The sequence below is a fragment of the Thalassotalea agarivorans genome, assembly GCF_030295955.1.
Lineage (GTDB): Bacteria > Pseudomonadota > Gammaproteobacteria > Enterobacterales > Alteromonadaceae > Thalassotalea_D > Thalassotalea_D agarivorans.
Genome location: NZ_AP027363.1, coordinates 1,211,099 through 1,268,769 on the forward strand (window position 1 = coordinate 1,211,099; position 57,671 = coordinate 1,268,769).

52 protein-coding genes and 5 tRNA genes (2 of these 57 running past the window's edge) are annotated in these 57,671 nt (G+C 42.1%); 25 read left to right on the forward strand and 32 right to left on the reverse strand.

Annotation, left to right across the window (positions count from 1 at the left end; translation table 11 throughout):
* From QUD85_RS05700 to QUD85_RS05715, 4 genes are all read right to left on the reverse strand, one after another.
* Window positions 1-75 carry the start of an immunity protein Imm33 domain-containing protein gene (locus QUD85_RS05700; RefSeq protein ID WP_245732154.1) on the reverse strand. It extends 543 nt beyond the left edge of the window, so 75 of the gene's 618 nt are visible here — the first part of the coding sequence; the start codon lies at window positions 73-75; its stop codon lies beyond the left edge, outside the window.
* A 452-nt stretch (window positions 76-527) separates the two neighbouring features.
* A complete protein-coding gene (locus QUD85_RS05705; protein ID WP_093332222.1) occupies window positions 528-809 on the reverse strand; it encodes a hypothetical protein in 282 nt (93 codons plus the stop codon).
* Window positions 810-939: 130 nt separating this feature from the next.
* Window positions 940-1,338 carry a hypothetical protein gene (locus QUD85_RS05710; RefSeq protein ID WP_093332225.1) on the reverse strand — a complete coding sequence of 133 codons (399 nt, stop codon included), beginning with the start codon at window positions 1,336-1,338 and terminating at the stop codon, window positions 940-942.
* A gap of 148 nt (window positions 1,339-1,486) precedes the next feature.
* Window positions 1,487-1,774 (reverse strand): hypothetical protein, encoded by a 288-nt coding sequence (locus QUD85_RS05715; RefSeq protein ID WP_177168941.1) that lies wholly within the window; start codon window positions 1,772-1,774, stop codon window positions 1,487-1,489.
* A gap of 690 nt (window positions 1,775-2,464) precedes the next feature.
* On the opposite strand from QUD85_RS05715, the gene QUD85_RS05720 reads away from it, so the two are divergent.
* Window positions 2,465-3,418, forward strand: coding sequence for an integron integrase (locus QUD85_RS05720; RefSeq protein WP_093332234.1), 954 nt, complete (start codon window positions 2,465-2,467; stop codon window positions 3,416-3,418).
* Window positions 3,419-3,462: 44 nt separating this feature from the next.
* On the opposite strand, the gene QUD85_RS05725 is transcribed toward QUD85_RS05720, so the two are convergent.
* The 10 genes from QUD85_RS05725 to leuS form a co-directional block, all read right to left on the reverse strand.
* Window positions 3,463-4,620 (reverse strand): serine hydrolase, encoded by a 1,158-nt coding sequence (locus QUD85_RS05725; RefSeq protein ID WP_093332237.1) that lies wholly within the window; start codon window positions 4,618-4,620, stop codon window positions 3,463-3,465.
* 66 nt (window positions 4,621-4,686) lie between these two features.
* A complete protein-coding gene (locus QUD85_RS05730) occupies window positions 4,687-5,523 on the reverse strand; it encodes a septal ring lytic transglycosylase RlpA family protein (RefSeq protein WP_093332240.1) in 837 nt (278 codons plus the stop codon).
* A gap of 21 nt (window positions 5,524-5,544) precedes the next feature.
* Window positions 5,545-6,657 carry a rod shape-determining protein RodA gene (gene rodA, locus QUD85_RS05735; protein WP_177168942.1) on the reverse strand — a complete coding sequence of 371 codons (1,113 nt, stop codon included), beginning with the start codon at window positions 6,655-6,657 and terminating at the stop codon, window positions 5,545-5,547.
* A 2-nt stretch (window positions 6,658-6,659) separates the two neighbouring features.
* A complete protein-coding gene (gene mrdA / locus QUD85_RS05740; protein WP_093332246.1) occupies window positions 6,660-8,630 on the reverse strand; it encodes a penicillin-binding protein 2 in 1,971 nt (656 codons plus the stop codon).
* Between the two features lie 2 nt (window positions 8,631-8,632).
* Complete coding sequence (gene rlmH / locus QUD85_RS05745) at window positions 8,633-9,103, reverse strand: 23S rRNA (pseudouridine(1915)-N(3))-methyltransferase RlmH (protein WP_093332249.1); 471 nt, start codon at window positions 9,101-9,103, stop codon at window positions 8,633-8,635.
* 8 nt (window positions 9,104-9,111) lie between these two features.
* A complete protein-coding gene (rsfS, locus tag QUD85_RS05750; protein WP_093332252.1) occupies window positions 9,112-9,429 on the reverse strand; it encodes a ribosome silencing factor in 318 nt (105 codons plus the stop codon).
* 157 nt (window positions 9,430-9,586) lie between these two features.
* The gene (gene nadD / locus QUD85_RS05755; protein WP_093332255.1) at window positions 9,587-10,231 is read right to left on the reverse strand and encodes a nicotinate-nucleotide adenylyltransferase; all 645 of its coding nucleotides are present in this window, start codon (window positions 10,229-10,231) and stop codon (window positions 9,587-9,589) included.
* Complete coding sequence (holA, locus tag QUD85_RS05760; protein ID WP_093332257.1) at window positions 10,218-11,264, reverse strand: DNA polymerase III subunit delta; 1,047 nt, start codon at window positions 11,262-11,264, stop codon at window positions 10,218-10,220. Before holA ends, nadD begins: the two co-directional genes overlap by 14 nt.
* A 3-nt stretch (window positions 11,265-11,267) precedes the next feature.
* Window positions 11,268-11,768 carry an LPS-assembly lipoprotein LptE gene (locus tag QUD85_RS05765; RefSeq protein WP_093332260.1) on the reverse strand — a complete coding sequence of 167 codons (501 nt, stop codon included), beginning with the start codon at window positions 11,766-11,768 and terminating at the stop codon, window positions 11,268-11,270.
* A 1-nt stretch (window position 11,769) separates the two neighbouring features.
* Complete coding sequence (leuS, locus tag QUD85_RS05770; RefSeq protein ID WP_093332262.1) at window positions 11,770-14,349, reverse strand: leucine--tRNA ligase; 2,580 nt, start codon at window positions 14,347-14,349, stop codon at window positions 11,770-11,772.
* 262 nt (window positions 14,350-14,611) lie between these two features.
* On the opposite strand from leuS, the gene QUD85_RS05775 reads away from it, so the two are divergent.
* Window positions 14,612-17,005: an ATP-binding protein gene (locus QUD85_RS05775; protein WP_093332265.1), complete on the forward strand. Its 2,394-nt coding sequence runs from the start codon at window positions 14,612-14,614 to the stop codon at window positions 17,003-17,005.
* A gap of 181 nt (window positions 17,006-17,186) precedes the next feature.
* Window positions 17,187-18,014: a DUF4097 family beta strand repeat-containing protein gene (locus QUD85_RS05780; RefSeq protein ID WP_093332267.1), complete on the forward strand. Its 828-nt coding sequence runs from the start codon at window positions 17,187-17,189 to the stop codon at window positions 18,012-18,014.
* A 50-nt stretch (window positions 18,015-18,064) separates the two neighbouring features.
* On the opposite strand, the gene QUD85_RS05785 is transcribed toward QUD85_RS05780, so the two are convergent.
* Entirely contained in the window at window positions 18,065-19,402 is a 1,338-nt protein-coding gene (locus tag QUD85_RS05785) for an IS4 family transposase (protein ID WP_093332494.1), read from the reverse strand.
* Window positions 19,403-19,722: 320 nt separating this feature from the next.
* Between QUD85_RS05785 and QUD85_RS05790 the strand changes: the two genes are divergently transcribed.
* The gene (locus QUD85_RS05790) at window positions 19,723-21,459 is read left to right on the forward strand and encodes a DEAD/DEAH box helicase (protein WP_093329836.1); all 1,737 of its coding nucleotides are present in this window, start codon (window positions 19,723-19,725) and stop codon (window positions 21,457-21,459) included.
* A 284-nt stretch (window positions 21,460-21,743) separates the two neighbouring features.
* Complete coding sequence (gene hppD, locus QUD85_RS05795) at window positions 21,744-22,787, forward strand: 4-hydroxyphenylpyruvate dioxygenase (protein ID WP_093329838.1); 1,044 nt, start codon at window positions 21,744-21,746, stop codon at window positions 22,785-22,787.
* Between the two features lie 57 nt (window positions 22,788-22,844).
* Here the strand turns inward: hppD and can are convergent, their stop codons facing one another.
* Window positions 22,845-23,444: a carbonate dehydratase gene (gene can, locus QUD85_RS05800; protein ID WP_093329840.1), complete on the reverse strand. Its 600-nt coding sequence runs from the start codon at window positions 23,442-23,444 to the stop codon at window positions 22,845-22,847.
* Between the two features lie 125 nt (window positions 23,445-23,569).
* On the opposite strand from can, the gene ppiC reads away from it, so the two are divergent.
* Window positions 23,570-23,848 carry a peptidylprolyl isomerase PpiC gene (gene ppiC, locus QUD85_RS05805; RefSeq protein WP_093329843.1) on the forward strand — a complete coding sequence of 93 codons (279 nt, stop codon included), beginning with the start codon at window positions 23,570-23,572 and terminating at the stop codon, window positions 23,846-23,848.
* A gap of 49 nt (window positions 23,849-23,897) precedes the next feature.
* Here ppiC and QUD85_RS05810 read toward each other — a convergent pair whose 3' ends face one another.
* Window positions 23,898-24,056, reverse strand: coding sequence for a DUF2897 family protein (locus tag QUD85_RS05810; RefSeq protein WP_093329847.1), 159 nt, complete (start codon window positions 24,054-24,056; stop codon window positions 23,898-23,900).
* 75 nt (window positions 24,057-24,131) lie between these two features.
* Between QUD85_RS05810 and QUD85_RS05815 the strand changes: the two genes are divergently transcribed.
* The 3 genes from QUD85_RS05815 to lolE are packed head-to-tail and all read left to right on the forward strand — an operon-like array spanning window position 24,132 to window position 27,277.
* Window positions 24,132-25,343, forward strand: coding sequence for a lipoprotein-releasing ABC transporter permease subunit (locus tag QUD85_RS05815; protein WP_093329850.1), 1,212 nt, complete (start codon window positions 24,132-24,134; stop codon window positions 25,341-25,343).
* Entirely contained in the window at window positions 25,336-26,022 is a 687-nt protein-coding gene (gene lolD / locus QUD85_RS05820; protein ID WP_093329852.1) for a lipoprotein-releasing ABC transporter ATP-binding protein LolD, read from the forward strand. Before QUD85_RS05815 ends, lolD begins: the two co-directional genes overlap by 8 nt.
* A gap of 4 nt (window positions 26,023-26,026) precedes the next feature.
* On the forward strand, window positions 26,027-27,277 hold the full coding sequence (gene lolE, locus QUD85_RS05825; RefSeq protein WP_093329855.1) for a lipoprotein-releasing ABC transporter permease subunit LolE: 1,251 nt from the start codon (window positions 26,027-26,029) through the stop codon (window positions 27,275-27,277).
* A 55-nt stretch (window positions 27,278-27,332) separates the two neighbouring features.
* Here the strand turns inward: lolE and QUD85_RS05830 are convergent, their stop codons facing one another.
* The gene (locus tag QUD85_RS05830) at window positions 27,333-27,842 is read right to left on the reverse strand and encodes a DUF2062 domain-containing protein (RefSeq protein WP_093329858.1); all 510 of its coding nucleotides are present in this window, start codon (window positions 27,840-27,842) and stop codon (window positions 27,333-27,335) included.
* A gap of 29 nt (window positions 27,843-27,871) precedes the next feature.
* Here QUD85_RS05830 and QUD85_RS05835 point away from each other — a divergent pair, with 29 nt between their 5' ends.
* From QUD85_RS05835 to QUD85_RS05870, 8 genes are read left to right on the forward strand one after another with little or no spacing between them, the layout of a single operon-like run.
* On the forward strand, window positions 27,872-30,199 hold the full coding sequence (locus tag QUD85_RS05835) for a DNA internalization-related competence protein ComEC/Rec2 (protein ID WP_093329860.1): 2,328 nt from the start codon (window positions 27,872-27,874) through the stop codon (window positions 30,197-30,199).
* Between the two features lie 47 nt (window positions 30,200-30,246).
* Window positions 30,247-31,986 carry a lipid A export permease/ATP-binding protein MsbA gene (msbA, locus tag QUD85_RS05840; RefSeq protein ID WP_093329864.1) on the forward strand — a complete coding sequence of 580 codons (1,740 nt, stop codon included), beginning with the start codon at window positions 30,247-30,249 and terminating at the stop codon, window positions 31,984-31,986.
* Between the two features lie 12 nt (window positions 31,987-31,998).
* Window positions 31,999-33,021: a tetraacyldisaccharide 4'-kinase gene (gene lpxK / locus QUD85_RS05845; protein ID WP_093329868.1), complete on the forward strand. Its 1,023-nt coding sequence runs from the start codon at window positions 31,999-32,001 to the stop codon at window positions 33,019-33,021.
* Window positions 33,022-33,023: 2 nt separating this feature from the next.
* Window positions 33,024-33,200, forward strand: a complete 177-nt coding sequence (locus QUD85_RS05850) for a Trm112 family protein (protein WP_093329871.1) — start codon at window positions 33,024-33,026, stop codon at window positions 33,198-33,200.
* Between the two features lies 1 nt (window position 33,201).
* Window positions 33,202-33,972 carry a 3-deoxy-manno-octulosonate cytidylyltransferase gene (gene kdsB, locus QUD85_RS05855; RefSeq protein WP_093329873.1) on the forward strand — a complete coding sequence of 257 codons (771 nt, stop codon included), beginning with the start codon at window positions 33,202-33,204 and terminating at the stop codon, window positions 33,970-33,972.
* Window positions 33,973-33,974: 2 nt separating this feature from the next.
* Window positions 33,975-34,637, forward strand: a complete 663-nt coding sequence (locus QUD85_RS05860; RefSeq protein WP_093329877.1) for an SDR family oxidoreductase — start codon at window positions 33,975-33,977, stop codon at window positions 34,635-34,637.
* On the forward strand, window positions 34,631-34,984 hold the full coding sequence (locus tag QUD85_RS05865; RefSeq protein WP_093329880.1) for an MGMT family protein: 354 nt from the start codon (window positions 34,631-34,633) through the stop codon (window positions 34,982-34,984). Before QUD85_RS05860 ends, QUD85_RS05865 begins: the two co-directional genes overlap by 7 nt.
* A 23-nt stretch (window positions 34,985-35,007) precedes the next feature.
* Window positions 35,008-35,778, forward strand: coding sequence for an alpha/beta fold hydrolase (locus QUD85_RS05870; protein ID WP_093329882.1), 771 nt, complete (start codon window positions 35,008-35,010; stop codon window positions 35,776-35,778).
* Between the two features lie 40 nt (window positions 35,779-35,818).
* Here QUD85_RS05870 and QUD85_RS05875 read toward each other — a convergent pair whose 3' ends face one another.
* Together QUD85_RS05875 and tpx are read right to left on the reverse strand one after the other, a co-directional pair.
* Complete coding sequence (locus QUD85_RS05875; protein ID WP_093329885.1) at window positions 35,819-36,268, reverse strand: Hsp20 family protein; 450 nt, start codon at window positions 36,266-36,268, stop codon at window positions 35,819-35,821.
* Between the two features lie 123 nt (window positions 36,269-36,391).
* The gene (gene tpx / locus QUD85_RS05880) at window positions 36,392-36,991 is read right to left on the reverse strand and encodes a thiol peroxidase (RefSeq protein WP_093329889.1); all 600 of its coding nucleotides are present in this window, start codon (window positions 36,989-36,991) and stop codon (window positions 36,392-36,394) included.
* A 564-nt stretch (window positions 36,992-37,555) separates the two neighbouring features.
* Between tpx and QUD85_RS05885 the strand changes: the two genes are divergently transcribed.
* Window positions 37,556-40,156 (forward strand): TonB-dependent receptor, encoded by a 2,601-nt coding sequence (locus QUD85_RS05885; protein WP_093329892.1) that lies wholly within the window; start codon window positions 37,556-37,558, stop codon window positions 40,154-40,156.
* 225 nt (window positions 40,157-40,381) lie between these two features.
* A complete protein-coding gene (locus QUD85_RS05890) occupies window positions 40,382-41,326 on the forward strand; it encodes a class I SAM-dependent methyltransferase (protein WP_093329894.1) in 945 nt (314 codons plus the stop codon).
* Here the strand turns inward: QUD85_RS05890 and QUD85_RS05895 are convergent.
* The 8 genes from QUD85_RS05895 to QUD85_RS05930 all read right to left on the reverse strand — a co-directional run bounded on the left by QUD85_RS05895 (window position 41,323) and on the right by QUD85_RS05930 (window position 51,865).
* Window positions 41,323-42,969 carry an amidohydrolase gene (locus QUD85_RS05895; protein WP_093329897.1) on the reverse strand — a complete coding sequence of 549 codons (1,647 nt, stop codon included), beginning with the start codon at window positions 42,967-42,969 and terminating at the stop codon, window positions 41,323-41,325. The genes QUD85_RS05890 and QUD85_RS05895 overlap by 4 nt on opposite strands.
* 53 nt (window positions 42,970-43,022) lie before the next feature.
* Window positions 43,023-44,564, reverse strand: coding sequence for an apolipoprotein N-acyltransferase (lnt, locus tag QUD85_RS05900; RefSeq protein WP_093329900.1), 1,542 nt, complete (start codon window positions 44,562-44,564; stop codon window positions 43,023-43,025).
* A 2-nt stretch (window positions 44,565-44,566) separates the two neighbouring features.
* On the reverse strand, window positions 44,567-45,445 hold the full coding sequence (locus QUD85_RS05905) for an HlyC/CorC family transporter (protein ID WP_093329903.1): 879 nt from the start codon (window positions 45,443-45,445) through the stop codon (window positions 44,567-44,569).
* Window positions 45,446-45,468: 23 nt separating this feature from the next.
* Window positions 45,469-45,924, reverse strand: a complete 456-nt coding sequence (ybeY, locus tag QUD85_RS05910) for an rRNA maturation RNase YbeY (protein WP_093329905.1) — start codon at window positions 45,922-45,924, stop codon at window positions 45,469-45,471.
* Window positions 45,905-46,915, reverse strand: a complete 1,011-nt coding sequence (locus QUD85_RS05915) for a PhoH family protein (protein WP_407705093.1) — start codon at window positions 46,913-46,915, stop codon at window positions 45,905-45,907. Before QUD85_RS05915 ends, ybeY begins: the two co-directional genes overlap by 20 nt.
* An 87-nt stretch (window positions 46,916-47,002) precedes the next feature.
* On the reverse strand, window positions 47,003-48,451 hold the full coding sequence (miaB, locus tag QUD85_RS05920; protein ID WP_093329910.1) for a tRNA (N6-isopentenyl adenosine(37)-C2)-methylthiotransferase MiaB: 1,449 nt from the start codon (window positions 48,449-48,451) through the stop codon (window positions 47,003-47,005).
* A 149-nt stretch (window positions 48,452-48,600) separates the two neighbouring features.
* Window positions 48,601-51,447 (reverse strand): ligand-binding sensor domain-containing protein, encoded by a 2,847-nt coding sequence (locus QUD85_RS05925; RefSeq protein ID WP_093329913.1) that lies wholly within the window; start codon window positions 51,445-51,447, stop codon window positions 48,601-48,603.
* Entirely contained in the window at window positions 51,401-51,865 is a 465-nt protein-coding gene (locus QUD85_RS05930; RefSeq protein ID WP_093329915.1) for a hypothetical protein, read from the reverse strand. Before QUD85_RS05930 ends, QUD85_RS05925 begins: the two co-directional genes overlap by 47 nt.
* Before the next feature lie 271 nt (window positions 51,866-52,136).
* On the opposite strand from QUD85_RS05930, the gene QUD85_RS05935 reads away from it, so the two are divergent.
* The 6 genes from QUD85_RS05935 to QUD85_RS05960 all read left to right on the forward strand — a co-directional run bounded on the left by QUD85_RS05935 (window position 52,137) and on the right by QUD85_RS05960 (window position 53,994).
* Entirely contained in the window at window positions 52,137-53,306 is a 1,170-nt protein-coding gene (locus QUD85_RS05935) for an FAD-dependent oxidoreductase (protein WP_093329918.1), read from the forward strand.
* A gap of 171 nt (window positions 53,307-53,477) precedes the next feature.
* Window positions 53,478-53,554, forward strand: a tRNA-Met gene (locus QUD85_RS05940).
* A 16-nt stretch (window positions 53,555-53,570) separates the two neighbouring features.
* Window positions 53,571-53,655 (forward strand) — tRNA-Leu (locus QUD85_RS05945).
* A gap of 28 nt (window positions 53,656-53,683) precedes the next feature.
* Window positions 53,684-53,758, forward strand: a tRNA-Gln gene (locus tag QUD85_RS05950).
* Between the two features lie 44 nt (window positions 53,759-53,802).
* Window positions 53,803-53,877: transfer RNA gene (locus tag QUD85_RS05955), tRNA-Gln, on the forward strand.
* A gap of 32 nt (window positions 53,878-53,909) precedes the next feature.
* A tRNA-Leu gene (locus tag QUD85_RS05960) sits at window positions 53,910-53,994 on the forward strand.
* 532 nt (window positions 53,995-54,526) lie between these two features.
* Here the strand turns inward: QUD85_RS05960 and ychF are convergent.
* The 4 genes from ychF to QUD85_RS05980 form a co-directional block, all read right to left on the reverse strand.
* Window positions 54,527-55,618, reverse strand: coding sequence for a redox-regulated ATPase YchF (gene ychF / locus QUD85_RS05965; RefSeq protein WP_093329922.1), 1,092 nt, complete (start codon window positions 55,616-55,618; stop codon window positions 54,527-54,529).
* 24 nt (window positions 55,619-55,642) lie between these two features.
* The gene (gene pth, locus QUD85_RS05970; protein WP_093329924.1) at window positions 55,643-56,227 is read right to left on the reverse strand and encodes an aminoacyl-tRNA hydrolase; all 585 of its coding nucleotides are present in this window, start codon (window positions 56,225-56,227) and stop codon (window positions 55,643-55,645) included.
* A 19-nt stretch (window positions 56,228-56,246) separates the two neighbouring features.
* Complete coding sequence (locus QUD85_RS05975) at window positions 56,247-56,885, reverse strand: 50S ribosomal protein L25/general stress protein Ctc (RefSeq protein ID WP_093329926.1); 639 nt, start codon at window positions 56,883-56,885, stop codon at window positions 56,247-56,249.
* Window positions 56,886-57,067: 182 nt separating this feature from the next.
* On the reverse strand, window positions 57,068-57,671 hold the 3' portion of the coding sequence (locus QUD85_RS05980) for a ribose-phosphate pyrophosphokinase (RefSeq protein ID WP_093330185.1). The gene runs 341 nt beyond the window's last position; 604 of the gene's 945 nt are visible here — the last part of the coding sequence; its start codon lies off the right edge, out of view; it ends in the stop codon at window positions 57,068-57,070.

Consider the following 57,671-nt stretch of genomic DNA (forward strand, 5'->3'; position numbering starts at 1 on the left):
GGATGGCAAGTAAAAGGTATAAGGAGCTTCTTTCGCAATTAACGTTACATCTTCCAATGACCAAGTTTTACTCACGATACCTCCATAAAAATATAACGCCCCAATAACGGGCAAATAATGCTTGGCTAAAATCGTGAACGAAGTGAACAAAGCCAAGCTGTTATTTGTCCACTTTAATTGGTTTGTTATGTTTCAAATACTATAAATTTTTATCTTTATACAAGGACTTTAATACTCTAAAGTTTATGGCAATAAAAACAGGGGCAACAAATACAAATGTAAAAAAGAAAGTTTTAAGCCCAATCCACAAACTCTCATATTCGATCCATTTAAATACACCAATAAGTAAGCAACATCCAAAAGGGAAAAGCAAAATATTTATTAATTTATGAATAAACAATATACCTCCCAATTAATAAAAACATAACGCCGCCATAAGGGGCAAAAAATCAGTTGGTTATACTTTAGCGAGGCACGAGCGACAAACCAACTGTTTTATGTCCCTCGACTTAATGGCCTTGTTATGTTTACGATGTGTACACGATATAAATTGCACCGCACTCATCTAGTGTCTTTTGCCACTCTTTAGGATCACCAAAAGATTTAGGTGCATCATTTGATCCCTTAATAGTTCCATAACGCGAGAAATTAAAATCTCCCCAACCATTCTCTGACATTAAATCACTGGCACATTTCGTGGCGATTTTAATATCATCGCTTTGTGTAATAGCAAGTACAGGATATGACTCATCTAGATTATATGCATCATCACGTTCTTGATATTTAGCTTCGAGCTGAAGAACTAGCATTGACTTCCTTTGTAAACATAACGCCCTATTAACAGGCAAAATAGAGTTGGCTAAAATAGGTGAACGGAGTGAACAAAAAGCCAACTTTATTTTGTCCTTGTTTAATAGCTTGTTATACGTATTTTTTATACTAAGACTTTTTTATATACTTTTTTAGCACTGCTTTTTTAGGTGCATAATGCTCGCCTTTAGGTGGCTCAATTAACTCCCAAACCCATTTGTTATTTTGTTTGGTAAGTTTAGCTTTCCCTTTTTTTCTGTCTCGGTTAGTAGTGAAAGTAAAACTTGGATTATCTTCGGTAAAATTAAACCATTTAGCATATTTTTGAGGGCTACAATCCATTCTGTTACCACTTGCGCCAACCGCACAATACGTCCCGCTATAGCCATTATCACCTTTAAGTAAACGTATAGAAAATGTATGTGCTTTACTATTTTCTTCCCAAATCCATAGATCACCTTTAACACTGCCTTCAGCAAAAATACTATTTGAAGTAAGTACCAAGAGTAGTAATAAATATTTTTTCATATAAATCCTTTCAGATGAGAATGCTAATTGTGACGTAATACGTATAACGCTCCGTTAAGGGGCGGATAATGCATGGCTATAATCGTGAGGAACGAACGTCAGCCATGCGTTAGACGTCCATACCTTAAACGGCTTGTTATGTTTGAGATTAACTCAAACGACCAATAATCTTTGCTGCCCATTTATCAAGTAGCTTTGCTGGTGCAAAAGATAGGAACAGACCTATTAATGGAAACAATGCCGTGAAAATTGCCGCCACAATTTTGTCTGTTTGATCTTTAGTTGGAACACCATTGATTTCAATCGAAGCATTTGGATCTAGCGCGGCTTGAGTAAAAACAAATACCAAAATACTACCAACAAGTATCAATGTACCACCTGCTAGGCGGCTTAACCCTACTACAATATCTACTTTTTTCTTTAAATCTTCGTCCATACCTGACTCAAACATAACGCCCAACACTGGGGCGGATTTGGAGCTGCGAAGCAGCGGAAAGGCCGTCCCAGCCCCGCAGGGGCGACAGCTGTTGCTTGTTAAACATGTTTCTTTCGCCTAGAGCTAAGAATACCGCTAATACAAATGGACACAGTCATTGAGACAATAATCATATTTCCCGCTCTAGAAATGAACTCCTCGAAAAATAAGCCAAGAATAAATACAAATATATGAGCTGATGTGAATCCAAATGATAGTGCCATAAATGGCCCCTTCACAATATGGCTACTCACTATCTGTAGATAGAGTTCATAGAAATCATCCGGTTTTTTTGATGGCATATATTTAGCTCAATTGTTTAACGCTTAATATCGGGAATTCCTGTTAAAACCCCACAATTTAAGTGTGGCTTTATAAAGTTAGTCCCAATAACTTATTAATTTATAAATATATTCTCTGCATTTCTATTTTCTAGATAAAAGAGTTGAAATATAAAAACGAGAATCTATATAACGAGTTTCCTATTAAAACCTATCATTGAATAAAAATCTACTATAAAACAACATGTTAAGATGGTGTTAATCTGGGCTGATAGTCTAGTTTAAAAAATAATAGGAAGGAAACTTAGTATTTTATCAATTTCTATATTATACCTGTATATATATACAGTTTATTTTTAAGGAAGAAAATATGAATAATGATTTGATTGATAGATTTAGATTAGTATGCAGAGCGAAACACTATAGTTTGAAGACAGAAAAAGCCTATTTGCATTGGGTGAAATATTTCATGTTTTTTAACAAATATAGGAATGTAGAACGTATGGCGGAGCCAGAGGTCGAGCATTTTTTGAGTTTTTTAGCTGTTCAAAGAAAAGTGTCACCAACGACTCAAAACCAAGCGCTTTGCGCTTTGTCGTTTTTATATAAACATGTTGTAGAGCAACCATTGAACAACATGAAATTTCAGTATGCCAAATCGCCACAACGTGTGCCTCAAGTATTAACGCATATAGAAGCCATGACCGTTATAAAGCAAATGAGTGGTGTATACCAGCTTATTGCTGCTCTTATGTATGGTGGCGGTATGCGAATTTCAGAAGTGTTACGGTTAAGAATGAAAGATTTTGATTTTGAAAGAAATACCATTTTTATCTTTCGCTCAAAAGGTCAGAAAGACAGAATGACACTGTTTCCTATTAAATTGCACGAGGCGGTTAAACGACAGATGAAGAAAGTTGAAAAAATACATGCAAAAGATGTAGTTGATGGATATGGCATGACATCATTACCACCAGCTTTGATAAGAAAGTATGGAAATGCGGTCAAGCATATTGCCTGGCAGTATTTGTTTATTTCTAGCACCCGTTGTGAACACCCATACGATGGCTATATTTGTCGTCATCATTTGCATCAAACAACATTTCGTAAAGCATTAAAAAAGGCTGTCGCAAATACGTCAATTATTAAACGAGTAACGTCTCATACCTTCAGACATAGTTTCGCAACACGATTATTAGAAACAGGCCATGACATTAGGGTCGTACAGGAGTTATTAGGGCACGAGGACGTTAAAACAACACAAATTTATACCCATGTATTAGGGAAGCATAAATCTGGCGCTAAGTCGCCATTAGATGATTAACAAAAAAGGCTCCAAAAAGGAGCCTTTTTCAAATGAAAATATAACTAGTCAACAAACTGCAACTTAATATAATCAACCGCTTTATCAAACATGCCACCTTCTTGCACTTCAGCAAGCGTAACAAGCGGGTATTCAGCAATATCTTCACCATTTAACTGTAAGAACAATTTACCTACTACTTGGCCTTTACTCAGTGGCGCAATTAACTTGTCGTTAAGTTCGAAATTTGCTTTTAGGTTTTTGCGTTGACCTCGTGGAATAGTAATTGGCGTATCGACGGCAATACCTAAATCAACTTGTTCTGTGTCACCCATCCACACACGATTGCTCACAAACTTGCTGCCTGCTTTATAAGGCGTGTATGTTTCAAAGAATCTAAAACCATAGTTAAGTAGTTTTTTGGTTTCTACTTTACGAGCACGTTCGCTGTCAGTACCCATAACAACGGTGACAAGGCGCATATCGCCTTTAGTTGCTGATGAAACAAGTGAGTAACCTGCCTGTGAAGTATGGCCTGTTTTCATGCCATCTACGTTTAGGCTTTTGTCCCAAAGTAGGGTGTTACGGTTGTGCTGCTTAATGCCACCAAAGGTGAACGATTTTTGCTTATAGATAGCATATTCTTCTGGTACATCACGAATAAGTGATATAGCTAGGGTCGACATATCACGTGGTGTAGTGAAATGGTCTTTTGAATCTAAACCATGGCTGTTCTCAAAGTAAGTGCTCGACAAACCAAGCTGTTCGGCGTGAGCGTTCATAAGATCAGCAAAGGCGTCTTCACTACCAGCAATGTGCTCGGCCATAGCAACACAAGCATCGTTACCTGATGCCACGATGATGCCCTGGTTAAGGTCATCAACAGACACTTCTTTACCTACTTCAATAAACATTTTTGAAGAGTCAGGGAAGTTCTTGGCCCACGCTTTTTCACTGATTTTTACTTTATCGTCTTTGTGGATATTACCGGCTTGTAATTCTTTACCGATAATATAGCTAGTCATTATCTTAGTTAAACTTGCTGGCGCTAATTGCATATCAGCATTGCCTTCAGCGATGACTTTGCCTGTATTGTAATCAAGCAAAATGTAACCTTTAGCATTAATTTGCGGTGGCGACGGAATAATATTGGCAGCATTGGAAAAACCAGCCACGGAAAAGGCTAGGGCGCTAAAAAGAGAAGTTAATGTGATTCGTTTCATCATGTTTGAAAATTATGTCGTCTTAGTGTTTAAATTAGCGGGCACGCTCGTGAGCGCGCCTGCGAGTTAGTTTAATCTTGCAAAAGCTTTGGGGTAACCCATCTTCTTCAACAAGTTCAATAAATACGTTTGGCGATCAGGGTCATTAATTGGACCTAACTGAACACGAAAAATTCCATCTTGTTCTGGCCAAATTGCCTCATGGCGATAAAGCGATGCAAGTTTCTCCGCCGTTTGCTTTGCTTTAAACTCGTCACCGGTTGCCATTACCTGAATATAAAAGCCTTTTGCTACATTGGTTTGCTGGGTGCTTGTTGGGCTGCGTTTAACCACCACATCTTCAGCAAACTCATCGCGCTTACTAATTGGGCGCACCTGAACAATGTCGTTAAAGTCAGTTATCGCTTCCACATGCACTTGCGCTGTGCCTGTTCTTACCATGTCTAATTTGTATGCCGCGCTATAGGACAAGTCAATGATGCGGTCTTCATGAAAAGGACCTCTGTCATTAACGCGCACAACAACCGATTTGCCATTGGCTTTATTGGTTACGCGAACATAGCTTGGCAGAGGCAGCGATTTATGTGCTGCCGTCATTGCATACATGTCATAGATTTCACCGTTAGAGGTTGCTCTACCGTGAAACTTTTCGCCGTACCACGACGCTATGCCGTCGGCACTAAAGCCTTTAGCGCTATCAAGCACGCTATATTGTACGCCCCATTGTTCGTAGTCTTTGTTGCCCCCACGACTTTTAGGCTCATTTTTAGGCACAGCATCTTGCAGCTGAGCCAAGGTTGGTACTTGGTCAGGAATGCTGTCGTGTTCTTGACTGTATCTGCTGTTGCTACTTGCACATGAGCACAGCAGTATTGTTAGCGCAATTGATGTTAGTTTTTTCACTGTTGTTCTAATAATAATGTGTTAATTAATAAATCGTCGATGCGTACTTATTGCCATAAGCATGCCAAAACCTGCCATTAATGTCACCATTGACGTGCCACCATAGCTAACTAGCGGCAAAGGCACGCCCACTACGGGCAGCAGGCCAGAAACCATACCTATGTTTACAAAAACGTAAACAAAAAAGGTTAAGGTAATACTGCCTGCAAGCAGTTTAGTAAACGCATGTTGGGCATTTACGGCGATCCATAGACCGCGAAAAACAATAAACAGATATATCAATAGCAATAATGCAACGCCAATTAAACCAAATTCTTCACTAAATACTGAGAAGATAAAATCGGTATGACGTTCAGGTAAAAATTCAAGTTGTGACTGCGTCCCTTGTAGCCAACCTTTACCATTAACACCACCTGAGCCAATAGCAATTTTTGATTGAATAATATGGTAACCACTGCCCAAAGGATCTTTTTCTGGATCTAAAAAGGTTAGTACGCGCTGCTTTTGATATTCTTTCATTAAGAACATCCACAGCACTGGCATAAAGGCGCCAACAAGGCCAACACATAATAAAATTAGTCGCCAGCTAACACCGGCTAAGAAAATAACGAAGATGCCAGAACTCGCAATCAGCAGTGATGTTCCTAAGTCTGGTTGCCGTGCGATGAGTAAGGTTGGAATTAGTACCAACACAAAGGCGACAAATACATTGCCAATAGAGACGGGTAAATTCTTCTTACTGATAAACCAAGCAATAGTGATAGGTACCACAAGTTTCATAATTTCAGACGGTTGAAACTTCATAAAACCTAAATCTAGCCAGCGCTGCGCGCCTTTACCAACATGGCCAAAAAGTAACACGCCTACTAGCATTAACACGCCGACTAAAAAGAACCACTGTGCCCAGCGCCGATACGCTAGTGGCGAAACTTGCGCTACAATAAGCATTACAACCAAGCCAACGCCCAAACGCACAGCCTGCCTGATCACTAAATCTATATCTTGTCCGCCGGCGCTATAAACAACGAAGAGGCCAAGTACCATAAGCGCCAATAAACCAAGCAATAGCGGAAAATCGATATGGATTTTCTGCCAAAACGTAAGTCTATGTTGATCCTGAGCTGGGGTGCGCACGACTATCCTCTTGTCCTAGGTTGTTTGCTTGGTTTATAGGTTTTTCTATGCAGCGGGTGCACGGCTTTATTTTGAGATACAATTTCTCTGTCGCCAAAGTACTGGTCCATAATTTGTCTGGCCACTGGCGCCGCGTTCGTTGCACCACCACCTTTTGCCACGTTTTCTATGGCAACGGCAACCACAATTTCTGGCGCCTCGTATGGTGCAAAGGCGATAAACATAGCGTTATCTCGTTTGTTTTCTGCAGTATTTTCCGCGTCGTATTCTTCGTCTTGGCCAAGGCTAGCAACCTGCGCAGAGCCGGTTTTACCTGCCGCGTCATATCGAGTGCCAATAAACGCCGCATGCCCTGTTGCTCCCGGCTTTTGTACTGTGTTGTGCATTGCGTCGAGTACATAGTCCCAGTGCTTTTCATTGTCTAAAACAATCGGTGGGCGTTGCTCTGTTTCAAATGCCGTATCAACCCACTGCATGGTTTCTGTTTCTTCATCCGCTATTTGTTCTTTATAGCTTTTCAGCAGATGCGGTACTTTGATTTCGCCTTTGTTAACCAAGTTAGCTAACGCCTGTGCTAACTGCAGCGGCGTGACCGTCCAAAAACTTTGACCGATACCAATCGAAATGGTTTCACCGGTATACCATGGTTGGTTATAGCGCGCTCGCTTCCATTGCACGCTCGGCATGATGGCGCGGTTTTCTTCATGAATGTCTATACCGGTATACTCGCCAAAACCAAATAGGGTAGAAAACTCACTAATTTTGGTAATACCGAGCTTGTAAGCCAAATCGTAAAAGTAAATATTACACGACTGTTCAATTGCCTTGGTTAAATTGACCCAACCATGACCCCAAGCTTTCCAGTCACGATAGCGCGCTTCGGTGCCTTCTAAATGATAAGTGCCGTCATCCCAGATTTTGGTCGCTGGTGTAATCAGGCGTTCTTCTAATCCTAAAAGGGCAATAAAGGGTTTTACGGTTGAAGCGGGCGGATAACCCTGTACAGTTCGATTGATCAGCGGTAGGTTTCTGTCGTTAAGCAGCTTTTTATAATTGTTACTACTAATGCCATGCACAAACAAGTTAGCGTCGTAGCTTGGGTTAGAGTACATCGCTAGCACGTCGCCACTACGGGGGTCGATAGCAACAATGGCGCCACGCTTTCCTGCCAAGGCACGTTTAGCTACCATTTGTAATTCAATGTCTAATGTAAGGGTAATATCTTTACCGGCGATGGGCGGCGTATAATCTAACGTTCTTAGGATGCGGCCTTGGTTGTTTACCTCAACTTCTTGGTGGCCAGCGGTGCCGTGCAGCATGTCTTCATAAAAACGTTCTAGCCCTAGTTTGCCGATATTACGAGTAGCGGCATAGTTCTCGCTAACGCCTTGCTCTTCCAACTTAATGGTGTCGCGGCGATTAATACGCGCAACATAGCCAACGGTATGCGTTGTTAAATCAGCAAACGGATAATAGCGTTTTAAACGGGCATCAATAAATACCCCTGGAAACTTGTGCTGATTTACCGAAAACAGTGCCACTTGCTCGTCGCTAAGCCTTGGATGCAATTCAATCGGTTTAAATCGACGTTTGCGTTTAGCCGCTTGAATTAGCTTGTCGCCGCGCTCTTCAATAATGCCAAGTAGGGCGCTCACGTCTTTAACGGTTTGCTCTAAGTCTTCTACTTGCTCAGGAATAACTTCCAAGCTGTAAATAGGAATATTTTCTGCTAATAAAACGCCGTTACGGTCGTATATAAGGCCCCTATTTGGCGCCACAGGTAAGAGCTTGATTCGGTTACTGTTCGACTGGGTTTGGTATTTTTCAAACGAGGTAACTTCTAAGTGAAACACATTACTAAAAAGTAAAAGCAATAAACCAATCACGCCAATAAAGGCAATAAATGTGCGACGAGCGAACAAATTTGCTTCAGCGGTATGATTTCGTATGGCGACGCGTTTACTTCTTTTCACCGTTACTCTCTGTGATAAGGGTGGTTGTTGTTAATGCTCCAAGCGCGGTACAAGCTTTCCGCGACAAACACTCTAACCATTGGATGTGGCAGGGTGAGTGGAGACAGCGACCATTTTTGCTCAGACGCTTGAATGCAGGCTGGTGCTAAACCTTCTGGCCCGCCAACAAGCAGGGCAACGTCTCGTCCGTCGTTTTGCCACTTTTCTAATTGAGTTGCTAGTTGCGGTGTGGTCCAAGGTTTACCTTCAACTTCTAAAGTAACAATGCGGGAGCCTTTGGGAATCGCGGCCAACATAGCTTGACCCTCTTTTTCCAAAATGCGCGCTATATCGGCGTTTTTACCGCGCTTGCCTGGTGTAATTTCGACAAGATGAAAGGAAAGATCTCGCGGAAATCGGCGGCTATATTCTTCAAACCCTTGGGTAATCCACTGCGGCATTTTATTGCCCACCGCGTACAGTGTTAACTTCATATGAGGGATTAGCTCCAGAGTTGCTCTAATTGATATCGATCGCGCATTTCGTCGGTCATGATATGTACCACGACGCTACCTAAATCAACAAGAGACCATTCACCAATATCGTTACCTTCTACACCTAAAGGTTCTACCCCTTGTGCTCTACACTCTACTACTACCGCTTGGGCTACAGACTTAACGTGACGATTTGAATTACCTGAACATACCACCATATAGTCGGCAAATTCGGCTTTGCCTTGCATGTTTAATGTTTCTATATCGCGGCCTTTTATATCCTCGATTTTTTCTACGACAAATGATGCTAGTGCGTCTGATGACATACTTTTAGCCAAAGTGGGTTCCTTACTGTATATGCATTGCTTTTATCATATCACTATTTATAGCTAGGAGTAAGGCGTATCACGTGCAAATTGTAACAACTATTAACCTTTTCGTAGTTTTGTCGAAATGGAACGATGTTTATCAAAAAATGGAGCGCTATGCTTGATACAATTGATGCTGTTTAATGTAGCTTAATACGGCTTTGGGCAGGGGTATTTCGTTGCTATTATCTGTGCCTTGTACAATAGCTTGTCTAAGCTCGGTTGATGACATATCGGCGGCAAAAGGTGGCGTAAAAATGATTTGACCTGCTTGCGCGTATTCAGTGGCTTTAGCGTTGGCAATAATTGCCTTTACGGTATCGTTTGCTTTGTTTGGATCGAACCCCGGCCTGGTTGTTACCACAAGATGGCAAAGGGTTAGTATCTGCTCGTAGTTTTTCCATGTGTTAAAACTTAACAAAGAGTCCATACCAATCAAGAAATAAATAACTCGGTCAGGCTGCGCTTGCTTTAGCTCTTTTAGTGTATCCACTGTAAAGGATGGCGCATTACGTGATAGCTCGCGTAAGTCCAAATTTAATCTAGGCTGCTGTTTTATGGCAAGCTCAAGCATAGCAACGCGATGTTCTACCGACGTTTTTGTGCTGTTTTTGTGCGGCGGAATAAATGCGGGCATCAGGGAAACCTTGTCTAGCCCAAGGAAATCTGCGACATGATTAGCCATCGCAATATGCCCATTGTGCACGGGATCAAAGGTGCCACCTAATAGGGCGATAGCACTGTTGTTATTGTGCGACATAATCTAATGAATAGTGCTGTAAAGTTTCACCATGGTACAAGGCGACACATAGGTCGGTAAGCAACACAAACGGGTCAAATTCACTGGCACTTTTTAAGGTAAAATCGACTTGCGCAATGCGTTTAAGCACTTCATTAAGGTTGTCCATGGAAATGCTTTGCAGGGCTTTTTGATAAAGTGCTGTTTTGTTTTTCCACACTTTATGATCGCTTAATACTTGGTTAACATCACTGCCTTGTTGCAATGCCGCTTTCATGGCATAGAGCTGTGAACACTCTTTGTGCAAGGTCCAAATCAATTGTCCCGCTGCTACCCCTTCATGTTTCATGCTGTTAAGCATGTCGGCGCATTTAGCGACATCGCCTTGCAGAAGTGTATCGGTTAGTTGAAACGGGTTGAATTTTGCTTGCTTAGTTACGATAGATTCAGCGATCTCTTGGGTAATGGTTTGCCCTTGATAGCTAATAGCAAGTTTTGCTAATTCTTGATCGAGTGACGGTAGGTTACCTTCGAATAACTGTGCTAGTAACTGAGGCACATTGCCAGCTAAGCGTAGCTGATGAAAATGAGCACGCTGATTAACCCAGTTAATAAGGTGTTTGCCGTCAATGTCGTAAACAGGTAGAAAAATAGCCTCTGCAGACAAGGCCTTAAACCACTTTCGCTTTTGTGCTTGTGCGTCTAAACGAGGCCCATGGATAATCAGAACGATATCAGGGGATATGTCTTCGCTTATCGCTATAAGGTGATTACTGGCTTGTTCATTAAGTTTTGAAGAGTGCAACGACAGCACTATGACTTTGCGCTGCGCGAACAAGCTCATCGCTTGATATTCTTGTCTCAGCTCCTGCCAATCAAACCCATCGTCTGCACTAAAGTTAATAACTTCCTCAAACCCTTGGATGGGAGCAAGTTGTTTAATTTGATTGAGCGCGTCGAGTTTTTGCCAAGGTTCATCACCAAAAATCAACCAAAACGGTGCCAACGGCTTGTTGAGCTGCTGTTGAAGTTGATTATGGTAAATTCTCGCCATTGGCTAATCCACAGAAATACTGGCCATGTCGCGTAAGATCTTGTCTGCCGCTTCAATACGCATTTCTTTTAGCATCAAGTTAAGCTCTCGGCTTTTTGCCAAAGCAACACGTGGATCTTCTTGATAATCGCGATTTAGTTCAAAAACAAATTCGCGTGGCGATTTGTCTTTAAAACGAATTTGATAGCGAACGGTGTAAATCAATTCGTATTCAGCTACTTGGCCATTTGGAAACAATGACAAGGTACGTCTATCAAGCTTGTCTTGCATTAAGTAAAGCTCTGGTACATTAGCGTCAAAGTTAGGCACGATAGTAATTTGATTGTTGGCTAGGTGACGTTTAACTTCGCGGGTTAACTCGCCGTGATTATCAACAGACGTTACATTTAACGTTTGTAATTCAGGGGCAATTAAGTAACTGCCGCGAAGTCGAAAGCCACAGCTCGCTACTGTGCTTAACAATGAAAGCACTAATAGCGAGGTTTTTAGCCAAGAAGGGATCATCTTAGTTCGCCACTATGTTAAGTAGTTTACCCGGTACAAAAATAACCTTACGCACCGTTTTACCTTCAATAAACTTAGACACGTTTTCTTCTGACATTGCAATGCCTTCAACGTCTGCTTGCGCAGCATCTGCAGCAACGGTAATTTTTGCTCGCAGCTTGCCGTTAACTTGCACAATGATTAGTTTTTCGTCTTCCACTAGGGCGCTGTTGTCCACTTGTGGCCAGGCGGCATCTTCAATTTGCTCGCTATCGCTAAGTGTTTGCCAAAGTTTGTGGCACACATGCGGTGTAATTGGGCTTAACATCAACACAATCGCACGCAAAGCTTCATGGGCAACTGCTTTGTCAGCGTCGCTTTCAAGTGGCGCTTTAGTGACGTGATTCATTAATTCCATGATTGCCGCAATCGCCGTGTTAAAGGTGTTACGACGGCCAATGTCGTCGCTCACTTTAGCGATTGTTTTATGTAGCTCTCGGCGTAAGTTTTTGTGCTGGCTTGATAAGCTGACATCAGCTAGTGCCGACGCATCGCCCGACGTAATTACGTCGTTTGCGTATTTCCAAACACGTTTGATAAAACGGTTAGCACCTTCAACACCTGAATCTGACCATTCTAGCGTTTGCTCTGGTGGAGAAGTAAACATAATAAACAAACGTACCGTATCAGCACCAAACTGATCGATAACCTGTTGCGGGTCGATACCATTGTTCTTTGACTTAGACATTTTGCTCATACCAGCAGAAATAACTGGTTGACCGTCTAATTTGCTTGTCGCTTTGGTTACTTGACCTTTTTCATTGCGCTCAACGTCTACATCAGTTGGTGAAATCCAGTCTTGTGCACCGTTTTCTGCTTCGCGGTAATAAGTATCTGCAAGCACCATACCTTGGCATAACAAGCTTTTAAATGGCTCGTCAGACTCAACTAAACCAACGTCACGCAATAATTTGTGGAAGAAGCGAGCATACAACAAGTGTAATATCGCGTGTTCAATACCACCGATGTATTGGTCTACAGGAAGCCAGTAGTTTGCTTTTTCTGGATCAAGCATGGCGTCATCGCTATCACTTGATGCGTAGCGTGCGTAATACCATGACGACTCCATAAAGGTGTCGAAGGTATCCGTTTCTCTAAACGCTGCTTCTCCGTTATAGGTTGTTTTTGCCCATTCTGGGTCGTCTTTGATCGGTGAAGTAACACCATTCATCACCACATCTTCTGGCAGTTCAACTGGTAATTGGTCTGCTGGTACTGGCACAGATTCACCATTTTCCAAATTGATCATTGGAATTGGCGTACCCCAGTAACGTTGACGTGAAACGCCCCAGTCGCGTAAACGGTAGTTCACAGTAACTTTACCATTGCCCGCTGCAACTAAGGTATCTGAAATTGCTTTAAATGCCGCGTCGAAGTCTAAACCGTTAAAGTCACCTGAGTTAATCAAGGTATTCTTTTCAACGATTGCCGCTTTGCTGATATCGTCGCCTTCTTGGCCTTCGATAACTTGTGTGATTGGTAGGCCGTATTTAGTGGCAAATTCCCAATCGCGTTGGTCATGGCCAGGCACAGACATAACAGCACCTGAGCCGTAGTCCATCAATACGAAGTTAGCTGCCCAAACAGGTACTTCTTCACCTGTTAGTGGGTGGATTGCTTTTAAGCCAGTGTCTACACCTTCTTTTTCGATGGTGGCCATGTCGGCTTCTGACGCGTTTTCAAGCTTTGTTTTTTCAATAAACGCTGCAAGTGCAGGGTTGTTTTGCGCAGCTGCTAGTGCTAGTGGATGCTGTGCGGCAAGTGCCACGTAAGTAACACCCATGACTGTATCTGGACGTGTTGTATAGATATCGAAGGCATCATCACTACCGGCAACGCTAAAGGTCATTTCAACACCTTCGCTGCGGCCAATCCAGTTACGCTGCATAGTTTTAACTTGCTCAGGCCAACCTTCCAGTTGGTCTAAGTCATTTAACAGCTCTTCTGCGTAATCGGTAATTTTTATAAACCACTGCGGAATTTCTTTGCGTTCTACAATAGCACCACTGCGCCAGCCACGGCCGTCAATAACTTGCTCGTTTGCCAATACTGTTTGGTCAACCGGATCCCAGTTTACCGTCGCATTTTTCTTGTACACTAAGCCTTTCTCATAAAGCTTAGTGAAAAACCATTGCTCCCAACGGTAATATTCTTTTGTACAGGTGGCTAATTCTCGGTCCCAGTCGTAACCAAAGCCCAATGACTTAAGCTGGTTACGCATGTAATCAATGTTTTGATATGTCCATTTGGCAGGTGCAGAGTTATTTTTAATGGCTGCATTTTCAGCAGGTAAACCAAACGCATCCCAACCCATAGGTTGCAATACATTCTTACCTTGCATGCGTTGATAACGCGAGATTACGTCACCTAAGCTGTAGTTACGCACATGGCCCATGTGGAGGCGACCACTTGGATATGGGAACATTGATAAACAATAAAACTTTTCTTTGGTTGCGTCTTCTACCGCTTTAAACGTTTTGTTTTTGGCCCACGATGCCTGAACTTCGGCTTCAATCGCCTGTGGATTGTATACAGATTCCATTAAAGATTGTCTCTTTTACCCATCTTTACGCCAATGGGAATACTTAATTTTCAAATGACGCATAGAATACCTGATTTCGCTGTATTATCACAAGTTTAAAAAGGTCAAAAAACAGTTAAAAAAAGGATGAATTTAAGCCTTTTGTGAAAAATTGAAAAATGCTGACAGAAAGTTTTTACATTTGCGTAATTAGGAGTACACTGAAATTAAATCCTGCCCCAAAACGATTTAGTTCATAACACGTCGCATTAAGAGGAACTTTATGACTCAAACTGTTGAACGATTACGCCTTTCACCTCATCAACTAACCTCAAAATTATCGGCTCAATTATTTGAACGAGCAAGCATAGAAACCAATCAACCCTTTATCGGCCATGAACGTGCGAAAGACGCATTAGCGTTTGGCTTGGTGATGCAAGCACCCGGTTTTAATGTATATGCAATGGGTGATCATGGTACCGGCAGACAAACGCTGATCAAGCAAATGTTAGCGGCGCAAGCTAAACGTGAGGAAACGCCGGAAGAGTGGTGCTACATCAACAATTTTGACAACAGTCATGAACCCTACAAACTCTATGTTAGCCCAGGTGATGGTAAGCAGTTACTTGCGCGTATGAACACCTTTATCGATGAGCTACTTGATTTATTCCCTGAAGTGTTCGACAACCCAGGCTATCAGCGTCAAAAAGCTGCGGTTGATAGAGAGTTTAACCAAAGGTACGACGAAGCCTTAGCTAATGTAGAACAAATTGCGTTGCAAAACGACGTGGTGTTGTACGAAGAAAAGGGCGAAGTGGGCTTTGCACCACTGGTTGATGGTAAGCCGTTAAACGATGAAGAGTTTAGCAAGCTAGACGAAGCGCAGCGCGAAAAGTTTTATGAATTATTAACCAAACTCGAAGGTTTGCTTGCTGAGCAATTGCTTGAGCTACCGCTGTGGAAACGTGAATCTTCAGATAAATTGCGCAAATTGAAATTTGATACCGCCGAGCAGGCCATTCGTCCACTCTTAAAAGAGCTTGAGCACGAATTTGCAGCGAACTTAGGAGTATTAAAGTATTTAAAAACGGTAAAGGCACACATTGTTGATGTGGTTCTAGAGCTGCTTGTGGAAGAAAGCAACAACGAAAACACCAATACCACTGAAAAGGATTTACGCAAACTTATGGTAGAAAAGTTTCTGCCTAATTTGCTTGTTGATCGCTCTAAAGACGAAGGCGCGCCTGTTGTTTATGAGCAAAACCCAACGTATCAAAACTTGTTTGGCCATGTCGACTTTTCAACCTTTCAAGGGGCAAGTTACACTAGCTATCGCTTGATAAGACCAGGCGCATTGCATAAAGCCAACGGCGGTTACTTGTTGCTTGAAGCAGAAAAGTTGTTAACCCAGCCTATGGTGTGGGCGCGCTTAAAACTGGCGTTAAAAACCCAAAAAGTGACCATAGAAAACCCTTATTCAGAATTCACTCAGCCGGGCGCATACAGCTTAAAACCTGAAGAAATTCCGTTAAAAGTTAAGGTCATTTTATTAGGTGACCCGTCATTGTATTACACGCTACAAGACCTCGATCAGGAATTTACTGAGCTATTTAGAGTGCTTGCAGATTTTGATAGACACCTTAAAAAAGATGAAAACAATTTAGTTGCGTACGGTAAGTTAATTCGCCAACGCGCAGCGAAATACAATTATCCTGAAGTCACCAATGAAGCCATTGCTGAGCTAGTGCGCTACGCCTTAAGAAAAGCCGAGCATCAGCAAAAATTGTCTGCCAATATTACCCAGGTCAATGATCTGCTCGACGAAGCCTATTATATTTGGCACCAATCTGGCAGCGACGGCGAATTAACGGAGCAGTTTGTTACTTTAGCACTGGCTGCAAAAAAACGCCGAACCGGTCGTTTGAGTGAAACTTGGTTAAGCGAAATTAAAGAGTCGCAGGTGCTTATCAGCACGCAAGGTAAACAAGTGGGTAAAGTTAATGGCTTAACCGTACTTGAAATTGGCGATAGCGTATTTGGTACACCGGCACGAATTACGGCCACTGTATATGCAGGTTCAGGTGGTGTCACCGATATTGAGCGAGAAGTTGATTTAGGTAAATCGATTCACTCAAAAGGGGTGTTGCTACTCACCGGTTATCTTGGCCATAAATATGGGCAAGAATTTCCAGTAACGATTTCTGCTAACATCGCTATTGAACAAAGTTATGGCCATATCGATGGCGACAGCGCTTCAATGGCTGAGCTATGCGCTTTGGTGTCTGCGATATCACATATGCCAATTGACCAAGGTATAGCCATTACTGGCTCGATTAACCAACATGGGCAAGTGCAATCCATTGGTGGTGTGAACGAGAAAATCGAAGGCTTCTACCGTCTGTGCAAAGATAAAGGCTTAACCGGTAAACAGGGCGTAATTATTCCGCAAACCAATGTTATTAACTTAATGTTGTCAGACGAAGTTATGGAGGCGGTTAGCAACAATATGTTTAACATATATGCCGTCGACGATATCGACCAAGCCTTAGAAGTGTTAATGGATACGCAAGCAGGGGAGTTAGGTTCAACCGGCCGTTATCCTCGCAAGTCGATACACGGTATGGTGCTAGACAAGCTCAAAACGTTTGAAGCCTTGTTACATGGAAATGACGATTAATTTAAACCTTTTCGTTAGTTAATGTAACTAATAGAGTGTGAAAATAACTAAATAATAGCTTGTTGCCACCAACTAATAGCATGGTGTGTTTATTTAAGTTGCTGTATTTAAATGAAAAATCAATGTTGGCAAGCTAATTGTATAGTGTTTGGTGAACATAAAATAGAAAAGGGATTCATACATGAACTTAGTTAAATCTACTCTCGCTGTTACGTCATACCTGCTACTTACAGGCTGTGTCGTGGTGTCTTATCCGTCGTACGCTGGCAGCGACCTTGTTGCAGAAAAGGAACTAACGCTTCCTAGCGCGAGTTTAAAAACGTTAGACGTTGAAGCAGGTGCTGGCGAACTAATTATTGAAGGTAAAGATGGCATTAGCGAAATTACCGTGAATGCTAAAGTGTATGCTGACGACTCAGACTTCGAAGACTATACCCTAACGCTCGATACCTCAGGCAAAACTGCAAAACTAGTGTCTGAAATCGATAATAGTTTTAGTTGGGGCGATGGTCCTAATGCCTATATCGATGTGCGCGTAACTGTGCCAAGCGAACTGTTCTTATCGGTTGAAGATGGTTCGGGCAGCATGCATATTACCAGCATGAAAAATGGTGCGGATATTACCGATGGTTCAGGTAGCCTTGTGATAGAAAATGTCGCTGGCGAAGTTAAAGTCAACGACGGTAGCGGTTCATTAACCATTTCAAGCGTTACTGGCAATTTGGACGTTAATGATGGTTCGGGTTCACTAGAGATTAGTGAAGTCGGTGGCAGTTTGGAGGTCAATGACGGCTCCGGCTCAATTGAAATTAGTAATGTTGGTGGCGACGCGAACATTGACGACGGTTCAGGTAGTTTAACGGTTCGTGACGTCAAAGGCGTTGTAACAATTGACGACGGTAGTGGCGGCATTGATGTGCGCAGAGCGGGTGGCGTTAACATTATTGAAGCGGGCTCTGGCGGCTTAACTATCAAGGACGTAGAAGGAAACTTCGAAATCGATAGTTAATACGTTGGCAACAAGTTAGCGAAAAAGGCCGCTTAATTGCGCAATGCTGTTCACTTTAGTGGAGCAGCATTGCGATTAATTGGATAACGGGTCTTTGATATCTTTACCGCCCTAGGTCTTGATGGCCTAGGGCGGTTTTCTTTGAAGAGCATGGTCAAGTCACCTCGAAGCTGAGCTAATCGTTTTGGTGTATTACCAGGTGATAGCGCTTTTGCCATCACTTTCAATTGACTGGCGATGAACTGGCAAGCATATTTGAAACTAATTTCGTTAGGAGCTCTTTGATGAGAAACGGCCGCTTGACTAGCTTCTCTTCGAACAAGGTTGTAACCCAGCACAAGTCCCCATAACTCTTGATATACAAGATCAACTGTTTTGCTTCTAAGGGTGATCGCATTGTGTTGCATTGATGATTTGATGTCTCGGTAACCTAGCTCAATTTCCCAACGCTCATGGTATAACTCGGCAACATCTTGAGCGTTGTATTTATCACGAGGTAATGATGTGAATACCGTTTTTACTTTGCCAGCAACTTCATACGTTACAGCCCTAACTTTCCAAGTTTCCGGTAAGTCAGGATTCTTCTTTCTTGCCTGAGGGGAGACCTTCATCTCGACCAATTGGTCATTACTTTCTTGCTTGTCGAGCAGCGTGTACTTTAAACCTTTTCTTGCGGGAATAAGCCAATGACTGTTGTCTCCCAGTTTGTTTATACCCAGAAGTAGCTCTGCGCTATAGAAACCTTTGTCTAGTAGGGTAACTGAGTTATCTGGCAACTTATCCATGAACCCCTTTGCGAGAGGAATTTCACCTTTTCGATAAGGGCTTATATCGCCATCAACAATCACATGAGAGCGAACATTCATTAGCGTCACGAGCCTTAACATAGGAAATGGCGTTTGCCGATTTGTGCTCGTATTTCCAGAGCCGAAATGCTCACGTAATTCAGGCGTATCATTTGTGCGAAATAAAGCCCCATCAACAGCAAAAACCTGAAGGCCGTGCCAAGTGTCACCTGGGTAACGCTCTAATCCCCATTGGTTGCTGCATTGCCTAAATAGCCATGCCATCGATTCAGAGCCAAGACGTTTTCTCGCTTCGGTTAATGCACTTTTAGCTAAAAGTTTTTCATCAGCTAAGCCTTCAGCACATATGTTCATACGCCTTGCTACTTCAGCAATCGGTTCGTTTCTAAAAAATGCCATACCAACTACCAACCAAAGCACCATATCACTGGGCAAACGCCGTCTTCGGATTGTAGCTTTGGCTGACAACCCTGTCGCTTGATAAACCCAATCGTCAGGAATGTGCTCACAAAAGGTGGTTAACTTGGCAATATCTACTGGGGATTCTTCGATAAAATCGTGAAACTGGGTGAAGGCAGGCATAAAAAAATCCGTAATCAGAAAACTGACTACGGATTTTGCACGATCATTTGGATCGGTCAACTGATCACATTCTTAATAGATCAGCATTGCGCTTAATTGCGGTCTTTTTGTTTGAAAATTACACAATTTTACTTGTTTAATTACGAAAGCGCTGTATAATGCGCGCCTCTCGTGAGTAAGGACTTACGAGGTTGGACGGGGATCCCGCCATAACGACTTCATTGGATGCGGTAGAGATTGTGTGTGAGTAAGTCATTTGGTGGTACCTCAATGTGTATTTGAGTGTTTGTAGTAAACACCACCAATAGAAGACAAATTGCATGACAGACTCAATCAATGCTGCGATCGGCTTTGACGCCCTCGGCTTGCCTGAAAATATTTTATCTTCGCTTGAAACATTAGGTTTCGAGCAAGCCACTGCTATTCAAGCACAAACTATTCCTCATTTGCTCTCTGGCAAAGATGTACTAGGTGAAGCACAAACCGGTACAGGTAAAACTGCTGCCTTTGGTTTACCAGCACTTTCATCAGTTGATGTATCGGTTAAAAAACCACAAGTATTAGTACTTGCACCGACACGCGAACTTGCTATTCAGGTATCTGAAGCCATGCAATCTTTCGCGAAACAAATTAAAGGTTTGCGTGTTGCCACAATTTACGGTGGTCAATCATATGGTCCGCAATTAGGGCAATTAGAGCGCGGTGCGCAAGTGGTTGTGGGCACGCCAGGTCGTGTAATGGACCACATTCGTCGCAAGAGCTTGAAGTTAGACAATATTAATTTCTGCGTACTTGATGAAGCCGATGAAATGTTAAACATGGGCTTTTTAGAAGATATCGAATGGATTCTTGAGCACCTTTCAAGTGATGCTCAAATGGCGCTATTTTCAGCGACCATGCCAAAGCAAATTAAGAAAGTAGCTGATCGCTTTTTGAAGTCTCCTGCACACGTTAAGATTGCGCCGGTAAACAAAGCGAAAGCAAACATCAAGCAATTAGCTTGGAAAGTAAGTGTGATTAACAAGTTAACAGCACTAGAGCGTATCGCTGAAACGGCTGACTATGATGCGATGATTATATTCGTGCGTACTCGTGCCGATACCGTTGAAGTAGCTGAGCGTTTAGAGCGCCAAGGTTTCCCTGCACTTGCGTTAAATGGTGATATGAACCAAGCGCAACGTGAGCGTACTGTTGACCAAATCAAGTCAGGTAAGTCGTCTATCTTAATTGCAACCGACGTTGTTGCACGTGGTTTAGATATTCCTCGTATCGATTTAGTTATTAACTACGATTTGCCGGGCGATCACGAATCTTATGTACACCGTATTGGTCGTACAGGCCGTGCTGGTCGTGAAGGTACAGCTATTTCGTTTGTACGTCCTCGTGAACAGTATTTACTGCGCCATTATGAAAAATTAACGGCAGGCAAAATCACGCCATTTGAATTACCAACGATTCAAGAAATTGCGGCATCTCGTATTCAAAAGACGCACCAGACCTTGTTGGCGACTATTGAGAAAACAGATCTTGAAAAGATGCGTGAAATTGTTGCCAATATGGCAGAGAAATCTGAGACTGAGTTGTTAGATTTAGCTGCAGCCTTGTTGTATCAAGGTCAGCTTAAACAACCATTGCAACCAAAAGAAGATCCTAAGCCTCGTAGAGAGCGTGCTGAACGCGGTGAACGCCGCGGTAGAGAACGTGATGAGCGTCGTGGTGGTGAGCGTGCGCCTCGTAAAATGCGTGGTCAAACGCAAGACGTTGATTTCCAGCAGTATCGTTTGGAAGTAGGTCGTTCACACGGTGTTAAGCCAGGTGATATTGTTGGTGCCATTGCTAATGAAATTTCATTAGACAGCCGCTACATCGGTCAAATCGACTTACACGAGCGTCACTCAATTGTGCAACTACCAAAAGGTATGCCTGAGCATCTGTTTAAGCAGCTGAAAAAAGTGCGTGTGCGTCGTCAAGCGTTAGAAATTTCTGTTTCACAAGCACCCGTGATTGATCAGCAGGCGAAACGTCGTAAGCCGAAGTTCTCACAAAAACGTCACTAATTAACGTCGTTTTTCAAAAATTGAAACGCCTCGCTTCTTGCGGGGCGTTTGCTTTTCTGGCGCAGTATTTTTGCTGTGATCTGCTGATTATTTGTTTGTGTACATAAAACCATACAGCTAGCAGTAGCGCTAGTATTGGCGTGTATTGATGTCGATTAATCTTTGTCTGTTTTCGCGTACATTTTGATTTACATGCCTGTGCGCAGCTGCAAGGTGTAAAAGCTTTCGGGGCCTGCATTCCTTATCCATAATGACTGCATTACAAAGCTTCGAGAGAGTAGACAATGACAGAAGTGAACAACCCACTAAAATTATGTGGTATCGAATTTACCGAATACGCAACACCAGATTCAGATTTCATGGAAAAAGCTTTCTATGGTTTTGGCTTTTCTAAAACCAAGAAATTTAAAGGTCGCGATATCGACTATTTCAATCAAAACGATATCCACTTTTTACTAAACAACGAGCAAAGTGGTTTTAGTAGAGAGTTTGCTAAAAGCCATGGTCCAGCGATTTGTTCGATGGGTTGGCGAGTAGAAGACGCACAATTTGCCTTTGATCAAGCAATTGAGCGCGGCGCCAAGTCAGCACAAGATGCAGCAAATAAGTTACCTTACCCAGCTATTTACGGTATTGGTGATAGCTTGATTTATTTCATCGACAAATTTGGTGCAAAAGGCTCAATTTATGAAGATGATTTTGAAGCGCATCCTGAAGCGGTTGAGAACGAAAGCAAAGGTTTCCAAGCGGTAGACCACCTAACCAACAATGTGTATCAAGGTACCATGGAAAAGTGGGCAAATTTCTATAAAGACGTGTTTGGCTTTACAGAAGTACGCTACTTTGACATTAAAGGTGAGAAAACAGCGCTTGTTTCTTATGCACTGCAATCACCTTGTGGCAAGTTCAGTATTCCGATCAATGAAGGTAAAGGCACCAACAACAACCAAATTGATGAATACTTAGAAGAGTACAACGGCCCAGGTGTACAACATTTAGCATTTATTACAGATGACTTAGTCGGTTCATTAGACAAGCTAGACAAGTCGATTATTGATACGCTTAATATTGTGCCTGAATACTATGATGATGTATTTGATCGTATTCCTTGGGTTAAGGAAGACAAAGAGAAGATTCGCGATCACCAAATCTTGGTAGATAGCCAAAAAGAAAACTCTTACTTGTTACAAATTTTCACTAAGAATATTTTCGGTCCTATTTTTATCGAAATGATCCAACGTGTGGATGACAAAGGTTTTGGTGAAGGTAATTTCACGGCACTATTTAAGTCGATTGAATTAAACCAAATGGAGCGCGGTGTACTTTAGGTCGCCACGCATAGAAAAAAAGCGCCTTTAGGGCGCTTTTTTGTGATTAAAACAAACTTATTTACCATCTACCGAGACTTCTAAGTTTTTCAAAATACCGTCGGCAAGGTTGTAAACAAACCCGTGAACAGTGATGTCTTGGCCTCTTGCCCAAGCATCTTTTAAAATCGTTGTGTTAGAAACGTTTGCAACTTGTTCCATAACGTTAAGTTCACATAACATATTGAACTTTGCTTGTTCATCTTGTTCTGCGTCTAAGGTTGCTTTGTGAAGACGAATAACGTCTTTAATGTGACGCAGCCAGTTATCGATCAAACCAAATTGTGCGTCACCCATTGCAGCATTTACACCGCCACAACCATAGTGACCACACACGATTACGTGCTTAACTTTAAGCACTTCAACCGCGTATTGAATAACAGATAAGCAGTTCAAATCGGTATGAATGACTTGGTTAGCGATGTTTCTATGAACAAACACTTCACCGGGCATCAGGTTTAATAGTTCATTCGCAGGCACACGTGAATCACTACAACCAATCCATAAATAATCAGGTGATTGCTGCTTTGATAGTTCTTCAAAAAAGCCTGGATGCTCATTTTCAATGTTATCTGCCCACGCTTTGTTGTTCTCAAATAGGTTGTCTATAGACGCCATAATTCTCTCAATGTTTGTTGTACTTGCGCTATTTTAGAGAATGTTACATTACATCGTAAAGTAAAATCAGATCAGAGCTGTTTTTTTGCTACAATAGCAACATTCTATTTTAAGAGGATTTCCGCGTGGCAACAGCTAGTGCACGACATATTTTAGTTAAAACAGAAAAGGAAGCGCAGCAACTTTTGACTAAGTTAAAAAAAGGCGCTGATTTTGGCATGCTTGCTAAAAAACACTCTAAGTGTCCTTCGGGTAAAAAGGGTGGCGATCTAGGCGAGTTTAGACGAGGCCAAATGGTAAAAGCGTTTGATGATGTGGTATTTAAAAAGAAAGTATTAGAATTTCATGGGCCGGTTAAAACGCAGTTTGGTTATCATATTATCCAGACCATTTATCGCACATAGCATAGCTACTACTTTAGATGAGCTAGACAATACAATGCTTTATTGCTAGCTAATCTTCTTCTTGTTCAAGTTCTTTTTGACGCGCTTTAATTTTTTCTTTTTGCTCGTCGCTTAAGTTAAACTTTTTAGCCGATTGCTTGAGCAATAAAATACCGCTAACAATAATCCCTAACGAAACAAGAATAACAATAATGGCAATCGTGTTCATTTTACTCACTTTTAGTTGAGGCTTATGTTAAGCTCTACTGATTAAAATAACGAACATAAAGTCTACATCAAATCCATGCATTTCCCTATCAGCTTTTATATTGGTTTACGCTACAGTAGAGCTAAATCTCGCAGCGGGTTTATTTCCTTTATTACCTTTTTTTCCATCGTTGGTATTTTACTTGGCGTAGCCTCTCTAATTGTTGTTGCCTCAGTGATGAATGGCTTTGAAGGCGAGCTTAAGCAGCGCGTTTTAGGGATAGTGCCTCATGTTGTGGTTGAAGCCGACGAAGATTGGCAAACTCAATCCGAAAAGCTTAAAGCGCTTAATCATGTCGCCGATGTCACTCCGTTTTCTTCTGCGGAAGTAATTATTCAATCTAGTAAAGGTCTTCAAGGTGTGCTCGCCTATGGTGTAGTGCCTGAAAAAGAGCAGGGCAATATAGTGAGTGCCAATATATTCGCCGGTGATATGCAATACTTAGCCAGACAAAAATATGGCGTAGTTATTGGTGAGCCTCTCGCTAGAAAACTTGGTGTTCACCTAGGCGATGATGTGCGCATTGTGTTGCCGAACAAAACAGTTTTCACTCCAATGGGGCGGGTGCCTGTGCAGCGCACATTTTCGATTGTCGGCATATTCAACCTAGGTAGTCAGATAGACGACAGCGTTATCTATTTAAACAGTAAAGATCTTGCAAAAATGCATCGCAAAAAAGGTGACGGTATTAGCGACCTTAGGCTTTACTTGAGCGATGCCTTTAAGGCTACTGATGTGGCTCAATCAGTTGCAGCAGCTTTTCCTGACAAACATATTGATACCTGGCAGCGTTCACAAGGGGCACTGTTTTCAGCGGTCAATATGGAAAAAAACATGATGACTATCATGTTAAGTCTTATTGTTGCAGTGGCTGCTTTTAACATTGTCTCTGCCTTGGTTATGGTGGTGATAGAAAAGCAGGGTGAGATTGGTATTTTGCAAACCTTAGGCATGAATCGTCGCCAGATTATGGGCATTTTTATTACGCAAGGCGTGGTGAACGGCGTTTGGGGTACCTTGATTGGCGCAATTGTTGGTATTGCCTTAGCGCTTAACTTAAACGAATTTATGCAATTTATCGGTATCGCCAATTTGGCGTTAGGCAGTCAGTTGTTGCCGGTCGATATGCAATGGAACAATATTGCCGTGATTGTTTTAGGCGCAGTAGTGATGAGCTTTCTAGCAACGCTATATCCCGCTTATCGAGCCGCAAAAACACAACCTGCAGAGGTATTAAGAAATGAATGATGTATTAGCCTGTCATGCGCTAGTCAAAACGTATGTGCAAGGAAGCAATGAAACGCCAGTATTGAAGGCGTTGGAATTGAGTGTGCCAAAAGGAGAGCTACTTGCAATTGTAGGCAGTTCGGGATGTGGTAAAAGTACGTTTTTGCATTTAGCTGGTGGGCTAGATAAACCGACGTCAGGTAGCGTATCAATCAATGGTGTAGAACTTGAAAACCTTTCTGAAAAAGAGCGAGCGGCGTTTAGAAACCAGCATATTGGTTTTGTTTATCAGTTTCATCACTTAATGATGGAATTTACTGCATTAGAAAACGTCGCTATGCCACTAATGATCAGAGGTGACTCTGCTAAAGCAAGCGAGCAAAAGGCCGCAGAAATGCTTAACAAAGTTGGCCTTGAACATCGTTTATCTCATCGTCCTGCGGAGCTATCTGGTGGTGAGAGACAGCGTGTTGCCATTGCTCGAGCGCTTGTTACAGAGCCTTCTTTGGTCTTGGCAGATGAACCTACAGGTAACTTGGATTTTGATACTGCAGAGCAAATATACCAATTACTTCGCGAATTGAATCGCGATAGCCAAACAAGCTTTGTCATTGTTACCCATGATTTAACTTTAGCTAAAAGGTTAGATCGACAATTAACCCTTGATCACGGCCAATTGCGTCCGCTGGCAGAGAGCTAATGCTATGTATAAACCGTTAAGTTTATTTTTAGCCATTCGCTACTTTAGGAGTAATCAAAATAAAGGGTTTGCACGCTTTATTTCTGCCGCATCTACAATAGGGATAGCGTTAGGTGTAGCGGTATTAATTATTGTCCTTTCAGCCATGAATGGTTTTGAAAAGGTACTGGCGGACAAACTATTGGCGATTGAACCACATGGCGAATTGCAGTCGGTGGAAAAGCCTTTTAACAATTGGCAAACAGCGGTTAAAAACGTCGAGCAATTTGACGGTGTACTAGCTGCCGCACCGGTCACGTCGTTGTCGGCAATATTGCAAAAAGGAGAACAGGTTAAGGCAACCCAGTTAAAAGCTGTGGATGTCGAGCAGGAGCTTCAGGTATCGGATATAGCAGCCTACGTGTCTTCTGGCAGTTGGCATGCGCTTTCGCAACCTAACACGATTGTGCTTGGCTCTGGTATTGCTAAAAAACTCTCAGTTAGCGTTGGTGACACAGTACAAATTTTGTTGCCGCAACCCCCGAAGGAAAATAGTAGCCGCATGCCGCCACCTAAAAAAGTGAATGTTGCTGTAGCAGCAATATTCCATTTTGGTGGCACTATCGATGACACCTTGTCATATACGCGTTTGGCTGACGCACAAGGTTGGATCGAGCAACAATCCGGGCAAACAATGTCTATCCGCTTGAAAGTTGCCGATGTATTTCAAGCGCGACGTATATCTTATGAAGTAGCCTACGCCATTGACCACTATGTCTACATAAAAGATTGGACGACTACACAAGGACACGTATACAACGATATTCAACTTGTGCGTGTAGTGATGTTTTTAGTGCTTATTGTTGTGATTGCTGTTGCTAGCTTCAATATTGTGTCCACGCTAGTGATGGCTGTAAATGATAAAAAAGGTGATATCGCGATATTACGTACGATGGGCGCGAGCAGACCACTCATCATGTTCGCCTTTATTGTACAAGGCACGGTAAATGGCGTGTTAGGTGGTGTAATAGGTGCAGTATTAGGAAGCTTAGTTGCAACTAATTTAACCGGCATTATCAAATCGATAGAGCATGTATTTGGTTTGCAGTTTTTAGATGCTAATGTCTATTTTATTGACTTTATTCCGAGCCAAATTCATTGGCCAGATATTACCGCCGCATTGATTACTGCGTTGGTGTTATCGTTTGTTGCCACGCTCTATCCTGCTTGGCGAGCAACGAAAATAGATCCTGCCAAAGTACTTGGGCATGTATAACGTTTGTTTGCTATAAAATTCAAATAAAAAAGGACGCTGAAAGCGTCCTTTTTTATTATCTAAGTTGTCTTTTTTTCCAATCTCGTGCAACGGAATAGCGCCACAGTAAACGAATACTAAAGTAGGCAATAATGCCAAATACCACGGCACAAATGGCACAGCCAAGTAAAAAGGCTGGGCCTATCGTCGATAAACTATCTACAACCCAATCCCAACTGGCTTCAAAAGCAAAATGTTGTTCTTCTTCACCCAAGACCCATACGCCGACAACATAACAGAAGTAAAATATAAACGGCATAGTGATCGGGTTTGTTATCCATACAAGGGCAACGGATAAGGGCAAGTTTGCTTGTACTATAATAGCAATACCGGCGGCTAGTACCATTTGGAACGGTATTGGAATAAAGGCGCAAAACAGGCCTACAGCAAAGGCTTTTGCAACAGAACGGCGGTTAAGATGCCAAAGGTTTGCATTATGGATAAGCGGACCAAAGATTTTCAAATATTTATTTTCTTTGATGGTTTGATGATCCGGCATCAATTTTTTGATCTTTTTTCTAGGCATGCTTTAAGTAACTTAATGGAAATCTCACTATGGACCGGTGGTTAATAAGTTTTTTAGCAGGCGCAGTGACTGCGCTCTTCGTTCCGATCACACCAAACTATTATTATGTCATCAATCTGGTTTTTGTGACAATTGTCTTGGTACTTTTTCGCAAAATTCGCTATCTGTCAGCCTATTTTTTAGCCATGGCTTACATCTTGGCTAACGCTACGGCTTACAATTCGACATTGAGTAATGCCGGTTTAACCTTCAATCAACAGGTAAAACAAGCATCAGCTGAGATTGAAATCACGTCATTGATAGCGCAAAAGCGTCAAACTAACCAAGCTACTAAATTTATCGCAAGGGTTAAATCGATTGATGGAAAAACATTAGCTGCACCCTTCAACATCAAACTTACATGGCTGCTTGATGGCGACAAAACACTATCGTTAGGGCAGCAATGGCAGGTGGTTCTTCGCCTTAAACCGGCACATGGTTTAGGTAACAGTGGTAGCTTTAACTATGCTGTTTGGCTACGCGGCAAAGACATTGTTGCAACTGGGTATGTAAATTGTGCTGCTAACTATTGCAAGCTACTGTCGTCAAAGCATTCGTTAAGACAATCCCTTTACGATAAATTTGCACATCGCCTACAGACACTTGATGTCGATACTAATATTCAAGCGATTCTGTTGGCTTTGTCCTTAGGCGACAAACAATTAGTAACGTCAGAGTTATGGGGCAGCTTAAGCGCGACTAATACGTCACATTTGGTGGCTATATCAGGTTTGCATCTTGGACTGATTGCCTCGCTGGTGATGTTTTTCGCACGTTTTGTATTGTCGCGTCTAACGTTAATACCACTGTCGCTGGCTTCTAAAGTACATTTACAACAGCAAAATAGTGCCATTTTATTATGGGGGCTGACATGCTTTGCCGCCCTTGGTTACGCTTATCTTGCGGGCTTTGCCTTACCCACTGTGCGCGCTTTTCTGATGCTGTCTATTTTCGTGCTATTTAAAGCCATTGGTCTTTATGTCACACCATGGCGTCTGATTTTGGTTGCCATGGTCTTTATCATTATTGTTATGCCTTCAAGTTTGCTATCAGCGTCATTCTGGTTATCTTTTAATGCAATTGCTGCCGTATTTTTTGCTCTCGCTTTGCTTAAAAGAGAAAAGATAAATGCACTAATGAGTATCGTACTGATTCAAACTGTCGTTACCGTGGCAATGTTGCCAGCACTGCTAATATTAACCAATCAAGTAGCAACACAATCGATGCTAGCTAATCTTGTGGCGATACCGTGGATGAGTATTACTGCAATTCCACTGGCGCTATTGTCGCTTGTGGCTGTCTGGCTCGATTTACCGTTTGCTAACGCGCTGATTTGGTTAGCCTCGCAATCGATAAACGTATTTTTGATGTTTATCGATTTTTTGTCACAGGCCGATTTTTCACTACTCCCGTTGCCTCAATTCGTTGCAGTATTTATCACGGCAATAATAGTGTTGATGATGGGTGCAATAACAACAAACCTATCGCTGCGCCATTCATTGGTTTTGCTACTGGCATTATTGGTTCCGAGTAGTCTTTTACTTATGCGCCAAACCCCTGTGTGGCAATTACATGTGTTGGATGTTGGACATGGTTTAGCCATTGTTATTGAGCAAAATGAACAGGCCGTTGTTTATGATGTCGGCGCTCGATTTGCCAGCGGCAGTAGTATGGTGACACATGCCTTGCTACCTTTTTTGCATCACCGCGGCATTAACCATATTGAGCGAATCTACATTAGTCATAGCGACAATGACCATGCGGGCGGTCTTTCGCAGTTGCGGCGTCATTTTCCGCTGGCACGAATAGTCAGCAATGATGACAGCTTTAAACCGGCGCTTAGGTGCGATGAGGCAAAACAGTGGCGCTGGCAACAAATTAATTTCTCTATGCTGTACACTGGTAGCGCATCTAATCAAGGTCAGCGCAATGACGATTCATGTGTGGTTCGGGTTAGCGATGGACAAAATGCGGCTTTGCTTGCCGGGGATATATCATCTCGCACTGAATATGCGCTGCCGCCAAACGTAAGGTCTCAGGTACTGATAGCGCCGCATCACGGTAGTAAATCATCATCAAGTTCATTGTTTATCGCGCGTGTTCAGCCACAACATGTTGTTTTTAGTAATGGCTTTTTTAATCGCTGGAATATGCCAAGTGAAGAGATAAAAGCTCGCTATTTGGCCTACGATGTCACCTTACTATCGACAGCAATCGATGGACAGATTTCCTTCTATTTTTACCCTGATGATTACAAAGTGGCGAGATATCATACTGAAATATCACCATTTTGGTTTAAAAGTTTGGTCACACCCTGAAATTCAATTAGAATGCTATTAATTACCAAAATAAATTATAAGACACTATGAGTGCGAGTGATAAAGGCCAAACGTGGAAAAACTTTAAACGCTTAATGAGCTATGCCAAAGCTTATAAAGCCGGTTTCGTTGTGGCGATAGTTGGTATGCTTTGTTATGCCGGTATTGATGTACTTTTCCTGTCAAAAATACAACCCCTGATTGATGATGGTTTATCAGGTACCGACCCTGACTTTATGAAATGGGCACCTTTGTTTGTGGTGGTCTGTTTTATTATTCGAGGTATCAGCCACTTTGTTGCCAACTATTGCTTGGCTTGGGTGGGAAATAACGTGGTCGCAGATATGCGCCAACACTTTTTTGAGCATGTTATGAAGATGCCAGTATCATTTCACGACAAAGAGTCGACGGGTACGCTTATTTCTAAGTTAACCTATGATACGGAGCAGGTCCTTAACGCAACCAGCAAGGCATTACTAACGCTCGTGCAGCAGGGCGCTTTTGTCATTGGTCTCGTTGCGTTGATGTTTTATATTAGCTGGCAACTTTCTGCCATTTTTGTGCTAATTGTTCCTGTAATCGCTTTTATTATTACCCAGGTGTCTCGTCGCTTTAGAAAAGTGAGCGAAAACATACAAGGTGCCATGGGTGAAGTTACCAGTGCAGCGGAGCAAACCTTTAACGGTCATAAAGTTGTGATTACCTTTGAAGGGCAAGATCGCGAATTTGAACGATTTGGTCACATCAACAAAAACAACCGTCAACAACGTATGAAGATGGTGGCGACGCGCGCAGCGAGCGTGCCGATTATTCAAATCATCGCATCCTTTGCGCTCGCGTTTATTATGTACATTGTCACCACGCCAGTGATGGAAGATTTAAAAGCCGGCGCATTTATTGCCGTGGTTACGTACATGACGATGTTGATGAACCCTCTAAAGCAACTGACTAATGTGAATAGTGAGTTTCAAAAGGGGATGGCGGCTTGTACCAGTATTTTTGAAGTACTAGACCAAGATACTGAGCGCGATAAGGGCCAATTATCGCTTGATAGAGCCAAAGGAGCGCTCAGCTTTACCGATGTAACGTTTCAGTATGAAGGTGATGAAAAAGAAGTATTAAAAGGGATTAGCTTCAATGCCGAGCCGGGGCAAACTGTTGCCTTAGTTGGTCGCAGTGGTTCGGGTAAATCTACCGCAAGTAGTTTGCTGCTGAGGTTTTATGACGCCACCTCTGGTGAAGTTGCAATAGACGGCATCAATGTTGAAGAGCTAAAACTAAAGGACTTAAGAAAGCAGTTTAGCTACGTGAGTCAGCAAGTGGTGCTGTTTAACGATACCATTGCAAACAATATCGCCTACGGCAAACCTGATGCTACCCCAGAAGAGATATATGAAGCGGCTAAAAGCGCTCATGTTATTGAATTTGCCGAAACTTTGCCTGATGGTTTAGAAACTAACATCGGTGAAAATGGTGCGCTGCTCTCAGGCGGACAGCGTCAACGTGTGGCGATAGCCCGTGCCATTTTATGTGATTCTCCGTACCTTATTTTGGATGAAGCAACCAGTGCGTTAGATACTGAATCTGAGCGCCATATTCAAGAAGCCCTTGATGAATTGCAAAAAAATAGAACCTCAATCGTGATAGCACATCGTTTATCAACCATTGAAAGTGCCGATAACATTATTGTTATGGAGCAAGGGGAAATTGTTGAACAAGGTAATCATGCAGAGCTTGTTGAAAAAGATGGCGTCTATGCGCAACTTCATAAAATTCAATTTGGATAAGTCAGATAACTGATGATTGAGCATGTGTGGTATCAAAAGCCGTGGTATCGATTACCGGTAATGCTATTGCTGGCGCCATTAACGTTATTGTTTTGGCTTGTTAGCAGCTGTCGCCGCCTTGCATTCCGTTTTGGCTTGCTAGAGGCGCATAAAACATTAGCGCCGGTCATTGTGGTTGGTAATATTGGTGTTGGAGGTAATGGTAAAACACCTACAGTGCTCGCCCTTATTTCACTGTGTGAAAAACTAAATATCAAGGTTGGTGTTATTAGTCGTGGATATGGCGGTAAAGCGCCCCATTATCCGTTTAGACTCAATGCTGATACTACCCCAGATATTGCTGGTGATGAACCTGTATTGATTTATCAAAGAACTGGCGTACCGGTCGCCGTAGGCCCAGACAGGGTGGCATGCGCAAACTTGCTAACCGAGCAAGCGAATTGCCAATTGATAATATCGGACGACGGACTACAACATTATCGCATGCAACGGGCGTCTGAAATTGTTGTGATTGATAGCAAAAGACGGTTTGGTAACGGATATTTGATGCCAATGGGCCCATTAAGGGAGTTGCCTAAGCGTTTACAGCAGGTCGACTTAATAATAAATAATGGCGGCCACGCGCTTACATTAACAGATGATGCGGCAAAGCAAGTCGAAATGACATTGGCCCCAGGCGCTTTGGTGCATTTGAAGTCGAACGGTGAAATGGATCATGACAGCTTTCAGCAAAAACATATACAAGTAAACGCCTTAGCGGGTATAGGTGATCCGCAACGATTTTTTGATACACTACAAGCATTAGGTTTTGAGCTTGTCGAGTGTAAATCACTGCCTGATCATCATGAATTTTCAGCGCAAGATATGGCATTTACACATCCAGCACTACCGGTATTAATGACTGAAAAAGATGCGGTTAAGTGCAAACAGTTTAACCATGACAATGCGTGGTATTTACCAGTAGATGCATGTTTTTCTGCGTCTGACCGAGGCGAATTAACACGCATTATCACTCGTAATATTGAAGAGAAATAACTATGGCTTTTGATACAAAATTAATGGAAATTTTGGCCTGCCCAGTATGCAAAGGAAAACTGGAATACAACAAAGAAGAACAAGTGCTCATTTGTAAGTTTGACCGACTCGCTTATCCAATCGAAAAAGATATTCCTGTATTGATTGAAAGTGAAGCTAGCCCGATTCCGGTAGAATAATATGTCTTTTGTTGTCGTAATACCTGCTCGTTACGAGTCATCGAGATTGCCAGGCAAAGTATTAGCCGACATTAATGGCAAACCAATGATCCAATGGGTTGCTGAAAAAGCTGAGGCTAGTGGCGCAGAAAAAGTCATTATTGCAACCGATAATGACAAAGTGGCTGCCGCTGTTGAGCAATTTGGCGGCGAAGTGTGCATGACTCGCGCAGACCACCAGTCTGGCACAGAGCGATTAGCCGAAGTGATTGAGCATTATCAATTTAGCGATGATACGGTTGTGGTTAATGTGCAAGGTGATGAACCTTTTATTCCCGCTGCAAATATAGCGCAAGTGGCTAAAAACTTAGCGGGACAGTCGCAAGCGAAAATGGCGACGCTGGCGGTTTCAATCGACAGTGCTGAAGAGGCTTTTAACCCTAATGCCGTGAAAGTTTTAACCGACAAATTAGGCTACGCGCTTTATTTTAGCCGAGCGACAATTCCCTATGACAGGCAGCGCTTTCTTGTTGAAGGCAAAGAAAATGTTATCGGCGATTGGTATTTGCGACATATTGGTATTTATGCCTACCGAGCTGGCTTTATCAAACAATATATTCAATGGCCAGCAAGTCAGTTAGAGCAAATTGAATCACTTGAGCAATTACGGGTGTTGTATCAAGGCGAGAAAATTCATGTTGATGTTGCTTCCTCGCGCTTGCCTGTAGAAGGTGTGGATACCCCACAAGATTTAGAACGCGCTAGAAACTATGCAAAAACCTTAGGGAAATAATCGTGGCAAATGTACTTATTACCGGTGCTAATCGCGGTATAGGATTAGCGTTAACCAAGCAATTTGTCGACAACCAAGATACTGTTTTTGCCGTGTGCAGACAAAGCAGCGCTGCGCTAGATGCCTTAGGTGTCAATGTGATTGACGGTATTGACGTATCTTATGACGAAGCGCTTGAACAACTAAAGCAGCGTTGTAATGGGCAGAGCTTTGATATTGTAATTTGTAATGCTGGCATCTTACGCGATGAATCGCTTGGCGCACTAAACCTGTCTTCTATTCGAGAGCAATTTGAGGTTAATGCACTTGCGCCACTTAACATGATAGACAAGTTGCAAAACCATTTCGCAGCGAGCGGCAAAATCGCGCTCATTACCTCCCGCATGGGATCTATTGCTGATAATGGTTCTGGTGGTCGTTATGGCTATCGTATGTCGAAGGCTGCGCTTAATGCGGCGGCAATGTCGCTGAGCAAAGATTTATCAGCCCAAGATATAAGTGTAGGGATATATCACCCAGGCTACGTGCAAACCGATATGGTCGGTGGCCGTGGCGATATTTCTGCAACTGAATGTGCATCGAGATTGTTTGGCTTGATTGACAAGCAGTCGATGGACGATAGTGGTGTTTTTAGACATTCCAATGGTGACATTTTACCTTGGTAGAAAAGTCAAAGGCCTTTCGCATTATCGATGTTGTATTACGCGTGCCAAAAGGTAAGGTAGCCAGTTACGGCCAAGTGGCTGATTTAGCTGGTTTGCCAGGTAGGGCGCGTTTTGTCAGTAGAGCACTAAAGCAATCCAAACATATTCGACCCGACGTATCAGTACCATGGCATCGTATTGTCAATGCTCAAGGAAAAATATCCTTTGCTACAGGCAGCGATGCCTTTGAGCTGCAGCGGCAAACCTTATTAGCTGAAGGTGTGGAAGTGATAAATGGTCGTATTGCTATGAAGCAGTATGGTTGGGTGCCTAATTTATCAGATATTATGTTTGACCTATCGTATTAACCGTTTAGCAGTAAGAGTAGTATATGCAAGGTATTGAAGTATCAGGGCAGGGGCCCATCGTTTTATTTTTTCACAGTTCGTTATCTAGTGCTAAGCAATGGCATTTTCTCGCAAAACAATTGAGTCAGTCGTACACCTGTATCAACGTCGATATGTACGGATATGGCAAAGCGCCGCAAGCGCCAGATCTGGATCCGTTTTCTTTCAACATTGAAATAGCTCGTCTAGCACCTCTGTTTAAAGAGGTAATACAAGACAGACCTTTTCATATTGTTGGTCATTCTTGCGGCGGCGCATTAGCGCTTAAGCTTGCTACACTGCACGCAGAAAAAGTGTTATCGCTTTCTTTGTTTGAACCCGTTGCCTTTCATTTGCTGCCACAAGACAGTGAAGAAGCCGCGATATCCAATCAATTTTCACAGCAGCTACTTTCGCTAGATAATGTGCAAGCAGCACGCACTTTTACCGATTTTTGGAATCGCAAAGGGTTTTTCGATGGGCTACCTCAAAAGCTACAAATAGCGATGAGTGAAGACATGAACAAAGTGCGATTAGATTCACAAAGCCTTAATGGCGAAACATACGGTGTTGCAGAATTGTCTGAGATTGCTGCGCCTGTGTTATTGATGAAAGGGAGCAATAGCCCGCATTTAAGTCGCTTTTTAGTGGATCATATCGCAAGCATGTTTGACGAGGCGAGCGTTGAAGAATTGCCAGGTGGCCATATGGCACCATTGGACAATCCTGTCCCAGTTTTTAATGCTGTGACTGAGCACATAAAAAAAGCCTCCTAAAAAGGAGGCTTCGTGTGTCTAGGGAGAGGGAGTGTTGCGATTAGCCTTCTAACAGGCTTTTACCATTAATCGCAATTTTTCTTGGTTTTAATGCTTCTGGAATTTCACGTTCCAAATCGATATGCAATAAACCATTCTCCATGTATGCACCAACCACTTTAACGTGGTCGCCTAATTGAAACTTGCGTTCAAAGCTTCGATCGGCAATACCTTGGTGTAAAAATGTTCTTTCAGCTGCTTTCTCGTCTTTCGCACCTTTGGTGCCTTTAACGACGAGGGTGTTTTGTTCTGACTGAATATCTAACTCTGCTTCAGCAAAACCAGCAACAGCCATAGTAATTCTGTATTTGTCCTCTGCCAACAATTCTACATTGTATGGAGGGTAAGATGATTGTTTGTCGGCACGTGATGCCTTGTCTATTAAACCAGCTAAGTGGTCAAAACCAATAAACGAACGGTATAGTGGTGAAAAATCTGTCATAGTTCTCATTGTTCATATCCTATATATAGCAATATGTTAATCATGTGCTCTCCAATTGGACGAGCGGTTTGCGAGGCCCCGTCTTCGGCGACCTCAATAGATATATGGGGTATGAAAAATACAATTCAAGGGTTATTTTTGAGAAAGTGCAGATTTTTGTCCATCAGACGACATAGCAGCCAGTGTTGATAGGGCTGCAGAGTAGTCCGGGTGGTTAGAAAGTTCACTAACAACTTCTTTGTAAGCAATAGTGCCATCACTGTCGATAATGAAGATCGCACGTGCAAGCAGCCCCATATCTTTTATCAATAGTCCATATTGCATACCAAAATCTCGCCAAACACTGTCAGATAACACCTTAATGTGCTCTATCTTTTCTGTTTTGCAAAATCGCTTTTGTGCAAAGGGAAGGTCGGTTGAAATTGAAAGCATCACAACACGCTCATTAAATTTACTGACTTCATCGTTAAAACGCTTTGTTTGCATAGAGCATACGCCGGTGTCTAAACTTGGTACGGCTGAAATAAGTAGAATTTTGCCTTTATAGTCTTGCAATGTCTTAGCATTAAAGCTGTCGTCAATAACCTTAAAATCAGGTGCCTTATCACCGACATCTTGTTGATTTCCTAACAAAGTGACAGATTTGTTACCCACATGCACAACGCCTGTTGTCTCGCTTGATACAGCACTCGTACTGAATAAAACCAATAAGGTAATAAGTAAGGTTTTCATAGCGCTTCCTTAAAATGTTGAATTAACTGATTATTTAAGTATTAGTTTACTTGTGCAGAATGAAAACAGAAAGCGCAATCAAAAAAGACAGTAAATTCGTGCTGTTCGTCTTAGTTAAAGTGAGTTTTTAGCACCATATTAGTTACAAGTTTTGTTTGTTTTTTAACCGTGTTTACTCAAGTATGTATCTGAATTGCGTGTAAAAATTATACAGTTGTACATAAAACTGGACGGAAATTGTAAAAATACTGAAAAAAGAATTTATTTTTTCTAAAAAGTGTTACAGCTATGTAAAAACGAGTTTCTGCCGTAAGTTGTTGTTTTTTAATGGGGTAATTCTAGAGTAGTCAGTCTAATGAATGTAACCAAATGTAACACAGTGTGAAAATATTTTTCTTTTAGTAAGTGTTGGTGTTGACCGTAGCTATCTATTGCGTTTAACATCGTTGCGTTGCTCGTTTTACAAAAGCTTCACGTAAAACGAATATAAGTTTTAAAAACGGAGCAATATAGCTTCGAAACTTTTAAAAAAATGAATCACATAAAGTGGTCCAGGGAGTAAAAATGTATAATCAAAGCAAAATCGCTAAGTCTGTGCGCTTAGCTATGATGTTTGGTGCTGCGGCACTAACAACTTCTACTTTTGCTGCTGAAGAAGCTGCTACAGAAGCTTCAGCTGAAGAAGAAGTAGAAAAAATCCAAGTTACGGGTTCTCGTATCAAGCGTACTGATATGGAAGGCGCACTTCCAGTTACTGTAATCGATCGTGCTCAAATCGAATTATCAGGTGAAACTTCAGTTGCTGACTTACTACGTAACACTACGTTTAACAGTGCTGGTTCTTTCCGTCCTCAGTCTGGTTCATCAGCTCAAGGTGTATCTCAAATCAACTTACGTGGTATCGGTGCTGACCGTACTCTAGTTCTTTTAGATGGCCGTCGTCTTGCTAAGTCGCCTTCAACTGGTGGTACACAAGATTTAAGTACTATCCCTATGGCTGCTGTTGAGCGTGTTGAAATCTTAACTGACGGTGCTTCAGCTGTTTACGGTTCTGACGCAATCGGTGGTGTTGTTAACATCATCACTCGTAAAGACTACGAAGGTGTTGAAGTTAAATTCGGTCAAGGTCAAATCGAGCACGAAGGTGGTGACCGTGAAGAAGGTTCAGTAGTATTCGGTACTAACTCTGACACTACTTCAGTATTAGCGGGTGTTTCTTGGAACAAACGTGACATCATTTTCCAACGTGACTTCCCATGGTATGAGCCAGGTGCATCTGTATTCGGTAACTCTTTCACTGATACAAACGCATTCAACTGGACAGCTTTACCAGGTGGTTGTACTGATAACGAAGCTTTCTACCTAATCCCTAACTCAACGGGTATCCCTAACTCAGCTGGCGTTGCAGAGCGTTGTGCATACAACTTCTCTTTAGTTGCTGCTGATGAAGCGTCTACAGGTAACCTTTCGTTATTCGCTAACGTAAATCACCAAATCAATGACGAGTGGGAAATGTTTGTTAACTCAAGCTACTCAAGCTCTTCATCTTTCGGTCGTTATGCACCAGTTCCAGATTCAAACTACTACACTGGTAACGCTCTAGCTGCTGACAGCCCGAACAACCCAACTAACCCAGCAAGCGCTATGTATGACCCAGCGTTTGGTGATAACCGTGAAGTTTACTGGTGGCACCGTTTCGATGCTCTAGGTAATCGTGATAGCAACATCGATGCTGAAGTAAAAGACATCGTAATGGGTTTCACTGGTGAAATCGTTGCTGACCAATACTTAGACTTCGGTATCCGTCGCACTAAGTCAAAAACTTATGACATCGGTAAGAACTTCTTAGTTCGTACTACTGCTGAAGCATACATCGCTGACGGTACTTACGATCTACAAAACCCAAGTGCTAACCCAGATGACGTATTGAACGCAATGAAAGCGACTATTTCTCGTATTTCTGAGTTCAACCAAGACGAAATCTATGCTTCATACTCACTACCATTATTCGAAATGGCTGGTGGCGACGCACAATTAGTAATTGGTGCTGAGTACCGTACTGAAGAATACACTGACCAATACGATTCACTTTCAGAAGCGGGTCAAATCGGTGGTTCAGCAGGTAACTCTGCTGGTGGTGACCGTACTGCAAAAGCTGCATACTTCGAAACTCTATTCCCAGTAATGGATAGCTTAGAAGTTTCTGTTAAAGGTCGTTACGATAGCTACTCAGACGCTGGTTCTGACTTCTCACCACAAGTAGGTGTTAAGTGGGCTGCAATTGAAGACGTATTAACTATCCGTGCTTCATACGGTCAAGGTTTCCGTGCTCCTGGTTTAGATATCTTAACTCAAAAAGATTCTTTCTCAGCTGACTCTGTAAATGACCCTGCTACTTGTTTAGCTCAAGGTCAACCAGAGAACTGTTCTGTACAAATCAACGGTACTCGTACTGCTAACCCTAACCTAGAGTCAGAGACATCATCTCAATACTCTTTAGGTGTTGTATACGCTCCGTTAGATTGGTTCAACATCTCAGTTGATACTTACAGCATCTCAATCGATAACCGTATCAACTTCTTCGACGCGAACGAACTAGTTCGTCGTGAGCAAGCAGGTGACCCAATCCCATCTGGTCTTGGTGTAACTCGTGACCCAGCTACTGGTGCAATCACTAACATCACTCAAGGTTACGGTAACGAAGGTACATTAGATACTTCAGGTATGGACATCAACGCACAGTTCTACTTCGAAGACCTATTCGGTGGTGACTTACGTTCTAACTTCCAAATGTCAAACACGTTCGATTACAGTGTTGACGGTGGTCGTAGCTTCGTTAAAGACCCTGATTTACCACGTTCACGTATCACTATCTCTAACTCATACACAATCAGTGACTTTGAGTTTGCATGGAACATCAACTACGTACACAGTGTAGCTGAAGGTTATGCAGATGGTACTCACTACGGTAAGATCCCATCATGGACTACACATGACATCCAAGCTACATACAACGCTATGTGGGATGGTAAGATCACTGTAGGTATGCAAAACGTTGGCGGTAACGAGCCACCACTATACGAATATGACGGTCGTCCATACAACTTTAACCTATACAACGGTTACGGTCGTATCACTTACTTCCGTTACACTCAATCTTTCTAAGATTAATATAGTGTGAGAAAAAGCGAACCTTAGGGTTCGCTTTTTTATTTCCTTTGATTTATAACATAGTCTTCAACCTTAAGAAGAGTCTTCAGCTTAGATAAGAGTCTTCAACTTAAAAAAGAGTCTTCAACGATATAGATAGTCCTTCGCTAGTATTAAATTTCTGTTAGTACAGAGAATTTTTAGCGCTATCTGTAAACATTACAAAGAGCACAATGTCGTATGCACAATGCAAACAACAATCCATGGGACAGCTTTTGGCAAAATGCAGGCAGTTTGGGTACGTTTGGCAAAGAACAATCAACACTTGGACTTCCAACTGCGTTAGTCGATATCTGGCTTAACGCACTAAGTCATGTTTTTCCGACAAAAAACGCTGCAGATGTAGCCATTCTAGATATAGGTACAGGCAATGGCGTATTGCCTTTTTTGTGTGTGTCAAAGCTTGGTGCTTCGAATGTGAGTGCAATAGACCAAGCAAATATTTCTCCATTGGAGCAGGGCTTCAATGCAGAAATAACTAATGTATTAAAACAAATCGATTTTTACCCTAATACGCCAGCTGAATCACTGCCGTTTGAGGATGCAAAATTTTCATTAGCTATTTCAAACTATGCAATTGAGTATAGCAATATGTCAGCATCGCTTAAGGAAGTGCAAAGAGTATTAAAAGACAGTGGGCAATTCATCTGTATTACCCATGCAGCGTTGGCAGAAGTGACAGAGCATTCCTCTGCAGGCATCGATGTTTACAAAGCAATGTTTAAGGCTACAAATGCCATAAATACTATGCGTGATGTAGCAGCACAAAAAAACTCGGCTGAGGCGCTAAAACCTCTCTTTCAAGCGTTAATGACGGTTAAAAACGAGTGTCAAACCCCACATCATCTCGATTGGTTTGAACAATATATTCAGCCTATCGCTCATACCTGTATGTTATTGAAAAATGGTCAGTATGAACAAGGCGCAATGCTAAATCACATAGCACAAATCGGCAATGACGCAGCTAATGGCTGTGAGCGCAGTAAACAACAAGTCGCCGCGGCAAGAACAGAAGAAGAGCTGGCGATGTTAATTAAAGAAAGTGGTCTAAAGCTGTTAGGGATAGACCCTGTAACTGCAGACGACAAATTACAGGGCTATTTGGTGCGTGCAGAAAAAGTTTAAGGTTTACGTTGAAAAACCTTCTTTCCATTGACCCAGGTAGCATGGATTTCATTTTTCCAAATGCTACTTGGTTCTTGTGTAAAAAGATCTTGCTCTAGCATAATAAAATCTGCTTTTTTACCCGGCGTTAAAGTGCCTATTAATGTATCTTGGTTTGCGGCATAAGCGGCATCTACTGTAAAAGCCTTAAACGCCTCTTCCAACGTTAATCTTTCTTCACTTATCCAGCCTTGTTCAGGTTGATTGTCTCTGTCTTGGCGCGTTACGGCGGCATGTATGCCATAAAAAGGATGTGGCGGCTCTACAGGAAAGTCACTGCCCGCGGCAATTCTAGCACCATTATTTAACAAGGTTCGCCATGCATAAGCACCTTTTAATCTTTCTGCACCTAATCTGTCCAATGCCATGTTTTTATCGCTAGTAGCATGCGTTGGTTGAATAGAAGCAATCACATTAAGGGCATTGAAGCGTTTAATTTCTTCTGGCCTAACGACTTGCGCATGTTCATTGCGATGTCGCAAGTGGGCAGAATTGGTAGCTTTGATTTGCTGCTCGAAGACATCGAGCACCAGAGTATTGGCTTTATCGCCGATGGCGTGAATATTGACTTGGAATCCCGCTAACATAGCCGCCAATGCCATTTTATGGGTTGTTTGCGGCGATTGCAGCAAAAGACCTGTCGTATCGTGTTGATCGCTATATGGGGCGTGTAAAGCCGCTCCTCGGCTTCCTAGAGCGCCATCGGCTTGTATTTTAATAGCCGCCAAGGTAAACATATCGTCTTTAGTATGAATTGGACCTTTTTCGACGATTTGTTGCCATTGTGGTTCGTTAACGTGCACCATGGCATATATTCTTATTGGCATTTTGCCATTTAGCTCGAGGAACTTGTACGCTTCCAGTTCTGCCTTTGATATACCTGCATCGTGGACACTGGTTAAGCCTACAGAGGCTAAACTCTGCATTGACTGTTGCAGAATATCGGCGATATCGGCAAGGTCCATTTTAGGTATGTATTGTTTGACCATATCCATGGCATTGTCTATCAGCACGCCGGTAGGCTCGCCATTTTTGTCTTTTATAATTTCGCCACCAGCGGGGCTAATTGTTGTTTTAGTAATACCAGCAATGCTTAGCGCCTTGCTGTTAGCCCATCCAGCGTGACCATCAACGCGTTCAAGCCATACTGGCGTATTGGGAAATTTTTCATCGAGCAAGGCTTTGCTTGGGAACTGTTTGCTTGGCCAAAGTACTTGATTCCAACCACGACCTTTTACCCAAGCTGTATCGCTTTTTTCACTGGCAAACGCTGTTACGATGTCGACGGCTTCTTGTTCTGACTTAGCGCCCATTAAGTTCGCATATTGTAAAGACTCACCATAACCTAGCACGTGGCCATGAGCATCTATAAGACCAGGTAGCATGGTTTGCCCTTTACCATCGATTTTTTCTATTGTTGTATCTTTAGGCAAAGCCTGATGCTTAAAATAAATTTGATCAATAGTATCGTCACTAAACTTTATCGCATGAAATTGGACTAGCTTTCCTTGCTCGAAGGTATAGCCATTAACGTTATAGATTAGCGTTGTTTTTGCGTGGGCAAACGGTATGAAACACAGTAGCAGAAGAAGCTTTTTTATCATTGTTTATCGTCGTTTAAAGTGCATGTATAGTTTCACTATAAACGAGAGTAACGCTAATTGCTCTTTTTATTTCTTAGCCAAAGTACAAGAGAGAAAAGTGCTAACCAAAGAAGGTTCAGCCATTCACCGAAGCGACTGTATGGGGTTATACCGACAGATTTAGCAACATCTACTTTAAGCACCGCTTCTTCAAACTGAGGTGCAATGGCAAAAATTTCACCGTTGCTTTCGGCAACCGCTGTTAAACCGTTATTAGTGGCTCGCAGAACAGGTCGACCGAATTCAAGCGCACGCATTTGTGCGATTTCTAAATGCTGATCTGGACCATGAGAAGCGCCAAACCAGGCATCATTACTAACGGTTAAGATAAAATCTGTATCGCGTTGAAAGTTGGCAGCAAGTTGCTTTGGAAAGGCAATTTCAAAACAGATCAGCGATAGAAAATTTAACCCATTGGCGCTTAGGTTAGGCTGCACATAATCACCGCGCGTAAAAGAAGACATAGGTAAGTTGAAAAACGGTGCTAGTGGCCTGAGTAGATCTTCAAATGGTACAAATTCGCCAATTGGTAACAAATGATTCTTGTCGTATTTATTACTACTACCATAGTAATAACCGCTGTCGCTTTCTTGTTTACCCAGTACCAGCAAACGATTGAAGTATTCACGGGTTTCAAAATTGTAGTTAATGATACCTGTTATGATGGCTGCTTCATTTATAGATGCTGAGCTATTGGCTAAATCTAAAAACTGTTGGCTACTTGCGCTACCCTCTAATGTCGCTAACGCAGATTCTGGCCAAATGGCGATATCAATAGGGTAGTGCTTTCGCGTAAGTTCTAAGTAACGCAGCATGGTGGGAATTTCCTGCGCTTTGTCCCATTTGATTTCTTGCTTGATATTTCCTTGCACCAAAGCGACTGATACGGTTTCATCTGATTTTTTAATCGGCGTTAAATAGCTTAAAATAAGGGCTACAACAAATACCCCAGCCAAAACAGATACGTGCTGTTTAACCGACTCTTTTTTAACAAAAGCGACAATGGCAATACTGGCAATTAGCATCAGAGCAGTTATACCTGTTTCACCAATAAAAGGGGCGTAGTGCTTTAACGGGCTGTTAATTTGGCTATATCCAAGCGACAACCAGGGAAAGCCAGTCAACAGATGTGCTCTTAGAAACTCAGCGCCATACCAAGTTACAGGTAAAAGCCAAAGATTGCTGCGCTTTTGCTTGGTTAATTTTGCAGATAGATAGGCTGCCAACATTGGGTATAAGGCAAGATAGGCACAAAGCAATAACATCAATAGCAAAGAAACTGCCAGTGGCATACCGCCAAAGCGTTCAATGCTGACATGCACCCAACTGATGCCGGCAGTGAACCAGCCAAGACCAAAAAAGAAGCCGCTTCTTGCCGCTTCCTTTGTGGGTAAATCTACTAAATGATATAGCCAGATGGGTAGCAATATCAGCGGCAGTATCCAAAGATTAAAAGGTGCGTAGGCAAATACCATTAACCAGCCACAAATTAAGCTGATCGTATTTACTTTTGAGAGTTTAATCTTGTTTAGAAAACTGCGAAATGATGTTGCCATATTTAGTCGTTAGCTTTTCCTACAACTGTATAGTCTTTTGGTGTTGTTACTTGAAGGGTTTGAATGCGACGGCTATCGCTACCTGTCACCTTAAATTCAAAGCCATCTAATTCCAAACATTCACCTTTTTTAGGCAAGTGATTGAACTGGTGCAATACAATGCCACCAATAGTATCGGCACTTTCTTCATTAAAGCTAGTGGCGAAGTAGGCATTAAAGTCTTCTAATTCGGTTAATGCATTTACTTGATACACATTTGCCGCAAGATGTTTTATATCTTGCTCTAACTCATCATCGGTTTCATCTTCTATTTCACCGACAATAAGCTCTAGAATATCTTCAATGGTCACAAGACCAGACACTCCGCCGTATTCATCGACAACAACTGCCATGTGATAGCGTTGCTCTCGAAACTCCTTTAACAGAGGTTCTACTTTTTTACTTTCAGGAACGATTATAGCTGGGCGAATAACATCACTTATTTCACAAGGCTGTTGTGTTTGATTAAAACCATAAGCAAGTAAGTCTTTTGCTAGCAAGATGCCCTCGATATGGTCGACATCTTCATTAACAACAGGAAATCGTGAATGACCTGATTCTAGAATAACAGGTAAAATATCATCAAGCGTGGCGTTGATATCGATAGTTACCATTTGCGAACGAGGGATCATAATATCGCGCACGCGCATGTCGGTAACTTCTAACACCCCTTCAATCATTTGTTTGGTTTCAGGGTTGATTAGATCTCGGTCTTCGGCATCGTTTAATACTTCGACCAATTCTTCTTTATTTTGCGGTTCTCCGGTGAAGGCGTGTACTACTTTTGACCAAAATCCTTTCGTTGAAGAACCGTTGCTAGAGTGAGGGTTGTCTTCGCTCATAGAGCTGTTTTTACGTCCAATTTTTAAAGTTGATAGGGGTTATTAAAGCCGAGTTTTGCAAGGATGTCTATCTCTAATGCTTCCATTTCTTCTGCTTCTGCGTCTTCGATATGATCAAAACCCAGTAAGTGCAGGCAACCATGTACAACCATGTGTGCCCAATGGGCATTAAGTGATTTGTTTTGCTGCTTTGCTTCTTGGCTGACAACGTCGGCACAAATAATAAGGTCGCCAAGTAGATCAAGTTCAATGCCGTCAGGCACCTCAAATGGGAACGAAAGTACGTTAGTTGGCTTGTCTTTACCACGGTATTGCGAATTTAACTGCTGACTTTCTGCCACATCGACAATGCGAATGGTCAGTTCAAAATCTTTGTTATAAGGAGCAAGAGCAGCCTTTGCCCACTGATTGAATGCGTCATCAGTCGGCAAAGTGTCATCATTTATCGCGCGCTGGATATCAAGCGTGATAGTCGTCATTTTTATCAGCAGGTTTTTTATCGTCAGCTTCGGCTTGTGCTGCCGCCTTTGCTTTTGCTTTTTCTATTTTTAGTTTGTTGATACGTTGTTCATGTTTGTCATATGCATCAACGATACGCGCCACAACAGGGTGGCGCACCACATCTTTAGACATGAAAAAGTTAAAACTTATACCCGAAATATCTTCTAATACTTCTATTGCATGTCTTAACCCTGATTTTTGACCACGAGGTAAATCAACCTGTGTCACGTCACCGGTGATAACTGCTCTTGAGTTAAAGCCTATTCGGGTAAGAAACATTTTCATTTGTTCTACCGTGGTGTTTTGACTTTCATCAAGAATAATAAAGGCGTCGTTTAGCGTACGGCCACGCATGTAAGCAAGCGGTGCAATTTCTATAACGTTGCGCTCTATGAGCTTTTCAACTTTTTCAAAGCCAAGCATTTCAAATAAGGCGTCATAAAGAGGGCGCAGGTAAGGGTCTACTTTTTGTGACAAATCACCCGGCAAAAAGCCAAGTTTTTCGCCCGCTTCAACCGCAGGTCGTGTTAACAGGATACGGCGAACTTCTTGTCGCTCTAATGCGTCAACTGCACAGGCTACTGCCAAGTAGGTTTTACCTGTACCAGCAGGGCCAATACCAAAGCTAATGTCGTTGGTCAGTACATTTTGAACATACGCGTGTTGATTTTTATTGCGCGGTTTTACCACACCACGTTTGGTTTTAATGGTCACCATTTGCTCATAATCAACATCAACGCTTGTCGGCTCTTGTTCGAGCACGTTAGCTTCAAGAATTGCAAGATGGACCATATCGGCAGATATATCTTTTGATTTGCCGCGCACTGTCGCTGTTTCGACATAAAGATCTTTCAACAACTTTTCAACGGCGAGTCGGTTGTTTTCTTGGCCAACGATTTTAAATTCGTTGCCACGATAACTCAGCTCAACGCCTAAACGTCGTTCAATAGACTTTAAATTATCATCCATCGGACCACACAGGTTAACTTGGCGGTCATTGTCAGCGGGCTCTAGTAAAAAAGTATGACTGTTTTCGGTTGTCAAAAGAATATGTCCTTAAGGCGTAAAAGTTGCAACACCTAGCTCGTCTGCATTGCTAGCAGCGCTGCCTGGTGCATGGTGGCTATTTGCCATAATATCGGCAGGAGAGTGAGCAACACGTAGCCCCATTTCACCCTCGGTGCGTACCAATTTGCCGCGCAATGAATTTGCATAAACGTCTGTAATTTCAACGTCGACAAACTGTCCTATAACGGTGTGTGGCGCTTCAAAATTTACGATACGGTTGTTTTCTGTACGTCCTCTAAGCTCCATCGGATTTTTCTTTGACGGACCTTCAACTAAGATACGTTGCTCTGTACCTAGCATTTGGCGAGCGATTCTAAGCGCTTGCGTGTTGATTCTATCTTGTAGAATTTGTAAACGCTGTTTCTTTGTTTCATCGCTAATATCGTCAGGCAAATCTGCCGCAGGAGTACCAGGACGCGCGCTGTAGATAAAGCTGAAGCTAAGGTCGAAATCAATCGCTTTGATTAAGTCCATTGTTTGCTCAAAATCTTCGTCACTTTCACCTGGGAAACCAACAATAAAATCAGACGACATACAAATATCAGGACGAGCTTTTCTTAACTTTCTGATTTGCGACTTGTACTCAAGTGCCGTATGACCGCGCTTCATGTGGGTAAGAATTCGGTCACTACCTGTTTGAACAGGTAGGTGCAAATGGCTCACCAATTCCGGTACATCTTTGTACACTTCAATAATGTCGTCAGTAAATTCAACAGGGTGCGAAGTGGTATAACGGATACGGTCGATACCATCGATTGTCGCGACAAGTCTTAGTAATTCAGAAAAACGACAAATGCCACCGTCGTGCGTGTCACCGCGGTAAGCATTAACGTTTTGACCAAGTAAGTTCACTTCACGAACGCCTTGCTCTGCAAGTTGCGCGATCTCGTAAAGTACGTCATCGAGTGGACGGCTAACTTCTTCACCACGAGTATATGGTACAACACAGAAAGTACAGTATTTACTGCAACCTTCCATAATAGAAACAAACGCTGTTGGACCTTCTGCTGTTGGTTCAGGTAAACGGTCAAACTTTTCAATTTCTGGAAAACTTACATCAACGATTGGCGCTTTATCACCGGTAACCGTTTGAATCATTTCAGGAAGGCGATGCAAGGTTTGTGGTCCAAATACCATGTCTACAAACGGGGCACGAGCTCTAATGGCGTCGCCCTCTTGTGAAGCAACACAACCACCAACACCGATAACAAGATCAGGGTTCTTATCTTTTAGCGTTTTCCAACGGCCAAGCTGGTGGAATACTTTTTCTTGCGCTTTTTCGCGAATTGAACAGGTATTCAACAAAATAACATCAGCATCTTCAGCTTCTTCTGCTAAAGCATATCCGTGAGTAGAATCTAATAGTTCTGCCATTTTTTGCGAGTCGTACTCGTTCATTTGACAGCCCCAAGTTTTGATGTACAGCTTTTTACTCATTCAGTGTGTATCCGACGTTAAATTCAATAAAGTGAAAAAAGGGGCGGTATTTTACTCTGAATTGGCGTTGATGGCAATTTTACCGCGCTTAAATCAAAGCGCGGTTATTCGCTAGTTGTATTAAGTAAATTGATGGGTACAAAAGGGGGTTAGTTGTTTTCTTCCTGCTGGAACTCTAGGTCATCAAGTAGCATTAGCGGAATGCTCAAATTTAGCTGACTTTCGTTATCAGCGCTTAAATGCGTGTTAACCGCTGCGTTGTACTTTTTGGCAATTTGGCGAATGTAATACATGGCGACGTTCATGTTAATACGACTATCATATTCGGCAAATATTTCGCTGTTTGCGCTAATCGTTAGCCATAACTTTTGATTAAACTCATGTATTTTTACTGAGAACATATTGGCTTTCTTAGCGAGCACAGCAGAGGTGATCGCCTCATGAATCAATTTGTAAATATCACTATGAACGACATGGTCAATTTGAGCATCGTCAAAGGATAAATCTATCTGCACGATAGCATCATAGCGTTTTTGCATATAGTCGGCTAAATAAGGTAAGCCAGCGTGCAACGTTTCGCCATAAAGGTATCTTGGGTTAGCATCGTTATTTTCGTTACTGATCGTTTGTTGTCCCATCTTGATCAGATCAGTCAACTCTTCTATTTCGATATTTGGGTTGTTCTGCGATAACGTCACTAACTTGCTTTCTAGTTGCGATAACAATTGGTCAATCTCTAACGCTGTTTTACCACGCGATTTAAGATCTGCAGACATGATTTGGGTTATTTGATGCAAACTTCGACGTCTTAAATGCAGCAACCAGCCAACATAAAGCACGATGACTAAGGCAACAAAAACATAAATAATTCTTAGTGTTGGCGTAAGGTACCAAGGGTAAGCCACATTAATGTTGATAAATTCATGGTCGTTACTCCATTGGCCAAGACTATTAGTAGCATTAAGCTCTACCTCATAAAAGCCAGAATTGAGGCCTGTTAGAATTAGAGCGTCACTGCCTGCATCGTTCCACTGCCCGCCGTTAATCCGATATCTGTAAAGCTTTTTATGGCCTCGTCGATAGTCTAGGCTGGCCAATTGAAGTGTAATAATGTCTTTTGGTGAACTGACTTCAATTAGGTCTGAATACAATTGGTCAGTGCCAGAAACATTGACTTGGCTGATTTTTACGTTTGGATGAAAACGAGATTGTTCGGTAACTGGTACCTCTAATACACCCTCTAAATGAGGGGCATACAACTTATTGTTTTTATAAAAAGGGGTTCCAACAAATTTGTACTGTTGCGTGTTCGGTTTTAACGTTGCTTCGTTAGTATTAACATCTATTTGATAGAGCCCGGATCGCGATGATGCCCATACGCTACCATTGATGTTAGTCGCGCCACTAAAGTCGACTCCAGGCACTAACTGATCAATCTGCTCGCCTTGTAAGTTAAATACTAAAACTCCATCACCTTTTGTCGCGGCGTAAACTTTGTTCTCGATGTGCACTAAGTCTAAGATTTTGTTTTGCGAATTTGGTGATAAGGTGCGAATGCTGTCATTGGTCATATCAACGATGTTGATCTTGTCCAGTGATGCAACCCATACATTTTTGTCATCAATGGGGAGCACGTCTATTACTTGGTTTTCATATAGTCCATTGCCATTGTGATAATGCGCTAACGGACTTAAGGTATTGATATCATACACGTAAAAACCATCATAATTGGTTGCAACATAAAACTTATTGTCTTTATGTTTCAGTTTTAAAAGTAACTTGTTGTTATCTTCGATAGGCGCTTTTTCAATCGACTTGTTTGTTTTGTGATAGCGCCATAGACCTTCAAATGTTGCAACATAGAGGTATTCGCCGTGATGCATCAAGTTGCTCACTCTCAGCGCTTGGCTTGAAAGCGTTTCATTGATGTTATCTGGAAATACAGCGTTTTTATTGGGGTAGTTCTGTAGCCCGATACCATAACTGCCAATGACTAAATCATCGCCAATAAAGGTGTATTCATTGTGGTTGTCTGAAATGTTTAGAATCGCTTTGTGGTTGGTTAAATCTGTCGCAGATAGTGCTTTAACCATCTGATTACCGGATAACCACAATACATTGGAAGAGTCATGATAAGCGAACTTAGTGCGCACCAACTCGGTATTTGGATACTTTGAGGCACTAACATTAAATTGTTTATCCACCTCTAATATCATGCCGCTATCGGTAACAACATAAATACGACTCTGATCATATGAAGTGGTGGCTGTTTCTATTCTTTCTTCAAAAGGTATATTACGAATCTGATAGTCGCCATCGATAACAACAAGATTGTTTTGTTTATAGCTTACTAGCTGATTATTAAAACTCATGGTGGTTTTAATATCGGTGTCGATAACATGAATAAGGCGGTCGTTTTCAATCTTATGCAAGCCATTTGGCAGGCGTGCGTAGACGCTTTGTTGATAGATTATTAATTGAAGAATGCGCTCTCCAGAGTATATGACTTTGGTCTGGTTTGTTGACAAATCATGCTTTAGTAATTGGTTTTCACCGCGCAAATAGAGTGAGTTATTCAGTGCAATGGCTTGATCAATGCTGTTATTTTCAGAGTTTATGTTAATTCGTTTTGATTGACCGGTAATGGGGTCGAAGAGGGTAACTTGATCTGTTTCAGAGCCAACTAAGAATTTGTCGTCGTAGTGGCTAATACTTCTTGTCCAGCCAAAAGGAGCAGGCCAGTTGGTATTCGTGTTATTAAAGGTGATCACGCTGTTGCCGTCGTAACGCGATAATCCCTGCATACCACTAAACCAAAGATAACCCTGGCTATCTTGCTTAACGTCTGTAACGTTATTTAACTGGTTGATGATTTGATGCTCTTGTGCGAGCAGCGGAAGTGAAATAAAAGAAAGAAGTAAGCAAGTTAATACTTGCTTACTTAAACGATTATTCAAAGATATTAGTAATTGTTTTGCCTTTGTCATCATCATCATCGTCATGTCCTCTGCCGCCACAGGCGACAATGACTTGCGGTAATATCCCTTCATGTTTTGGTTTTTGCACCATGATATACGTTGGTTTTCTTGGATCGTCTGGATACTGTTTTGTATTCCATGCTTCACGTATTTTATCAGCGTACTCTTTACCATATTTGCTTTCAAAGCCAGAAATGAGTAGTTCTACACCGAAATCGTCCATTATTATCATGGCGTTACCATGGTAGCCACTGTCAGTATCAAAATCTATATCAACAGTTAGGATCTTGTCCGTCGGTAATACCAAGTCAGCACGTAACTTTGCCACAACAGCTCTGTCTTCATGGGCTTTTAATTGTGTTTTATTTGGTTTTTCGGTGAAATCATAAACCAAAGCTAACTCATTATTAACTATTACTTTTTCTTTTGCTGCCATTTTTCTTCCTTCTTTTGTTTGGAGCACGATTGCCCATAGCTAATATAGCCTTTTTTACAAAATTTTAAAGGTTGTACCATTTTGTACAAACGCTCAGAGTGTTATGTTTTTAGCACAGGTTATTTTATTAATTGTAACTTTACGCTTGGCGTCGCATATAAAATCGCAACTCACCTCTTTTGAATCAATTAGCAATGAGGTGACAAATAGCTAGATTATCCTTTGCTAGTTTAGCTAAAATGAATATTCGCAGAGCTTACAGAGAATATAGATGCAAAAGTTTGATGTGATTGTTGTTGGAGGAGGCATGGTTGGTGCCTCAGTAGCACTGTCGCTGGCAGAACAAGGATTGACTATTGCCGTTATCGAAAAGCAGCAACCTAGCCATGTTGATGATTCTGCACCATACAACTTAAGAGTTTCGGCGATATCGCTTGGCTCTGAGCAATTGCTTAAACAATTAGATGTTTGGCAACACATTGTGTCTCAGCGACATGCACCTTATAGGAAGTTAGCTATTTGGGAAAGTGACTATAGTTATACGGAATTTGACGCAGCATCTATTTCTCAACCGCACTTGGGCCATATTATTGAAAATCATGTGATTCAACATGCGATTTGGCAAAAACTATCAGGACACAATAATGTTCAACTGTTTGTTGGTGAGTCCGTGACCGCATTAGTGCAGGACAACAAACAATGCAACATACAGCTGTCAAATAGTGAGCACATGAGCGCAAAGCTATTATTAGCTGCAGACGGCGCCCATTCGACAATTAGACAGTTAGCAAACATTGGAACTACTGGCTGGGATTATCAGCAGTCTGCTATGTTGATCAATGTTGAAACAGAATACGAACAGCAAGATATCACTTGGCAATATATGACACCACAGGGGCCAAGGGCATTTCTTCCGCTGCAACATAACCAAGCCTCACTCGTTTGGTATGATTCGCCGGATAAAATCAAACAACTATTGTCATTGAATAATCAACAACTCACTGATGCAGTCGAAGCGACCTTTCCTAGCCGTCTAGGTAAGGTGTCGGTTATTGATAAAGGTGCCTTCCCCCTAACAAGGCGACACGCTAACCGATATAGTCAAGGGCGTGTGGTATTGCTAGGTGATGCCGCCCACACTATAAATCCACTGGCGGGGCAGGGAGTAAACATTGGCTTTAAAGATGTCAAAGCATTAGTAGAACATATAGTTTCTGCAATTGCAGAAGGTAAGCCTTGGGATAATAAGGACGTATTAAAAGGCTACGAGCGCGCGCGCAGAACGGATAATCTATTGATGATGTCGGCGATGGATGCATTTTATTTTGGCTTTAAACATCCATCAGGAGTCGTTAAGTTGCTGCGCAATGCAGGGTTGGCTATAGCAAACAAAGCACCAGTAATAAAAGAACAAGCATTAAAGTATGCGTGTGGTTTATAGCGAATAAAGTGATCTAAAACAGTACATTTCGCATAGTTTTAAAACAAATTGCATACATCTTGTGCAAACAAACAAAATAAGACATTTTTTTATAAAAAAACGGTTGACGTATCACAAACAGATTTGCATAATACGCGCCACTTGCTGAGAGGCAAGATTGTAAAGATAAATGGCTACATAGCTCAGCTGGTTAGAGCACATCACTCATAATGATGGGGTCCCAGGTTCAAATCCCGGTGTAGCCACCATTTACAATCAATTTGCGCGGGAGTGGCGGAATTGGTAGACGCGCTGGATTTAGGTTCCAGTGCCGCGAGGCGTGAGAGTTCAAGTCTCTCCTCCCGTACCATTTCTCAGTAAGGTCTAGAAATCATCGTTGGGGTATAGCCAAGCGGTAAGGCAGCGGGTTTTGATCCCGTCATTCCAAGGTTCAAATCCTTGTACCCCAGCCACTTTTTCTAAAAGTGATTTCAACGATGTATTCCAGGAATTTTGTTGGGGTATAGCCAAGCGGTAAGGCAGCGGGTTTTGATCCCGTCATTCCAAGGTTCAAATCCTTGTACCCCAGCCAATTTTCCTCTAAGTTTCAATACTTTCTAAAATGCGGGAGTGGCGGAATTGGTAGACGCGCTGGATTTAGGTTCCAGTGCCGCGAGGCGTGAGAGTTCAAGTCTCTCCTCCCGTACCATTTTAGAATTGAAACTGTTTCTTCCAAATTTCCAATACACTTTATTCTAGACGCGCTGACTCTTTTGGGTATTAGCGGTTTCCGTGCTTGCGCAAAGCTCTAATAACCTTTCTGTTTAAAAACGCCTATACTACTATTGATATTTATTCTAAAGGAGTAGTGTATGTCGGATATGGTTGGTACCTTTGTTTTAGTCGTTCTACCGGTCTTATTAATTTGTTATATCGTGCCTACAATTATTATTGTTAAAAACGCTTCACAAGCAAAGGACGCGGTTGTATGGAGCCTAACCAACTTCATTATTCCAATAATCGGATATCTACTCTTTCAGAGGTATGGTGATAAAAGGTCAATAAAACTGAGGTGAACCGCCTTGGGTTATTGCCATTTTCTACGAAGATGCGCTATAAATACAAAAAAGCCAGCTGATTTGCATCAACTGGCTTTTTCATTTTTTGTCATCCGAAGCCCGAAGCCCGAAGCCCGAAGCCCGAAGCCCGAAGCCCGAAGCCCGAAGCCTTAGCGTAAGCGCCTAAACGTTAAATCTAAAGTGAACTACATCGCCGTCTTTAACAAGGTAGTCTTTACCTTCTAAGCGCCATTTCCCGGCTTCCTTAGCGCCAGATTCACCGTTGAATTCTACAAAGTCGTCATAAGATACGACTTCTGCACGAATAAAGCCTTTCTCAAAGTCAGTATGGATAACACCAGCTGCTTGTGGCGCTGTCGCATTGATTTTAACCGTCCATGCACGTACTTCTTTAACACCAGCAGTGAAATACGTTTGTAGGTTAAGTAAGCCGTAACCTGAGTTGATCACGCGGTTTAAACCTGGCTCCGTAAGGCCCATTTCTTCCATAAAGATTTCACGGTCCTCTTCGTCCATTTCAGACAACTCACCTTCAATCTCAGCACATACTGGAACAACAACTGCACCTTCTTTTTCTGCGATTTCTCGTACTTGATCTAGGTACGGGTTATTTTCAAAACCATCATCGTTGACATTAGCTATATACATTGTTGGCTTCACAGTTAAGAAGTTTAAGTATTTAACCGCTGCCAGTTCTTCCTTGCTTAAGTCTAAAGAGCGAACCATATGGCCATCTTCTACATGTTTTAGAATCTTTTCTAATACTGGTAGCTCAAATTTAGCGTCTTTGTCGCCGCCTTTTGCCTTTTTAGTTTGACGTTGGATAGCGCGTTCAGCAGTATCCATATCAGCTAAGGCAAGTTCAGTATTGATAACATCAATGTCTTCAGCAGGGTTTACTTGGCCAGCAACGTGAACAATGTTTTCGTTTTCAAAACAACGTACAACGTGACCAATAGCGTCTGTTTCACGAATGTTTGCTAAGAACTTGTTACCAAGCCCTTCACCTTTTGAAGCACCTGCTACAAGACCCGCAATGTCAACAAACTCCATCGTTGTTGCGATAACGCGTTCTGGACTTACGATGCTCGCTAACTTGTCTAAACGTGGATCTGGCACAGGAACAACACCTGTGTTTGGCTCAATTGTACAGAATGGAAAGTTTGCTGCCTCAATGCCTGCTTTAGTTAATGCATTGAATAGTGTTGATTTGCCGACGTTAGGTAAGCCAACAATGCCACATTTAAAACCCATAATTTTAACCTGCTTCGTAATTAGTTAGTTTGCTTTAAACGAGTGTAATCGGTTTTGCGCTTTCTTTAAGTCATCTGTTTGCCAAATGTCAAAACAGCGGACTGCCTCATCGATAGCTTCATCGATTTTAACTTGTTCATTCGCCGGCGCTTTGCCCAGCACATGCCCGGTCACTTTATCTTTGTGACCTGGATGGTCTATGCCTATGCGCAGACGATAAAAATCTTTGTTATTTGCCATTCTGGCAATGATATCTCTTAAACCATTGTGGCCGCCATGACCACCGCCTTTCTTGATTTTACAAACACCTGGTGGCATATCCAATTCGTCGTGTGCAACGAGGATATTATCTACCGAAATTTTATAAAAATTTGCTAACGGCGCTACTGCTTGCCCACTGCGATTCATGAACGTAGTAGGGATTAGTAAGTGGACTAGTTGACCACCAATATCGCCTTTACCGTAAAGGCCAGAATATTTTTTTTCAGGTTTGAGAGAAATGTTGTAGCGTGAAGCAAGTTCTTCAACGAACCAAACTCCAGCATTATGGCGTGTTTTTGAATATTCGGGGCCGGGATTACCCAGCCCCACAACTAACTGAATAGTCATCTAAGGATTAGTCCTTAAATTATTCTTCAGTAGCTTCTTCTTCACCAGCAGCATCGTCTGCAGACTCAGTGTCTTCGCTTGCAGATGCCTTAGGAGCATTAGCTGAAACGATTGCGATGTCGTGGCTTTCACCTTTAGCTAACTCAACTGATGTAACACCTTTTGGAAGGGCAACATCTGTAAGGTGAAGAGTTTGTCCAACTTCAACGTCAGCAAGGTCAACTTCAATGAACTCTGGTAAGTGCTTAGGTAAACAGCTTACTTCGATTTCATTTACGTGGTGAGTAATAACTGCACCCGCTTTGTTTAATGCTTCTTCATTAACGAAATGCACAGGGATGTTAGTGTGAATTTCTTGTTTCGCGTCAACGCGCAAGAAATCAACGTGCATTACTAATGGCTTGAATGGGTGACGTTGCATGTCTTTAACAATTACTTCAACAGCTTTGCCGTCAACGTTAAGCGTTAAAACTTGTGAGTAAAATGCTTCTTCTTCTTGAGCACGGAAAACTTTGTTGTGCGCAAGTGTTAAAGAAACAGGCTCTTGACCTGCACCGTAAAGGATTGCTGGAACTTTGTTCGCGTGACGTAGGCGGCGGCTCGCACCTTTCCCTAGGTCTGTACGTACTTCAGCATCCAAATTTAAAATATCAGACATGATAATTTCTCTTTAAATTTGTTTAAAAAAGGGTTGTTTTTTGCGACCAAAAACAACGTTCATTGCTTCAAAATAAACCGAGGTCTTTTTGAAGGCGCGCAATAGTAACACTTCGCTTATATAAAAGCCAATAAAAAACGGAGCATAATGCTCCGTTTTTTAAACAATTATTTGCGCTATGTTTACTTAAACATGGCAGAAATAGATTCTTCGTTACAAACTCTGCGAATCGCTTCAGATAACATACCACTTAATGTTAGCTGACGAACGTTGCCTAGCGCCTTAATTTCAGGCGTTAACGGGATAGAATCTGTCACAATGATTTCATCAATCACTGAGTTTTTAAGGTTTTCAGCTGCATTGCCTGATAAAACAGGGTGGGTAGCATACGCATATACGTTTCTTGCGCCAGCGCTTTTAAGTGCTTCAGCCGCTTTTGCTAAGGTACCGCCCGTATCAATCATATCGTCAACGATGAAACAGTCACGACCTTCAACGTCACCGATAATGTGCATAACTTGCGCTACATTGGCTTTAGGACGACGCTTATCGATAATCGCTAAATCAGCGTCATCAAGCAGCTTGGCCACGGCACGTGCACGCACAACACCACCAATGTCTGGTGAAACAACCACTGGGTTGTCTAAGTTTTTCTCTAGCATATCTTCTAAAAGAATTGGTGTACCGAATACATTGTCTACAGGTACGTCGAAGAAGCCTTGAATTTGTTCCGCGTGTAAATCAACCGTTAGTACACGGTCGACACCGACACTAGAAAGGAAGTCT

Bases quoted from the DNA above. Each gene is read 5' to 3' on its own strand.
- QUD85_RS05705 (WP_093332222.1), bottom strand. From the start codon at position 809: ATGCTAGTTCTTCAGCTCGAAGCTAAATATCAAGAACGTGATGATGCA.
- QUD85_RS05710 (WP_093332225.1), bottom strand. From the start codon at position 1,338: ATGAAAAAATATTTATTACTACTCTTGGTACTTACTTCAAATAGTATT.
- QUD85_RS05715 (WP_177168941.1), bottom strand. From the start codon at position 1,774: ATGGACGAAGATTTAAAGAAAAAAGTAGATATTGTAGTAGGGTTAAGC.
- QUD85_RS05720 (WP_093332234.1), top strand. From the start codon at position 2,465: ATGAATAATGATTTGATTGATAGATTTAGATTAGTATGCAGAGCGAAA.
- QUD85_RS05725 (WP_093332237.1), bottom strand. From the start codon at position 4,620: ATGAAACGAATCACATTAACTTCTCTTTTTAGCGCCCTAGCCTTTTCC.
- rlmH (WP_093332249.1), bottom strand. From the start codon at position 9,103: ATGAAGTTAACACTGTACGCGGTGGGCAATAAAATGCCGCAGTGGATT.
- rsfS (WP_093332252.1), bottom strand. From the start codon at position 9,429: ATGTCATCAGACGCACTAGCATCATTTGTCGTAGAAAAAATCGAGGAT.
- nadD (WP_093332255.1), bottom strand. From the start codon at position 10,231: ATGTCGCACAATAACAACAGTGCTATCGCCCTATTAGGTGGCACCTTT.
- holA (WP_093332257.1), bottom strand. From the start codon at position 11,264: ATGGCGAGAATTTACCATAATCAACTTCAACAGCAGCTCAACAAGCCG.
- QUD85_RS05765 (WP_093332260.1), bottom strand. From the start codon at position 11,768: ATGATCCCTTCTTGGCTAAAAACCTCGCTATTAGTGCTTTCATTGTTA.
- leuS (WP_093332262.1), bottom strand. From the start codon at position 14,349: ATGGAATCTGTATACAATCCACAGGCGATTGAAGCCGAAGTTCAGGCA.
- QUD85_RS05775 (WP_093332265.1), top strand. From the start codon at position 14,612: ATGACTCAAACTGTTGAACGATTACGCCTTTCACCTCATCAACTAACC.
- QUD85_RS05780 (WP_093332267.1), top strand. From the start codon at position 17,187: ATGAACTTAGTTAAATCTACTCTCGCTGTTACGTCATACCTGCTACTT.
- QUD85_RS05785 (WP_093332494.1), bottom strand. From the start codon at position 19,402: ATGCCTGCCTTCACCCAGTTTCACGATTTTATCGAAGAATCCCCAGTA.
- QUD85_RS05790 (WP_093329836.1), top strand. From the start codon at position 19,723: ATGACAGACTCAATCAATGCTGCGATCGGCTTTGACGCCCTCGGCTTG.
- hppD (WP_093329838.1), top strand. From the start codon at position 21,744: ATGACAGAAGTGAACAACCCACTAAAATTATGTGGTATCGAATTTACC.
- can (WP_093329840.1), bottom strand. From the start codon at position 23,444: ATGGCGTCTATAGACAACCTATTTGAGAACAACAAAGCGTGGGCAGAT.
- QUD85_RS05810 (WP_093329847.1), bottom strand. From the start codon at position 24,056: ATGAACACGATTGCCATTATTGTTATTCTTGTTTCGTTAGGGATTATT.
- QUD85_RS05815 (WP_093329850.1), top strand. From the start codon at position 24,132: ATGCATTTCCCTATCAGCTTTTATATTGGTTTACGCTACAGTAGAGCT.
- lolD (WP_093329852.1), top strand. From the start codon at position 25,336: ATGAATGATGTATTAGCCTGTCATGCGCTAGTCAAAACGTATGTGCAA.
- lolE (WP_093329855.1), top strand. From the start codon at position 26,027: ATGTATAAACCGTTAAGTTTATTTTTAGCCATTCGCTACTTTAGGAGT.
- QUD85_RS05830 (WP_093329858.1), bottom strand. From the start codon at position 27,842: ATGCCTAGAAAAAAGATCAAAAAATTGATGCCGGATCATCAAACCATC.
- QUD85_RS05835 (WP_093329860.1), top strand. From the start codon at position 27,872: ATGGACCGGTGGTTAATAAGTTTTTTAGCAGGCGCAGTGACTGCGCTC.
- msbA (WP_093329864.1), top strand. From the start codon at position 30,247: ATGAGTGCGAGTGATAAAGGCCAAACGTGGAAAAACTTTAAACGCTTA.
- lpxK (WP_093329868.1), top strand. From the start codon at position 31,999: ATGATTGAGCATGTGTGGTATCAAAAGCCGTGGTATCGATTACCGGTA.
- QUD85_RS05850 (WP_093329871.1), top strand. From the start codon at position 33,024: ATGGCTTTTGATACAAAATTAATGGAAATTTTGGCCTGCCCAGTATGC.
- kdsB (WP_093329873.1), top strand. From the start codon at position 33,202: ATGTCTTTTGTTGTCGTAATACCTGCTCGTTACGAGTCATCGAGATTG.
- QUD85_RS05870 (WP_093329882.1), top strand. From the start codon at position 35,008: ATGCAAGGTATTGAAGTATCAGGGCAGGGGCCCATCGTTTTATTTTTT.
- QUD85_RS05875 (WP_093329885.1), bottom strand. From the start codon at position 36,268: ATGAGAACTATGACAGATTTTTCACCACTATACCGTTCGTTTATTGGT.
- tpx (WP_093329889.1), bottom strand. From the start codon at position 36,991: ATGAAAACCTTACTTATTACCTTATTGGTTTTATTCAGTACGAGTGCT.
- QUD85_RS05885 (WP_093329892.1), top strand. From the start codon at position 37,556: ATGTATAATCAAAGCAAAATCGCTAAGTCTGTGCGCTTAGCTATGATG.
- QUD85_RS05890 (WP_093329894.1), top strand. From the start codon at position 40,382: ATGCACAATGCAAACAACAATCCATGGGACAGCTTTTGGCAAAATGCA.
- QUD85_RS05895 (WP_093329897.1), bottom strand. From the start codon at position 42,969: ATGATAAAAAAGCTTCTTCTGCTACTGTGTTTCATACCGTTTGCCCAC.
- lnt (WP_093329900.1), bottom strand. From the start codon at position 44,564: ATGGCAACATCATTTCGCAGTTTTCTAAACAAGATTAAACTCTCAAAA.
- QUD85_RS05905 (WP_093329903.1), bottom strand. From the start codon at position 45,445: ATGAGCGAAGACAACCCTCACTCTAGCAACGGTTCTTCAACGAAAGGA.
- ybeY (WP_093329905.1), bottom strand. From the start codon at position 45,924: ATGACGACTATCACGCTTGATATCCAGCGCGCGATAAATGATGACACT.
- QUD85_RS05915 (WP_407705093.1), bottom strand. From the start codon at position 46,915: ATGGATGATAATTTAAAGTCTATTGAACGACGTTTAGGCGTTGAGCTG.
- miaB (WP_093329910.1), bottom strand. From the start codon at position 48,451: ATGAGTAAAAAGCTGTACATCAAAACTTGGGGCTGTCAAATGAACGAG.
- QUD85_RS05925 (WP_093329913.1), bottom strand. From the start codon at position 51,447: ATGATGATGATGACAAAGGCAAAACAATTACTAATATCTTTGAATAAT.
- QUD85_RS05930 (WP_093329915.1), bottom strand. From the start codon at position 51,865: ATGGCAGCAAAAGAAAAAGTAATAGTTAATAATGAGTTAGCTTTGGTT.
- QUD85_RS05935 (WP_093329918.1), top strand. From the start codon at position 52,137: ATGCAAAAGTTTGATGTGATTGTTGTTGGAGGAGGCATGGTTGGTGCC.
- ychF (WP_093329922.1), bottom strand. From the start codon at position 55,618: ATGGGTTTTAAATGTGGCATTGTTGGCTTACCTAACGTCGGCAAATCA.
- pth (WP_093329924.1), bottom strand. From the start codon at position 56,227: ATGACTATTCAGTTAGTTGTGGGGCTGGGTAATCCCGGCCCCGAATAT.
- QUD85_RS05975 (WP_093329926.1), bottom strand. From the start codon at position 56,885: ATGTCTGATATTTTAAATTTGGATGCTGAAGTACGTACAGACCTAGGG.